This is a genomic window from Phytoactinopolyspora mesophila (genome assembly GCF_010122465.1).
GTDB classification, from domain to species: Bacteria; Actinomycetota; Actinomycetes; order Jiangellales; family Jiangellaceae; genus Phytoactinopolyspora; species Phytoactinopolyspora mesophila.
Genome location: NZ_WLZY01000003.1, coordinates 1 through 57,671 on the forward strand (window position 1 = coordinate 1; position 57,671 = coordinate 57,671).

At 66.8% G+C, this 57,671-nt stretch carries 46 protein-coding genes, 1 pseudogene and 1 riboswitch (1 of these 48 running past the window's edge); of the genes and pseudogenes, 23 read left to right on the forward strand and 24 right to left on the reverse strand.

From position 1 onward, the window contains the following. From F7O44_RS09895 to F7O44_RS09905, 3 genes and pseudogenes are all read right to left on the reverse strand, one after another. Nucleotides 1–229: pseudogene (locus F7O44_RS09895) on the reverse strand (hypothetical protein); the annotation flags it as partial. Further along, complete coding sequence (locus tag F7O44_RS09900; protein WP_162450102.1) at nucleotides 226–516, reverse strand: transposase; 291 nt, start codon at nucleotides 514–516, stop codon at nucleotides 226–228. The pseudogene F7O44_RS09895 and the gene F7O44_RS09900, both read right to left, overlap by 4 nt. Before the next feature lie 616 nt (nucleotides 517–1,132). Continuing rightward, nucleotides 1,133–1,438: an MGMT family protein gene (locus F7O44_RS09905; protein ID WP_162450103.1), complete on the reverse strand. Its 306-nt coding sequence runs from the start codon at nucleotides 1,436–1,438 to the stop codon at nucleotides 1,133–1,135. A gap of 77 nt (nucleotides 1,439–1,515) precedes the next feature. Between F7O44_RS09905 and F7O44_RS09910 the strand changes: the two genes are divergently transcribed. Further along, entirely contained in the window at nucleotides 1,516–3,978 is a 2,463-nt protein-coding gene (locus F7O44_RS09910; protein ID WP_162450104.1) for a lysylphosphatidylglycerol synthase transmembrane domain-containing protein, read from the forward strand. Nucleotides 3,979–4,196: 218 nt separating this feature from the next. Here F7O44_RS09910 and moeZ read toward each other — a convergent pair whose 3' ends face one another. Then, on the reverse strand, nucleotides 4,197–5,369 hold the full coding sequence (gene moeZ, locus F7O44_RS09915; RefSeq protein ID WP_162450105.1) for an adenylyltransferase/sulfurtransferase MoeZ: 1,173 nt from the start codon (nucleotides 5,367–5,369) through the stop codon (nucleotides 4,197–4,199). A gap of 121 nt (nucleotides 5,370–5,490) precedes the next feature. Further along, nucleotides 5,491–6,384: an alpha/beta fold hydrolase gene (locus tag F7O44_RS09920; protein ID WP_162450106.1), complete on the reverse strand. Its 894-nt coding sequence runs from the start codon at nucleotides 6,382–6,384 to the stop codon at nucleotides 5,491–5,493. A 186-nt stretch (nucleotides 6,385–6,570) separates the two neighbouring features. On the opposite strand from F7O44_RS09920, the gene F7O44_RS09925 reads away from it, so the two are divergent. From F7O44_RS09925 to F7O44_RS09935, 3 genes are all read left to right on the forward strand, one after another. Continuing rightward, on the forward strand, nucleotides 6,571–6,801 hold the full coding sequence (locus F7O44_RS09925) for a hypothetical protein (RefSeq protein ID WP_162450107.1): 231 nt from the start codon (nucleotides 6,571–6,573) through the stop codon (nucleotides 6,799–6,801). A 46-nt stretch (nucleotides 6,802–6,847) separates the two neighbouring features. Continuing rightward, entirely contained in the window at nucleotides 6,848–7,489 is a 642-nt protein-coding gene (locus tag F7O44_RS09930) for a TetR/AcrR family transcriptional regulator (protein ID WP_222851229.1), read from the forward strand. Nucleotides 7,490–7,641: 152 nt separating this feature from the next. Further along, entirely contained in the window at nucleotides 7,642–7,866 is a 225-nt protein-coding gene (locus F7O44_RS09935) for a DUF3107 family protein (RefSeq protein ID WP_162450492.1), read from the forward strand. Between the two features lie 51 nt (nucleotides 7,867–7,917). Here the strand turns inward: F7O44_RS09935 and F7O44_RS09940 are convergent, their stop codons facing one another. Beyond that, nucleotides 7,918–8,595, reverse strand: a complete 678-nt coding sequence (locus F7O44_RS09940) for a ferritin-like fold-containing protein (protein ID WP_222851230.1) — start codon at nucleotides 8,593–8,595, stop codon at nucleotides 7,918–7,920. Between the two features lie 415 nt (nucleotides 8,596–9,010). Here F7O44_RS09940 and F7O44_RS09945 point away from each other — a divergent pair, with 415 nt between their 5' ends. Beyond that, complete coding sequence (locus F7O44_RS09945; protein ID WP_222851231.1) at nucleotides 9,011–10,402, forward strand: DEAD/DEAH box helicase; 1,392 nt, start codon at nucleotides 9,011–9,013, stop codon at nucleotides 10,400–10,402. Nucleotides 10,403–10,582: 180 nt separating this feature from the next. Here F7O44_RS09945 and F7O44_RS09950 read toward each other — a convergent pair whose 3' ends face one another. The 8 genes from F7O44_RS09950 to F7O44_RS09985 all read right to left on the reverse strand — a co-directional run bounded on the left by F7O44_RS09950 (nucleotide 10,583) and on the right by F7O44_RS09985 (nucleotide 17,305). Then, the gene (locus F7O44_RS09950; protein WP_162450108.1) at nucleotides 10,583–11,425 is read right to left on the reverse strand and encodes a L,D-transpeptidase family protein; all 843 of its coding nucleotides are present in this window, start codon (nucleotides 11,423–11,425) and stop codon (nucleotides 10,583–10,585) included. A 270-nt stretch (nucleotides 11,426–11,695) separates the two neighbouring features. After that, nucleotides 11,696–12,532 (reverse strand): RecB family exonuclease, encoded by an 837-nt coding sequence (locus tag F7O44_RS09955; RefSeq protein WP_162450109.1) that lies wholly within the window; start codon nucleotides 12,530–12,532, stop codon nucleotides 11,696–11,698. Continuing rightward, nucleotides 12,529–13,395 carry a PHP domain-containing protein gene (locus F7O44_RS09960; protein WP_162450110.1) on the reverse strand — a complete coding sequence of 289 codons (867 nt, stop codon included), beginning with the start codon at nucleotides 13,393–13,395 and terminating at the stop codon, nucleotides 12,529–12,531. The genes F7O44_RS09955 and F7O44_RS09960 overlap by 4 nt, the downstream gene beginning before the upstream one ends. Nucleotides 13,396–13,500: 105 nt before the next feature. Next, the gene (locus tag F7O44_RS09965) at nucleotides 13,501–14,133 is read right to left on the reverse strand and encodes a DUF6758 family protein (RefSeq protein ID WP_162450111.1); all 633 of its coding nucleotides are present in this window, start codon (nucleotides 14,131–14,133) and stop codon (nucleotides 13,501–13,503) included. 131 nt (nucleotides 14,134–14,264) lie between these two features. After that, nucleotides 14,265–14,735, reverse strand: a complete 471-nt coding sequence (locus F7O44_RS09970; protein WP_174255899.1) for a YflT domain-containing protein — start codon at nucleotides 14,733–14,735, stop codon at nucleotides 14,265–14,267. Between the two features lie 147 nt (nucleotides 14,736–14,882). After that, nucleotides 14,883–15,389, reverse strand: coding sequence for an HNH endonuclease (locus F7O44_RS09975; protein WP_162450113.1), 507 nt, complete (start codon nucleotides 15,387–15,389; stop codon nucleotides 14,883–14,885). 339 nt (nucleotides 15,390–15,728) lie between these two features. Beyond that, entirely contained in the window at nucleotides 15,729–16,442 is a 714-nt protein-coding gene (locus F7O44_RS09980; RefSeq protein WP_162450114.1) for a 1-acyl-sn-glycerol-3-phosphate acyltransferase, read from the reverse strand. A 68-nt stretch (nucleotides 16,443–16,510) separates the two neighbouring features. Further along, the gene (locus tag F7O44_RS09985; protein ID WP_162450115.1) at nucleotides 16,511–17,305 is read right to left on the reverse strand and encodes a hypothetical protein; all 795 of its coding nucleotides are present in this window, start codon (nucleotides 17,303–17,305) and stop codon (nucleotides 16,511–16,513) included. 280 nt (nucleotides 17,306–17,585) lie between these two features. Continuing rightward, nucleotides 17,586–17,691: riboswitch (TPP riboswitch) on the forward strand. A gap of 126 nt (nucleotides 17,692–17,817) precedes the next feature. Here F7O44_RS09985 and F7O44_RS09990 point away from each other — a divergent pair. Genes F7O44_RS09990 through F7O44_RS10000 form a run of 3 tightly spaced genes read left to right on the forward strand, consistent with a single transcriptional unit; the run spans nucleotide 17,818 to nucleotide 20,922 of the window. Beyond that, nucleotides 17,818–18,444, forward strand: a complete 627-nt coding sequence (locus F7O44_RS09990) for an ECF transporter S component (protein WP_162450116.1) — start codon at nucleotides 17,818–17,820, stop codon at nucleotides 18,442–18,444. A gap of 4 nt (nucleotides 18,445–18,448) precedes the next feature. Continuing rightward, on the forward strand, nucleotides 18,449–20,116 hold the full coding sequence (locus tag F7O44_RS09995) for an ABC transporter ATP-binding protein (protein WP_222851233.1): 1,668 nt from the start codon (nucleotides 18,449–18,451) through the stop codon (nucleotides 20,114–20,116). Continuing rightward, entirely contained in the window at nucleotides 20,113–20,922 is an 810-nt protein-coding gene (locus tag F7O44_RS10000) for an energy-coupling factor transporter transmembrane component T family protein (protein ID WP_222851234.1), read from the forward strand. The genes F7O44_RS09995 and F7O44_RS10000 overlap by 4 nt, the downstream gene beginning before the upstream one ends. A gap of 30 nt (nucleotides 20,923–20,952) precedes the next feature. Here the strand turns inward: F7O44_RS10000 and F7O44_RS10005 are convergent, their stop codons facing one another. Continuing rightward, entirely contained in the window at nucleotides 20,953–21,303 is a 351-nt protein-coding gene (locus F7O44_RS10005) for a DUF3499 family protein (RefSeq protein WP_162450117.1), read from the reverse strand. Between the two features lie 113 nt (nucleotides 21,304–21,416). Between F7O44_RS10005 and F7O44_RS10010 the strand changes: the two genes are divergently transcribed. Further along, the gene (locus tag F7O44_RS10010; RefSeq protein ID WP_222851235.1) at nucleotides 21,417–21,869 is read left to right on the forward strand and encodes a metallopeptidase family protein; all 453 of its coding nucleotides are present in this window, start codon (nucleotides 21,417–21,419) and stop codon (nucleotides 21,867–21,869) included. Between the two features lie 169 nt (nucleotides 21,870–22,038). On the opposite strand, the gene F7O44_RS10015 is transcribed toward F7O44_RS10010, so the two are convergent. From F7O44_RS10015 to F7O44_RS10030, 4 genes are all read right to left on the reverse strand, one after another. Then, a complete protein-coding gene (locus F7O44_RS10015; RefSeq protein ID WP_162450118.1) occupies nucleotides 22,039–23,559 on the reverse strand; it encodes a DUF5719 family protein in 1,521 nt (506 codons plus the stop codon). An 85-nt stretch (nucleotides 23,560–23,644) separates the two neighbouring features. Then, nucleotides 23,645–27,427 (reverse strand): glycosyltransferase family 2 protein, encoded by a 3,783-nt coding sequence (locus tag F7O44_RS10020; protein WP_162450119.1) that lies wholly within the window; start codon nucleotides 27,425–27,427, stop codon nucleotides 23,645–23,647. Nucleotides 27,428–27,605: 178 nt separating this feature from the next. After that, nucleotides 27,606–27,872: a WhiB family transcriptional regulator gene (locus F7O44_RS10025; RefSeq protein ID WP_162450120.1), complete on the reverse strand. Its 267-nt coding sequence runs from the start codon at nucleotides 27,870–27,872 to the stop codon at nucleotides 27,606–27,608. Between the two features lie 173 nt (nucleotides 27,873–28,045). Next, complete coding sequence (locus tag F7O44_RS10030) at nucleotides 28,046–28,687, reverse strand: TetR/AcrR family transcriptional regulator (protein ID WP_162450121.1); 642 nt, start codon at nucleotides 28,685–28,687, stop codon at nucleotides 28,046–28,048. A 172-nt stretch (nucleotides 28,688–28,859) separates the two neighbouring features. On the opposite strand from F7O44_RS10030, the gene F7O44_RS10035 reads away from it, so the two are divergent. The 9 genes from F7O44_RS10035 (at nucleotide 28,860) to F7O44_RS10075 (ending at nucleotide 41,813) form a co-directional block, all read left to right on the forward strand. Beyond that, the gene (locus F7O44_RS10035; protein ID WP_162450122.1) at nucleotides 28,860–30,353 is read left to right on the forward strand and encodes an aldehyde dehydrogenase family protein; all 1,494 of its coding nucleotides are present in this window, start codon (nucleotides 28,860–28,862) and stop codon (nucleotides 30,351–30,353) included. Beyond that, nucleotides 30,350–32,011, forward strand: a complete 1,662-nt coding sequence (betA, locus tag F7O44_RS10040) for a choline dehydrogenase (protein ID WP_162450123.1) — start codon at nucleotides 30,350–30,352, stop codon at nucleotides 32,009–32,011. Before F7O44_RS10035 ends, betA begins: the two co-directional genes overlap by 4 nt. A 4-nt stretch (nucleotides 32,012–32,015) precedes the next feature. Next, complete coding sequence (gene betT, locus F7O44_RS10045) at nucleotides 32,016–34,076, forward strand: choline BCCT transporter BetT (RefSeq protein ID WP_162450124.1); 2,061 nt, start codon at nucleotides 32,016–32,018, stop codon at nucleotides 34,074–34,076. A 159-nt stretch (nucleotides 34,077–34,235) separates the two neighbouring features. After that, the gene (gene cofD, locus F7O44_RS10050; RefSeq protein WP_162450498.1) at nucleotides 34,236–35,222 is read left to right on the forward strand and encodes a 2-phospho-L-lactate transferase; all 987 of its coding nucleotides are present in this window, start codon (nucleotides 34,236–34,238) and stop codon (nucleotides 35,220–35,222) included. Beyond that, entirely contained in the window at nucleotides 35,212–36,552 is a 1,341-nt protein-coding gene (locus F7O44_RS10055; RefSeq protein WP_162450125.1) for a coenzyme F420-0:L-glutamate ligase, read from the forward strand. Before cofD ends, F7O44_RS10055 begins: the two co-directional genes overlap by 11 nt. Before the next feature lie 172 nt (nucleotides 36,553–36,724). Continuing rightward, complete coding sequence (locus tag F7O44_RS10060) at nucleotides 36,725–37,471, forward strand: TIGR03089 family protein (RefSeq protein ID WP_162450126.1); 747 nt, start codon at nucleotides 36,725–36,727, stop codon at nucleotides 37,469–37,471. 98 nt (nucleotides 37,472–37,569) lie between these two features. Continuing rightward, nucleotides 37,570–39,789, forward strand: a complete 2,220-nt coding sequence (locus tag F7O44_RS10065) for a glycosyltransferase (RefSeq protein WP_162450127.1) — start codon at nucleotides 37,570–37,572, stop codon at nucleotides 39,787–39,789. A 41-nt stretch (nucleotides 39,790–39,830) separates the two neighbouring features. After that, a complete protein-coding gene (locus tag F7O44_RS10070) occupies nucleotides 39,831–40,382 on the forward strand; it encodes a hypothetical protein (RefSeq protein WP_162450128.1) in 552 nt (183 codons plus the stop codon). Nucleotides 40,383–40,541: 159 nt separating this feature from the next. Further along, nucleotides 40,542–41,813 carry a Fic family protein gene (locus tag F7O44_RS10075; protein ID WP_162450129.1) on the forward strand — a complete coding sequence of 424 codons (1,272 nt, stop codon included), beginning with the start codon at nucleotides 40,542–40,544 and terminating at the stop codon, nucleotides 41,811–41,813. Between the two features lie 30 nt (nucleotides 41,814–41,843). Here the strand turns inward: F7O44_RS10075 and F7O44_RS10080 are convergent, their stop codons facing one another. Then, complete coding sequence (locus tag F7O44_RS10080; RefSeq protein WP_162450130.1) at nucleotides 41,844–42,734, reverse strand: ABC transporter substrate-binding protein; 891 nt, start codon at nucleotides 42,732–42,734, stop codon at nucleotides 41,844–41,846. A 152-nt stretch (nucleotides 42,735–42,886) separates the two neighbouring features. Between F7O44_RS10080 and ggt the strand changes: the two genes are divergently transcribed. Next, complete coding sequence (ggt, locus tag F7O44_RS10085; protein WP_222851237.1) at nucleotides 42,887–44,692, forward strand: gamma-glutamyltransferase; 1,806 nt, start codon at nucleotides 42,887–42,889, stop codon at nucleotides 44,690–44,692. 94 nt (nucleotides 44,693–44,786) lie between these two features. Here the strand turns inward: ggt and F7O44_RS10090 are convergent, their stop codons facing one another. Then, nucleotides 44,787–47,327, reverse strand: a complete 2,541-nt coding sequence (locus F7O44_RS10090) for an acylphosphatase (RefSeq protein WP_162450132.1) — start codon at nucleotides 47,325–47,327, stop codon at nucleotides 44,787–44,789. Between the two features lie 324 nt (nucleotides 47,328–47,651). On the opposite strand from F7O44_RS10090, the gene F7O44_RS10095 reads away from it, so the two are divergent. From F7O44_RS10095 to F7O44_RS10110, 4 genes are all read left to right on the forward strand, one after another. After that, a complete protein-coding gene (locus F7O44_RS10095) occupies nucleotides 47,652–48,833 on the forward strand; it encodes a hypothetical protein (RefSeq protein ID WP_162450133.1) in 1,182 nt (393 codons plus the stop codon). 1 nt (nucleotide 48,834) lies between these two features. After that, nucleotides 48,835–50,970: an acylphosphatase gene (locus F7O44_RS10100; RefSeq protein ID WP_162450134.1), complete on the forward strand. Its 2,136-nt coding sequence runs from the start codon at nucleotides 48,835–48,837 to the stop codon at nucleotides 50,968–50,970. Continuing rightward, the gene (locus F7O44_RS10105) at nucleotides 50,967–54,011 is read left to right on the forward strand and encodes a CapA family protein (protein WP_162450135.1); all 3,045 of its coding nucleotides are present in this window, start codon (nucleotides 50,967–50,969) and stop codon (nucleotides 54,009–54,011) included. The genes F7O44_RS10100 and F7O44_RS10105 overlap by 4 nt, the downstream gene beginning before the upstream one ends. Before the next feature lie 149 nt (nucleotides 54,012–54,160). Next, a complete protein-coding gene (locus tag F7O44_RS10110; RefSeq protein ID WP_222851238.1) occupies nucleotides 54,161–55,150 on the forward strand; it encodes a hypothetical protein in 990 nt (329 codons plus the stop codon). Between the two features lie 153 nt (nucleotides 55,151–55,303). Here the strand turns inward: F7O44_RS10110 and F7O44_RS10115 are convergent, their stop codons facing one another. The 3 genes from F7O44_RS10115 to F7O44_RS10125 all read right to left on the reverse strand — a co-directional run. Then, the gene (locus tag F7O44_RS10115; protein ID WP_162450137.1) at nucleotides 55,304–56,284 is read right to left on the reverse strand and encodes an ATP-binding protein; all 981 of its coding nucleotides are present in this window, start codon (nucleotides 56,282–56,284) and stop codon (nucleotides 55,304–55,306) included. Continuing rightward, on the reverse strand, nucleotides 56,259–56,429 hold the full coding sequence (locus F7O44_RS10120) for a hypothetical protein (RefSeq protein ID WP_162450138.1): 171 nt from the start codon (nucleotides 56,427–56,429) through the stop codon (nucleotides 56,259–56,261). The genes F7O44_RS10115 and F7O44_RS10120 overlap by 26 nt, the downstream gene beginning before the upstream one ends. 357 nt (nucleotides 56,430–56,786) lie before the next feature. Continuing rightward, a protein-coding gene (locus F7O44_RS10125) for an ATP-binding protein (protein ID WP_162450139.1) crosses the window boundary here: on the reverse strand, nucleotides 56,787–57,671 show its 3' portion. 342 nt of this gene lie beyond the right edge of the window; 885 of the gene's 1,227 nt are visible here — the last part of the coding sequence; its start codon lies off the right edge, out of view; it ends in the stop codon at nucleotides 56,787–56,789.

Consider the following 57,671-nt stretch of genomic DNA (forward strand, 5'->3'; position numbering starts at 1 on the left):
GCCGGTATCCGTAGACGCCGTCGTTGTAGTCAAACAACGCCTGGATCTTGACCGCAAGCTCCTCGCGCCGCCGCGCGGTCGCGCTCATCGGCCGGCCGCGCCAGTCATAAAACCCGGACTTCGACACTTTCAACCAGGTGCACATCTTCTGAATGCTCGGAGCATCGGCCGAATCGCCGTCGGCGGCGGTGGCAGCACAATCAGCGATGAACTCGTACTTCTCGCTCACCGTTGCTCCTGCGCGAAGTATGCTGCCGCTCGTTTTAGGAAGTTGTTCTCCATCTCCAATTCACGGTTCTTCCGCTCAAGCTCTCGTAAACGAGCCCGCTCGGACACCTCCAACGCCGGCTCATCACCAGCATGCGCCTGTCGATAAGCCTTACACCAATTACCCAGGGTGGTCTCACCCACCCCAATTTCGCGAGCCACATCGACTATTCTCCGGTCATTCTCGACCACCAGCCGGGCCGCTTCCTCACGGAACTCAGGCGTGAACTTCCCGTTCTTTCTAGCCACGAAATCCTCTCCTCTCCAAACAGAACCCTATGGGCTCCGCAGTCCGGAAAGTAGGGAGCACCCCATTGCGCCTTGGCGCGTGGTGTGCCCGTGGGCGGGTTTGGGGGCTGTGGCGTGTCCGAGCCCTTTGGGTTCGGGTGGCGTGACTGCTCGAAACCACCGGGCCCACTGAACTGCTCAAGCCGCCGGGCGCCCGCGGCCGGTCGCGGTTCACACGACGATCTTCACGACTGGTGTGTGCCTAGTCGTGTGAGTCCTGACGGTGCATGGCGGCATTGGCTGGCACGACGATCTCCACGACCCCGAATACCGCCCCTCCGACCCGTCGTGGTTCACACGACGATCTTCACAACCAGCGGCAACCACTCCACGAACGCGACACACCACAACTGGACCCTGCCGAACGCCCCACCCCCCGGGGGGAACAACCCGCCACCAGCGGCCTCCCATGAACTCACCCACGGAAAGGTCACAAGAGCCCTAGATGATCATGTTTGGTGGGTTTTCTCGGGCGTCAACGGGCCTGCAGGCATGGTATGGCCCGAGAAAACCCACCAAACATGATCATCTAGGAGTCGGGTGGAGCACGGGTGTGGAAGAGGTAGTGGCGCCCGGCCTACGGGCGCCAGGCAGCGCGGCGCATATCGATCCGCGAGCCGTCGGACGTCAGCGGAGTACCCTCCGCGGCCAACTCACGCAACGCCGTTACCTCATGGCCTGGAGGAAGACGGCCCGTCGCGGTGACGACGCGCCACCAGGGAACCGCGCCGCCGAACGCGGCCATCACGGCGCCGACGATGCGCGGCCCACCACGTTCGAGCCTGGCACCGACCTCCTCGGCAACCGCTCCGTAGGCCATCGCTCGCCCCGGCGGAATCCGTTCGACCAGACTCAATACGGCTTCGATGTACTCGTCGTCCATCCCTCTTCAGGTCTCTCCACCGAAAAAGCGGGTCGCCGCCAACCCCCAAAGCCTTGACATGCGACGATGAGACTGAGATGGCGGATACAACCAAGACGATACGCGTGCGGGAGGGCTCGGAGATGGAGCAGCCTCCACGTGGCGTACGTGAGGATGCCGCGCCATCCACCGAGCAAGCCGCCAGCCAGCAGGTTCTCGTCAAAGAGCCGCCTCTTCCCCGGCGCACCCGCCGCCCGCTCGACGGTTTCCGGCTGCTGTTCGCCATCATCGGCATGACGGCTCTGGTGACACTAGCAGTGGTGGCCGAGAGCACACTGACCGCGCTGACCGGTGATCTTGCCGAACTCGACCAGGTCATCCCCAGCGGACCGGTCAACCTGGTGGCTTTCGCCTCCGGCCTCGCGGCGCAGGCGTTGCCGCCCGTGCTTGTCGTCATCCTCATGATCCGTGGCCGGTTACGCACCACAGCTGAACTGCTGATCGCTGCTCTGCTCGCCGCCGTGGCGGCAGCGCTGGTATCCGAGTGGCTGCTGACCGCCGCACCGGAACGGCTGCACGACTCATTTGTCCCCACGCTCCCGGGCACCACTGGCACGCCGGTACCGACCTTTCCGGCGGTGCTGGTCGCCGTCGTCACCGTCGTCGCCCGCCTGAACCTCAAACGCATCCGCCAGGTGGCGTTGTTCGCCATCGCCGCGAGTTTCGCCGTCGGCCTGCTCGGTGGCGAGGTCACCGTGGCCGGGATTCTTGCGGCGCTGAGCATCGGCCGCATCGTCGGCCTGCTTGTCCGCCTGGTCAGCGGCCAGCCGTCGGTGGCACCCACCGGGCACAAGGTTGCTTCCGTCCTCGAGTCCAACGGCTTCGAACTGCAATCACTGCGCGCGGATTCCGTGGAGCAATACCGCAGATACGTCGCCGAAACCGAGCAAGGACCACTGGGGGTGCTCGTACTCGATCGCGACACCGAGGGCGCCGGCGCGCTGGCCCGGACCATCGACCAGATCCGCACCCGGGAAGAGGTACGGCCGCGCCAGGCCGTGACCATGCGCACCGCGGTCAATCAGATCACCCTGCAGTCGCTGGCCGTATCCCGCGCCGGCGTCCGCACCCCAAAGCTACGCAAGGTCCTGAAGGTCAACAGCGAGGCGACCGCGCTCGTCTTCGACCACGTCCCCGGTACCGCGCTGTCGAACCTGAATGGCGGCGACATCAGCGACGACATGCTGCGGGACCTGTGGCGCCAGCTCAGACGGCTGCGGCGCAACCAGGTAGCCCATCGTCGGCTGTCCGGCCGCACGATCCTGATTTCGGATTCCGGGAAGGTCTGGATCCTCGACCCTTCCGGCGGCGAGGTCGCCGCCCCCGACCTCGCCATCCGCGCCGACCTCGCCCAGGCGTTGGTGGCGGTCACCCTGGTGGTGGGCGCCGAGCGCACCATCAACACCGCCATGGACGTCCTGGGCCCGCGGGCCCTGAGTGGCGCGGTGCCGTTGCTTCAGCAGATCGCCCTGCCTCGAACCGTGCGCCGCGAGCTTCGCGGACGCCGGGAACTGCTGTCCGAACTGCGTGACGGCCTGATCAGCCGGATCGGCACCGACACCGAGCCGGTTCGGCTCGAGAGGTTCAAGCCGCTGTCTCTCGTCACCGGCGTGGGAGCCGTGGCTGCCGTCTACCTCGTCGGTACGCAGCTCGTCGACATCTCGTTCGCCGAACTCTGGGCACAGACCAACCTGGCGTGGCTGGTGCCCGCCGTGGCATTCATGTTCCTCAACTTCGTCGGCGCCGCCTTCGCGATCCTCGGCTTCGTGCCGGAAAAAGTGCCGTTCTTGCGCACTCTCGGCGCGCAGATCTGCCTGAGTTTCCTGCGGCTCGTCGCGCCGTCGACGGTCAGCAACGTCGCGATCAACATCCGGTTGCTCACCAAGGCCGGCGTGACCGGGCCGCTGGCTACCGCCAGCGTCGCGGCGAATCAGGTGGGCAACGTCGCCATCACGCTGCCCCTCATCGCCATCCTCGGTGTGGTGTCAGGCAGTTCCGCCGCGGCCGGCCTCGAGCCGTCGCAATCAACGTTGATGATCGTCGCCGGAGTTCTCGTGGCGGCCGCCCTGCTCATCCTGATCCCGCCGATCCGGACCCGGCTGCGGTCGCTGTGGGCCGACTTCGCCGAACGAGGGCTACCCCGGCTGCTCGACGTGCTGAGCAACCCCCGGAAACTGGCCGTCGCCATCGGCGGGATCGTCCTGCAGGCGGCGTCGCTGGTGTTGTGTTTCTATGCCTGCCTGCGGGCGGTGGGCGGCACCGCGGACATCGCGGCGCTGGCCGTCGTCCAGATGGTCGGCAACACGGTGGGTATGGCCGTTCCGACTCCGGGTGGACTGGGAGCCGTGGAAGCCGCACTGACCGCGGGTGTCACGACCATCGGAGTGAGCACCACGTTCGCGGTTCCCGCCGTACTCGTCTTCCGCATCGTGTCGTTCTGGTTGCCGATCATCCCCGGCTGGATCCTGTGGACCCAGATGCAGCGCCGCGGCCTCCTCTGACCCACATTGCTCGTGCGAACCCACGTGGGCGGCGCCGTTGCGGGTCCAACCAGATCCACCCGCAGCGTCGCCGCCTCGAGCGGGTGCGCATAGGCGGAGGGGAGGCGGTGTGTTCACCGACCGTCCGGAGGCGCGGGCGTGAGTGCGTATGCACGAACGCCGCCGCCGGCGGCCAGGGAGGTGAACACACCGCCTCCCCTCCGCGCCCGCGGCACAGATCAGTAAGCCGGTTGCGACGGGTCGATCTGGTTGACCCACGCGACGACGCCGCCGCCGACGTGGACCGCGTCGCCCATGCCCGCGCCTTTGACCACGGCCAGCGCCTCGGCGGAGCGCACTCCTGACTTGCAGTGCAGCACCACTTGTTTGTCCTGGGGAAGCTTCTCCAGCGCTTCGCCGGTGAGGAACTCGCCCTTGGGGATGAGCACCGCGCCCGGGATCCGGTTGATCTCGTATTCGTTGGGCTCGCGGACGTCGACGAGCATGAAGTCGCGCTCGCCCTGGTCACGCTCGTCGATCCAGTCCTTGAGCTGCTTGACCGAGATGGTGGAGCCGACCGCGGCCTCGGCGGCTTCGTCGCTGACCGCGCCGCAGAATGCCTCGTAGTCGATAAGCTCGGTGATCGGTTCGGCGTTGGGATCCTTGCGGATCTTCAGCGTCGTGTAGCTCATCTCAAGCGCGTCGTAGACCATCAGGCGGCCGAGCAGCGGCTCGCCGATGCCGGTGATCAGCTTGATCGCCTCATTGACCATGATCGACCCGATGGATGCGCAGAGCACCCCGAGCACGCCACCTTCGGCGCACGACGGCACCATGCCGGGCGGCGGGGGCTCGGGGTAGAGGTCGCGGTACTGCGGCCCGTGCTTCTCCCAGAAGACACTGACCTGGCCCTCGAACCGGTAGATAGAGCCCCAGACATATGGCTTGCCCAGCAGAACGGCGGCATCGTTGACGAGGTAACGCGTTGCGAAATTGTCCGTGCCGTCGACGATGAGGTCATAGCCCGAGAAGATGTCCAGGACGTTGTCGTTGTCCAGGCGCGTCTCGTGCAGGATGACGTTGACGTAGGGGTTGACCTCTTTGACCGAGTCACGCGCGGACTGGGCTTTGGACCGGCCGATGTCAGACTGGCCGTGAATGATCTGGCGCTGCAGGTTGGACTCGTCGACCTCGTCGAACTCGACGACGCCCAGCGTTCCGACTCCGGCGGCAGCAAGGTAGAGCAGCGCAGGCGAACCGAGCCCGCCCGCGCCCACGACCAATACTTTGGCGTTCTTCAGCCGCTTCTGACCGTCCATCCCGACATCGGGGATGATCAGATGCCGTGAGTAGCGTCGCACCTCGTCGACGGTGAGCTCAGCGGCCGGCTCTACGACTGGGGGCAAAGACACGATCGGCTCCATAGGTATTCGTCTCGGTGATCACCGGGGCAAATTTGGCGTTGTCTTCAGCAAAACAGTGCCATGGGCCCGCGCATTCCCGCGACGGTGTCCACACCTCGGACTTATCGTCTCAGGAACTGGACACGTCGCGCAAGAACGTCCGCACCAAATGGGCCACCGCCGACGGATACTCCATCATCGACACGTGCCCTGAGTGCTCGAGCTTCACCACCCGCGCTCGCGGCAGCGCCCGCTGCCAGCGACGCGCCGACCAAGCCCCCACCAGCGCGTCCTTTTCACACACGATGACCATCGCCGGGCACAGCACCTTCTGCGCAGCCCACCATGTGGAGCGCCGCCGGGGCGGCAGGTACTGACCGACGAGTGAGCGCAGCGCCGTGAGCAACACGTCACGCGCGTGCGCCTGGCTGACCCAGCGCATCCGCTCCTCGATCGCGAAGGCGAACTCATCCGGGTCAACGCCCTCCGGGTTTCCGTAGAGCATCGGCGCCAGTCGCTCGATCTGCTCCTGAGTGGGTTTCCCGTTGACCCGCCCGAGAATCCACTCGCCCAGTTTCGGCAGAGCCACGAGCGCCATCGCCTGAGCGCCTCGTGGTAGCCGATACTGCGGCATCGCGGGTGAGAGCAGCACCAGCGTCCGAACCAGGTCCGGCCGCGCCGAGGCGACCAGAACACAGATCATGCCCCCCATGGAGTTGCCGATCAGATGAACGGGGCCGTCGAAGCGCTCGAGGTACGCGATGACATCAGCGACGTACGCTGAGACGGTATGTTCGCCCGAAGGCGGCGATTCACCGAATCCGGGCAGGTCCGGACTCCATTGATCGAGATCGCCACGGAGCTCACGCATCAACGCCGTCCAGTTGGTGGACGCGCCTCCGAGGCCGTGGATCATGACCGCCGGCGGCTGGTCGGGCTCTTCGGGGGCGGCGTGACGGACATTGATGCGGCGCCCGCTCGGGAGGATTACTTCACGGCCTGGCCACTTGCTGATCACAGCCACACTCCGATGGTATTCGCACGACCGCCCCGGCGTCCGGCCGCCTCGACGCGCGGGATTCGTTGCCCGGATCACATCGGGTTCCACAGCCGATCGGGCGCTAGCTGCCCCGATTTGCGGGTAGCTTCAACGAAGAGAACGGTGTGTGCTGAACCGAGCTGCGCACCAAGCACAACCAAGGAGCATTCGATGGCCGACAACGAGATCCCAGCCAAGCCCCTAGAGGCGCCTGATGCCGACGCTGACGAACAGCGCCGGCCCGTGAGACCGAGCAGCGCAGACTCCGAAACCCGGGTCGATCCTGAAGAGCCTGAACTGCCACCGCAAGAGCTGCCCCAGGAGCTGCCGAGCGACGCTGACCCGGCCGACGCCTACGAACAGACGCGTATCGTCGACTTCGACGAAGACGACTATCGATAGACATCGACTACCATTTCGCCTATCGAAATCAACTGGGAGGTTTCGAGTGACCGCGGTGCCCGACGTCCCGCCTCGCGGTGTGCGCATGCCCCGCGGGAAGCGGCGAATCCACCTGTTGCGTGCCGCGCAAGAGGTGTTCGTCCAGCACGGCTACCACGCGGCCGCGATGGACGAGATCGCCGTCCGGGCCGGCGTCAGCAAGCCGGTGTTGTACCAGCATTTTCCCGGCAAGCTCGAGCTCTACCTCGCCCTGATCGACACCGCCACCGACGAGCTCCAGGCCAGGGTGCATCGCGCTCTGGCTGCCACCGACGACAACAAACAGCGCGTCATCGCGGCGGTGAACGCCTACTTCGAGTTCGTCGACGACCAATCCGGGCTCTATCGGCTGCTGTTCGAATCGGACCTCGCCAATGACCCAGCGGTCCGGGACCGCCTGGATCGCCTGACGGAAGCGTCCTCGACCGAGATCAGCGCGATCATCTCCGAGGACACCGGGCTCTCCCATGAGGAATCCGCTCTACTGGCCGTCGGTTTGATCGGAATAGCCCAGGTCACGGCTCGCTACTGGCTCTCGGCCGACGGGTCCATTCCACGCACCACCGCGGCCGAACTGGTCGCCACGTTGGGTTGGCGCGGGATTCGCGGTTTTCCCCGCAGGGAGCATCCCGACGACCAGATCACCTAACTCCACGCGAGCGTCGGGAGCCGGTCTTCGGCCCGCGGCCGATCGCTTGCGGCGGACAGGCGGGTCCGGAGGGAATCACCTCGGCTAACCTGGCAGTTGAGACTGGCGAACATCCGGATATGCCGGGTACCAAACTTCAGGAGAGGGTGACCGTGGAGGTCAAGATCGGTGTGCACAACGCCCCGCGTGAATTGGTGATTGAGAGCAGCCAATCACCTGAAGAGGTCGACGCGGCGGTTCGGACGGCTATCTCGAACGACGGCGTCCTCGACCTGGTCGACGAACGCGGCCGGCGGGTACTTGTCCGCGCCGAGCACCTTGCCTATGTCGAGATCGGCGAGCCGATGGAAAGGCGCGTCGGCTTCGGCGCCCTCTGACGATCCAACACGAAATCGACGTGGAAGGCGCCGGTCACGTACCAAAGCGAGTTACGAGGCCAAGCCGAGCTTGGCCATTCGCTTAGCGTGATTCTCGGTGAGTCTGGCGAACACGCGACCGAGTTCGGCCAGATCCATGCCCGGCCGCCCGGCGCTTCCCACGATGATCGATGTCAGGGCATCTCGGTCGGCGGCTACCCGCTGAGCCTGTGCGAGAGCCTCGCCCACAAGCCGACGCCCCCACAGGGCAAGGCGGCCCGCCACACTCGGGTCTTCTTCAATGGCCGCACGAACGCGGTCGACCGCGAAGTCGGCATGGCCGGCGTCGGCCATCACCTCGAGCACCAAAGCCCGGGTGTCTTCGTCCACCGCCGAGGCGATCTCGCGATAGAAGTCGGTCCCGATCTGATCTCCCACGTACGCCTTGACCAAACCTTCGAGCCACGTGGACGGTGCGGTCTTAGCGTGGAACACGGCGTACGGCTCCCGGAAGGGCCCCATGGCTTCATCGACGGACACACCCAGCTCGGCCAGCCGATCGCGGATTCGTTCGAAATGCCGGTACTCCGCCGCCGCCATCCCGGCCAGCGCTGCCTGATCCGCCAGCGTGGGCGCGAGCTCGGCGTCGGCCGCCAGCCGTTGGAAGGCCGAGAGCTCACCTAGACCGAGCGCCCCGAGCAGGTCGATGATGCCGGCACGATACTCCGGGTCCTCCACATGGTTCTCCACGCTCGTAACGATAGCCCGAGACTCCAGTAATCAACGAGGCCAACGCTCCCGCGGGCCGGTGCCGACGACGGCGCCCGGCTGCTTTCCGACACCCTGGTTAGGCCGCACCGCCGCAATGCCGTAAACTGCGAGCGTCATGCCGTAAAATGGACGCTGGTAATGACGGCGCCCGGTCCGAACGGGCGCTCTCGAGGACGGATCGACGTCTGTTGCGCTGCGTGAGGCGCCATCGTGAGGCATCGTCTCGCGAGTGAGCGGCCCCGCCGCCTAGAGGACGAACGAACACCGTGCTCGGGCGACCCACCGAGCTAATGAGGCGAAAACTCTGACAACCTTCAGAGACCTAGGGGTACTCCCCTCCATCGCCGACGCCCTCGAGCGCGTCGGCATCAACGAACCGTTCCCGATCCAGGAGATGGCCATCCCGGCCGCCCTGACCGGCAGCGATCTGATCGGGCAAGCCCGCACCGGAACCGGCAAGACGTTCGCGTTCGGGTTGCCGCTGCTGCAGCGGGTCGTCGCTCCGGATGACCGTGACTACGCCGAGGCCACCGAACCCGGCAAACCACAGGCACTCGTGATCGTCCCCACTCGCGAACTCGCCGTGCAGGTCACCGGCGACCTCGAGTCCGCTGCCACCGTACGGCGCATCCGCATGCTCACCGTTTACGGCGGGCGCGCATACGAGCCGCAGCTGAAAGCGCTCAAGTCCGGTATCGACGTCGTCGTCGGCACCCCTGGACGGCTGCTCGACCTCGCCAACCAGGGACACCTCGACCTCGCTCACGTCAAGGTGCTTGTGCTCGACGAAGCCGACAAGATGCTCGACCTCGGGTTCTTGCCCGACGTCGAGAAGATCGTCGGGCGAACACCTGAACTGCGCCAGACCATGCTCTTCTCGGCGACCATGCCGGCCGCCATCGTCGGCCTTGCCCGCCGGTACATGCGCCACCCGCTCAACATCCGCGCCGAGACCGGCGACGACCAGCAAACGGTGCCGCTCACGGCCCAGTTCGTCTATCGTGCGCACAGCCTCGACAAGGAAGAGATGGTGGCGCGGCTCTTGCGGGCCGAGGGCCGTGGCCTGACCATCGTCTTCAGCTCCACCAAGCGCGCGGCACAGCAACTGGCCGACGATCTCACCGGCCGGGGCTTCGCTGTCGCCGCCGTCCACGGCGACCTGGGGCAGCCTGTGCGCGAGCGCGCGCTCCGTGCTTTCCGGGCCGGCAAGGTCGACGTACTGGTGGCCACCGACGTCGCCGCTCGAGGCATCGACATCGAGGCGGTCACCCATGTGGTGAACCTCAGCTGTCCGGAGGACGAGAAGACATACCTGCACCGCATCGGCCGCACCGGCCGGGCCGGCGCCACGGGTATCGCGGTGACGCTGGTCGACTGGAATGACCTCGCCCGCTGGAAGATGATCAACGAAGCGCTCGATCTGCCGTTCGCGGATCCGCCGGAGACCTACTCCAGCAGTGAGCACTTCTTCCGCGATCTCGGCATCCCGCCCGGCACCAAGGGCAAACTGCCACGCGACGAGCGCACCCGGGCCGGACTCAACGCCGAACAAGTCGAGGACGACGGCGAGGGCCAGGGCGACTCTAGCCAACGCCGCCGGACCAGGCGCGGCTCCAGCACACGTAACTCTCAAGGCGCGCAACGCGGCAGGGGCCGCAGCCAGGCCCCGCGTGGAGAGAGCACCAACGGCAACAGTGCTGACGAGGCTTCCGACAAGCGGCCACGCAAACGGAATAGGCGGCGCACACGCGCCGGTCAGCCGATCGACCAGCAGGCGTCCGAGTAAGAAGCGGCCTCGCCCCTGGCGACTCCCTATTCGCGCGGGTTCTAAAGGTGCAGCGTGCCAGCACGTTGCACCTATCACCTCACGGCGCCGGCGCCATCAGCCGGATGAGCATGCCCGCGCAATCGCTGCCACGTCCCGGTTGAACGGGCGCAGCCCGGTGCCGTAACCCGCCCGCACAGGTCACGTGCGGACGACGACGACTTTGGTTCCTACCGGGGCGAACTCCCACAGTGCTTTGGCATCTTCGTGGTCCTGGCGGATACATCCGTCGGACAGGGGCGTTCCGAGTTCGGACAGCGTCTGCGCTTCCTCACCGCTCTCCTTGTAGACCGGGATGTCGTGGAACCCGATATTGGAGTTCTCACCTCGGTGGAAGCGGACCATGTACTGCATGGTCTCCTCGAGCGTCCAGCTGACCGCCTCTTCCGACTTGGAGAAGACCTCGTAGGTGCCTTCTGGCAGCTGGTCATAGCGGCTGCCGGACACCATGTACGTGCGCTCGACCGAGCCGTCACCCTCGACCAGCCAGACCTGCTGCCCGGTGATGTCGAAAACAATTCGCCGGCCGTCGCCGCTGTCGGCTGGGAGGTCAGCGGTGGCCTCGGGTTTGGTGTCCGGGTCCACCTCGGCCTCGTCGGGTTCCGGCGTGGGCGAATCTTCGGTCTCGTCGGGCTGCTCGGGCTCATCTTCGTCGGATTCGGTGTCCTCAGCCGCGTCTTCGGGCTCGTCCTGGATTGCCGGCTTGTCGAGTGTGTCGAACTGCCGGCCCGGCTCGCGGGAACCGGACCGCGAGATCTGACCTGAGTCGCGAACCACCTGCGATGTACCGTCAATGGTCGACTCGGGCGAGCTGAGAGCGGGCCGGTCGGTTTCGTCGGCCGTGCTGGTCAGGGCCACGACACCCGAAGCTACACAGGCGGCACCGGCCGCCAGGCCGAGAAACCTGAACCGTAGCGACGGACGCGCCTTGGCCTGCGAACCGTGCCGGTTGGTTCGAGCTGGTTTCCCGTAACGACCGGGCATTCACCCTCCTCGTCGAGCCGGACGATGCCGACCGAAGTTCAAGATCACAACAACCCTATGACATTGCCCGGCAGTTCCTGACTTCAAACGCACGACAAGCACCGAACTGTTCCGATTTGTCCAGCAACTTCGCGTGAGATGTGCCACGGCTCCGCGGCGGCGTATGCCACATCACCGGATTCTCTCAGATCGACAGCGCCGGCGCCTAACCCTCGGCACGATGCCTGTTTGATCCTGAGTGTCTCTGATCAGCCGATACAGTCCGGCCGGCTAGATATCGGCGAGGCCGGACCATGAGGGCCGGCTCGGTGCGGCCGACTTGCCCTCAGGGCAGTGCGACCGATAGTCACACCAGCCGCATCGTCCGGACGGGCGAGGCGGGAAGATGTCATCGCCGGACTCGCCGACCCGAAATGCCTCATCGGCGTCGGCACACTCGGCGGCGATGCCGTCGGCGCGTGCGAGGTGCCGGCCCAGCGAGATTTCGTCGTGCTCCCAGATCGCTGTTTCCCCCGACGGTAGGTGGTGCAGCTCTACCCGGCGGCACGGCAAACGCATCGTGCGGGCCGTCGCGGCGGCGTAGACCGCGAGCGCAAGCGAGGACCGTGCGTCGTCGGTGGTCAGCACGTGCCGACCGGTCTTGTAATCGACGATCACGAGTTCGCCAGCCCGATTGTCGATCCGGTCGACGCGCCCTGACAGCGAGACCCCGCCGTGCACCAGCCCTACCGTGCGCTCGACGCCGTGCGGCTCATCTTCCGGATCGAGCAGAGCCACATAGCGTTCGACCATCGCCTTGGCTGCCGTTTGCCACTGCTCGGCTTGCTCTGTGTCACGGAATCCCTCGCTGGCCCAGTATCTGCCGACCAACGCACCCGCCCGCTCGACGGACCGGGCGCTCAGCGGCAACCGCCACCACTGCGCAAGCGCGTTGTGCACGACCGCGCCCATCGTGTTGTGGGCCCAAGGCGGCCCCTTGGCCGGCGGTGGCCGTTCAAGGTAGGTGAACCGGTAACGACGAGGGCAATCGGACCACGTGGCCAAGCGGGTGGGGGTGGCAGCGTAGAGGCGCCCAGGCATTCCCTCGAGTGCCGGTTGGTAGTTCATGTGATCCCTGCGTCACGTTCAGCTCTGCCCCGCGCATTCACCCGCTCCTGCAGGCGCTCCCACTCCTCCGGAGCCGTGGTGTTGACGCCGAGCTCGTGATCGTTCTTGCCACGGCCGTGGTAGTCGCTGGCGCCGGTGGCGACCAGGCCCAGGTCGGAGGCGAGAGCACGCAGTTCTTCCCGCTCTACGGTGCTGTGATCTTGATGGTCCACCTCGATGCCGTCGAGACCAGCCTCGGCCAGCAGCTCCAACGTGGTGCGATCGAACAGCCCGCGCGACCCGCGGCCCCAAGGATGCGCCAGCACGGCCACACCGTCGGCGGCGTGCACCTTGCCGATCGTGTCGATCAAGTCCGGGGCGTACTTGTCGACGTATCCGAGACATCCATAGGACAACCATTCGGCAAAGGCCTCGTCGCGGTTCTTCACGTACCCCTTTGAGACCATCACGTCGGCCACGTGGGGGCGGCCGACCGTGGACGCGCCCTTGGCCAGGGCGAGAATCTCGGAGAGCTCGACCGGCATGCCGGCCTGGGTCAGCCGGGTGGAGATCCGCTGCAACCTGTCGCGCCGGTCGATGCGGATACGGGCGAGTTCACGCGCCAGGGGCCGATAATCAGGGTTGACGTGGTATGCGAGCAGATGGACGCCGTACCCGCGATGCTGTGTCGAGACCTCGACACCCGGGACCAGCTCGATACCACATTCGGCTGCCGCGTCCCGGGCAGCGGCCCAGCCGTCGAAGGTGTCGTGATCGGTCAGCGCAACCACGTCCAGTCCCCTGCTGTGCGCTCGCCGAACCAAATCACCGGGCAGGTCGGTGCCGTCGGAAACGTTGCTGTGGGTATGCAGGTCAATGAGCAAGCTGCCAGTTCCCCATCTTTCTACGCCTTACGTCCGTGGAAGACAGCGCGCCCTCTTTGGTGCACTAGTCCCCTGCACCGGTGATCCTAGCGCCCTGCGTGGGGACTAGCCGGGATGCAACCACGGCGGCGGGGTGCCATAGGGCAGTAGGTCGGCCTCGTGCCCAAGATCACGAAGGTCTTCCAGCACGAGGTCCTCGAGCAGGAGCGCCCCGGCGGTCTGTGGGTAGAGGATCATCCACAGCCAGTGCCCGGCGGACTGGCCAGCATAAACCGCACGATCCGGATGTCCGTCCACACACCACAGCGGTGCGTGCCGGCCGTTGACGTCAACGCGCGCATGCGGCTCGGCCTGGACGGCCTCGCCTGGATCGACGGACTTCACGCCGGCGTATCCAGCACCGAGACCCACACCCTGCTCTTCCGCGACCAGCACAAGGTCAGCCGCGCCGCCGAACGGGTTAGGGCCGCTGAGTGCCACGGCGGTGCCACGCACGCCCGAGGCGTCGTCCCCGGCGTGTGCGACGGCGCCGACGACCCAGCCCTGCATGAGCGGCCAGGGGATCCACAGAGGTACGGCCGAGCGCTGGCTGATCTGGCGCACAAGCCGCGCACTGGGCACCGCAAGCGGTGCGAGCGGGAAGACAGCTCCGTGCCGGCGGCAAGTCCACCGGTTCGCCCATGGACCGGGCGGCCGAGGCTGATCACCGCAGCGCGGACAGATTTGCTCGCCTCTCACCCGATGACGTTCTCCCGTTTGACCGTTCCCGTCAAGCGTTTCCGGCTTTGAACCCGCGCGGGTTCTTGTGCGCGGGGCACGAGCTCCGGCCGCCGGTCGTCGCTCCCGCTAAGCCGCATACTCACCCGTTGTCAGCCGGTACGCAGCGAAAGCCTCGCTAGATGATTGCGTGCGTCTTCGGCATGCTGGTGCTGGCAGTAGATCTCGTACTTGCTGGCGACGATCACGCTCTTGGAGGTGAAGTCCCGGCGGCCACCGGTGAACGCGTAACCCACCGCTCCGAAGATCATCATGAACACGGCACCCCAGGCCATACTCATGATGATGATGGTGCCCCAGCCTTCGTCGGTGAACAGGCTCAGCAACAACCCGACGAACAGGCCCAGCCACGCCCCAGTGGCCAATCCACCCGCGATGGCCTTGCCCCACGTCATGCGGCCGGTGACTCGCTCCACCTGGCGTAGATCGGTGCCGACGATGGCGAGATGTTCGACCGGGAATTTGTGGTCAGACAGGTAGTCAACTGCTTGCTGTGCCTGCTCGTACTGGTCGTACGTGCCGACAACCATGCCGGTCGGCAACCCTGGCACCGGGCTCACCATGCGGATCCTCCTCATTCAGCAACCCGAGCGCGCAGCTCCTGATACCCAATGGTTGCATTATCCCACCGCAAATACACGATCCAGCCGTCATCCCGGCCGGCACGACGTCTTGGGCGCGGGCTGCGGCCGGCGACTATCGCGCAGAGGTCAAGCGAACGACGCCACCAGCCATTCCGGAAGATGCTCGGCTTGGCGAACACCCATGGCAAGCACCAACGCACGCTGCACCTTCGGCTCGAACGGGTCCAGGAGCAGGCTCATCCCTGCTTCCTCCGGTGTGCGGTCAGCTTTACGCTGGTTGCACATGACACAGGCAGCCACCGTATTGAGCCAGCTGCGCTGTGCGCCGCCTCGCGACGTGGGCACGATGTGGTCGATGGACTCCGCGCGTGCCCCGCAATAGCCGCACCGCCGTGAGTCGCGCTCGAGCACGCCACTGCGCGACCAGGGTAGTTTCCGGCGATATGGCACCCGGACGAAACGTAGCAGCCGCACGACCAGCGGCGCGGGGAACTCTTGAGTGGCCGATCGGATGATCCGGTCGGAGTCGGCGTGTTCTGTCACAGCCTTTTCGGTCAACACGAGAACGATGGCCCGACGAACAGACACGACGGCCAGTGGTTCGTACGAAGCATTCAGCACCAGCGTCTGCACCCGTCCGTCCCCTTCCGTGACATCGGCCGCTCCTTTACCTCAAATGTTCGTGGCGCGCCTCAAAGTCGGCTCGGGCCGGCCGCAAAGCGACGGCACGTACGGCCCACGTGTGTTGCCTCATCTCGGCGTCGTCACTCCTCACGTCCGGTATCTTCCCCAGAATCCGGCTTCCGGATCTGCTTGTATGGGCGAATTCTAATGAAACAGTCGGCGCATCTGGACCTCAGCCTGCACTGAGTCCTCCGCCAGCTCAAGGAAATTTCCGGCCAGCCACCCGCGGCTGATTCCCACAACCGTCCTGAGCAGGCCTTTTATCGGGCTCGACGACCCCGGCTCGGGTCAGGCCGTTTCCTCGCGCGGCACGGACTCGCTGTGGGCCAGTGATCGCCAGACGTCGGTCACCCGTTTCTGTACGAGATCGACGACGTCACGGACGGCCAGGCCCGCGAACTCCTCCGGCATGACGGGCCGGCCCACTCTGAGCCGCACCGTCGGACGCCGCACGATGGACGTCAGCGCACCGCCGAGGCTCCGGGCGACGGATCCGGACCCGATGAGCCGAGCATCGTGATGTGCCACCGGAATGACCGGAGCTCGCGCGTCCAGCGCCAGCCGAGCCACGCCGAACCGGAAGCGCCGAGGGGAACCGTCTGCCGTCGCGGCGACGTCGCCCTCCGGGTAGATGCCGACAACCTCGCCTCGGGCCAGGGAATCCTTCGCCGCTTTCAGCGCCACCGTCCCGGCCTGCCGCCCGACCTCCACCATGCCCGCCTGCCGGGCCAGCGGACCGATGAAGGGGTTCTTGAACACCATGGATGAGGCAATGAACCGGACATGGCCGTGTTCGGTCCCACAGCCGTCCTGGTGACACGGGACGCTCGGACGAAGTCCGGTCCGGTACAACGTGGACAGCACCGGCGGGACGTCAGCGATAGTCGTGTGATTGACGGCAACGATCGCAGGTCCAGTCAACGGCAGATTCTCGAGGCCATCAGGCTCGACGCGCCCGAACAATCTGGTCAGACCGACCGCTACTGCTCCTACTAGTTCCACGGCCCTATTATCCCGGGTGCCTATCAGAGCCCATCAAACGGGACATTAGTACTGAACTCGCGGACCAGTCAGTCTTCGCTCGACTCGTCGGCCTCAGCGTCGTCGTCCTCGTCGTCCTCGCTGGGCAGTGTCGACGGATCGACGACGTCGTCCTCGTCGGGAACCTCGACGTCGACGTCTTCGCCGAAGTCACTGAAGGTCAATATGCCTGAACCACCCGAGGCGCCCTTCTCCTCGAACCGCAGCGGCAGCGGCTCGCCCGTGGCGGTGATCCACAGCGTGCCGCCTGTCTCGGCGAACATGAGACCCACAGCTGGGACTCCGTTGACCTCCTGCACAGACGTCAGCTCACCCTGAACCTGTGACCCCAGCACGGCTTCCGCGAAATCACTTCCTTCAGCGAAGATGCTGAAGCTCGAGCTCGACTCCGGTGAGATCAACAACCATTTGTCGGCGATCGTGTCGTCCACGTCCGCGCCCACGATGTCGGCGATGGTCGCGGCGTCACTCGTGATGTAGACCACGCCGTCGTGCGCGACCAGCTCCACTTCGCTGTCTGTGATCACCGTGCCTACGGAGCCTTCACCGGTCTTGAACGTGATGTCGATGGTGCTGCCCGCCGACGTGGTGCCGCTGACCCGGTACGTGCCGGCGTCGTCGAGATTGGCGATCACGGTGCCGAGTGCCTCCTCAGGGGGAAGCTGGTCGATGCCGTTCTCGGCCGGGGCGGTCTCGGAGTTCGAGGCGATCTGCGCCATCGGCGCAGCGGTGGGGGTATCCGGCTCGGAACTACAACTCGTCATCGCGATGGTCACCACGGCGATCAGGGCCAAGCCCATCCTCCGGCAATAAGCCAGCTGCATCGGACCTGGACCTCTCCGCGCTATCGAATCGGTGACAAGGGCAAGCGGCCTGATCGCTGCCGGTTAGAACCTGAACGCAGCAGACGCGCAGCCCGCAGTGACGGAGTGTACCTCGCTTCACCCTGCATCGTCGCCTCTGTGGAAAGCGGATTGTTCGACCCCTGGACGCAAAGGTGACGAATCAGGTTGAGCCGGGTAGCCTCCAGCACACACGGGTCAACGTGTGACACCGGGAGGATCGTTCCGACCGGCTGCCACCGTCCCGGGGAAAACAACTTCATACCCACGACAGGGGAGCGCTGCAGCGCTGAGAGTGCGGGAGAGACCCGCAGACCCTCGAACCTGATCCGGGTCATGCCGGCGAAGGAAGTCATCATGCAGATCAGCCAGCGGCGCGCTCACGGGTACCTCCCGCCAGCGCGCTTTTTGTGGTCCAGCATGGCTGCTCCGGCGGAGCTCTTCGTCAGCACGGTCACACGACCTCTGACCTGGTCGAAGACGTTAGGAGCAACGTGAGCCCGACCCAGAACGTTCCACCCGCGAACGCCCCGGCCCCGGAAACGCCCGGCCGGCGCAGATGGCGAACCGTCGACATCATCGTGGCCTCGGTGCTCGGCGTCGCCTTCGGCGTGCTTTTCGCCGCGTGGAACAACTTCGTCTACCCCACCGTCAGCGCACCGCTCACCAGCACGCCATTCAGCCCGGCGATAGGTGCCATCTGGCTGATGCCGGCCGTCCTCGGCGCTCTGGTGATCCGGCGGCCGGGCGCCGCGCTGTACACGGAGATCGTCGCCGCCACCACCTCGATGCTGTTCGGGTCCGCCTGGGGAATGGCGGTCTTCATGTCCGGACTCTGGCAAGGGCTGGGCGCGGAGCTGATCTTCGCGCTGCTGGCCTACCGCCGCTGGGGTGCGGGCGCCGCGCTGTTCGCCGGGGCGGGCGCGGGGCTGGCGATGGGCATCAACCAGGCCATCGTCTCCGTGCCTGAGTTCAGTCTGGACTGGAAGGCTGTCTACGTGGCCTCGGCAGTGGCCGCGGGGCTGGTAGCGGGCATCCTGAGCTGGATGCTGGCCCGTGCTCTGGCGCGGACCGGCGCGCTCGCCCCATTCGCCTCGGGCCGCGCCCAGCACGAGATCTGACGGCATGGGCGCCGAAATGGGCGGACACATCCAGATCCGGGGATGGGGCTGGCGATACGCCGGCCGGCGGCATTGGGCGTGCCGCGGTATAGACCTTGATATCGAGGCCGGTGAGCGGGTGTTGCTCGTCGGCAGCTCAGGAGCAGGCAAATCGACGCTGCTGCGCGCCGCTGCCGGGCTGCTCGATCCGGATACGGCGGCAGAGCAGGAAGGGCACGTTCTCATCGACGGCCAGCCGGCGGCGCAGGCCCGCGGCCGGATCGGAATGCTGCTGCAAGACCCGGAAGCCGCTCTCGTCATGTCTCGTGCGGGCGACGACGTCGCGTTCGGGCTCGAGAACGCCGGCGTCGCGCGGGATGAGATCTGGCCGCGGGTGGACCACGCCCTCCAGCACGTCGGCTTCGAATACGGCCGGGAGCGGCCCACGGCCGCGTTGTCCGGCGGAGAGCAGCAACGCCTTGCACTCGCCGGCGCGCTCGTCCGCCGGCCGTCGATACTGCTGCTGGACGAACCAACGGCCAATCTCGATCCAGCGGGCACCAGGCTGGTGCTGGACGCCGTACGCGGTGTCATCGGCGCTCCCCTCATCCCCGTTGATCATGGGCAAAAGCAGCCAACAAAGGCTCGGATAGATGCCTTTGCCCATGATCAACGCGAGCGGGGGGCGAGTGGCGCCACGCTGGTGATAGTCGAGCATCGCGTCGATCTGGCCGTTGAGCTCGTCGACCGCGTCGTCGTGCTCGAACCCGGTGGCGGTGTCCTCGAGGACGGCCGGCCACAGGAGGTCTTCGGGCGTCGCGGCGCCGCACTCGCGGCCGCCGGGGTGTGGGTACCGGCTCCGTGGGCACCGCCGTCGCCGGTTCGACGACGCGGTCCGGGTGGCGCGACCCGGCTGCGCGCCGACCGGGTCAGCCGGAGCTATCCCAACGCCGCCCGGATGGCCCTCGAACCGTCTAGCGTCGAACTGGCCGAAGGGCAGGCCACCTGCGTCGTCGGGCCGAACGGCAGTGGGAAGTCGACACTCGCGACGATCCTGGCCGGCCTGGTGCGCCCGGACACCGGCGGCTCCTACCTGGCCGACGTGCCGGACCGGCCGCTGCACCGCTGGCGCGCCCAGCAGCTGTGCCGCCGGGTGGGCACCGTCTTCCAGGATCCCGAGCATCAGTTTCTGGCCCCAACCGTGCAGGAAGAGCTGATGATCGGCCCGCGCCGAGCCGGGATGCCGACCGCGGCGGCGCAGCGGCGATGCGCCGAGTTGCTCAGCCGGCTCCGCCTCGACCGGCTGGCCGGCGCCAACCCGTATACCCTGTCCGGCGGCGAGAAACGCCGGCTGTCGGTCTCGACGGCGCTGGCCACGGCGCCGGACGTGTTGGTGCTCGACGAGCCGACGTTCGGGCAGGACGCACAGACCTGGCAGGAGCTGATCAGCTTGTGCGCCGAACTCCGGGACAACGGGACGACGATCCTCAGTGTCACGCACGACGAGCCGTTCGCCGACGTCCTGGCCGATCAGCGAATCACGGTTCGTGACGGCACGGTCAGCCTGGCCGACGCCGGCCGCAGCGCCCCAGCCGGTCCCACGGCGTCCGTCTTCGACGTGGTGCCCACCAGCCCGCCGGGTGACGGCCACGTTGCCGACGACATGCCGGTCCCCCGAAGGAGTACCTCGTGATCGTCACCGGCCTGTCCGCGCCGCGCGGAACGACGAGTGTGCTCGGCAGGCGCAATCCGGTGGCCAAACTGGGCGCGGCCTTCGTACCCGCCGTGGTCCTGATGGCCGGGGTAGACCCGATCTCGTCCGGCATAGTGGCCGCGGTTGCGCTGCTGAGTGTGCCCGCGTGGGGATTGACCTGGCGTGACGTGGCGCGACGGGCATGGCCGCTGGCACTGGCCGTAGGTTCTATCGCGATCGGCAACATGCTCTTCACCGGGCGAAAAGGCGGCTCGATACTGCTCGATGCCGGCCCGCTGCTGATCACCACCGAAAGCGTGGCGGTGGGCGCCACCACCGGATTGCGCTTCGCGGCCATCGTGTTGCCGGGCGTCCTGGCCGTGCTGACTATCGACCCCGTCGATCTGGCCGACTCGCTGGTACGTCAGCTGCGTATTCCGCCTCGATTCGCCTACGGCTCATTGGCAGCGCTGCGGCTGGCGCCGCTCATGGCCGCTGAGTGGGAGATCCTGGGCCGGGCGCGAAGGGCCCGTGGCCTGGAAGCCGGCCGCAACCCGCTGGTGGCTGTCCGGCTGTTCAGCGGGAAGCTGTTCGCGCTGCTCGTCGGGGCGGTTCGTCGAGGTACGCAGATGGCGGTAGCGATGGACGCCCGGGGCTTCGACGCACGGGGGCCGCGCACGTGTGCCCGTGAGATCCGGTTCACCGGCGCCGACGCGGCGCTGCTGATCTGCTCGATCGCGATCGTCGCTCTGGCGGTGACGTCAGCCGTCGTCACCGGCCACTGGAATCCGGCGCTGTCTTCCTGACACGAGCCGTGCTGCGGGCCGCTGAGAGGCTTACATGTCGGGGTTGCGAAGCACCCGGAGATGACCGCGCCGGGTCGGCTCGCCGACCGGCTCGGGATCCGGTTCCGGCGGCCGGGCCGCTTCCCGGACGGCGTCGGCCAGTGCGAGCAGGTCATCGCTGCTCGGGCCCATGGCGTCGGGATCCGGCGCCAGCCGGATGACTTCCCACCCGCGCGGCGCCACGAGGCGCTCGGCGTGCTCGGAGCAGAGGTCGTAGGTGTGGGGCTCGGCGTAGGTGGCGAGCGGCCCGAGAACCGCGGTGGAGTCAGCATAGACGTACGTCAGCGTCGCGACCGCGACCTGAGAACAGGCCGAACGGGAACAGCGACGGGTTGGGCTCACAATGCCCAAGGTTATCCCCCTTGGACGCCCGTGCCAGGTGCGGCACGCCATTGAGGAGCCCGTCATCACGTTCCCGCACGCCGTCATGGCGGCCAAGTTGCTAGTCTGCCGATGTGAGCATTCCCGACGGCGGTACCGGCCCGATGGGTCTGCCACGGATCCGGCGTGACCGTCATGGGCATGGGCTCCGGACCTCCGTGGCTCCCCCGGACAGCCCGCTCAGCCGCTCCCGCGCGCAGCGTTTCGACGACCTCGTCATCGAAACCATCGACCGGCTTGATCAGCGTTGGCGCGACCAGCTCAGCAAGGTGGAGTTCGCCGTCGAGGACGTCCCGACTCTGGACGATTGGACACACAACTGGGTGCCGCTGGCCCGGGCGTTTGCCGCCACCGGCGCGCTGCCGGCTCGGATCGTGGTGTTCCGCCGGCCCATCGAGACCCGGACCAAGAATCACGACCAGACCCGGGAACTCCTCCGGGACGTCGTCGCCGAACAGGTCGCGGAGATGTTCGGCACCGAGCCGCAAGAAGTCGACCCTTCCTACGGCTCCGGCCACACCAGCTGACCCGCCCCAAATGCCCCTCACCAAATGATCATGTTTGGTGGGTTCTCTCGTGCGTCACCATGCCTGCGGGCCTGTTGACGCAAGGGGATACCCACCAAACATGATCATTTAGGTGGGGCGGCAAGAACTGGCGGCGAGGTGGAGCAGGCCGAGGCGGGAACTGGAGGGGTTAGTCCTCGGAGCGGTCCAGGACGGACGGCAACTCGCCTACCACCCTCGGTACAGCGACTTCGATGGCGGGGGAACGCAGCGGCAGCAAGTCGAAGTAGGCGCCTTGGTCGTCCTCGGCGGACATCTCCCGGCCGACGACGATCGCTCCCGGCTGAGCCGGCTCGACCAAGACCGTCGCGAACGACGCGTCGTCGGCACGTTCCAGCTCGAACGGCACAGTGGCACCACCCGGTATGTCCAGCTCTTCCTCGCTGTCCACGGCGCCGTCGTCGTCAAGCGTCTTGATCGTCACCCGAGTGCTCGCCTCGGCGACCGAGCTGATGTGCAGCGTGGAGCTGAAACCGCTCGACGTCCGGCCGAGCAACGCTGCCGTCGGCCCGGACAGCGGCGGTGTGGCCGCGGTGAAGGCAAGGTCCGGCAGTCCGTCGTCGGGGTCGTCGACCGCCCGCACAGACGCGGTGATGGGCTCGTCGCTGTCGAGCTCGATGGCCACCGGCTCGTCGTTGAGCCCGTCCAGCTCGATCTCACTCACGCTGCCCGCCGGAACAGTGATCACCTCATGATCTATCGGGGCGAACGGTCCGTTGGCGCCGAACATCCGCACCGAGACGATCGCGTCGGTGCTGCCCGGCGCCAGCACTCGCAACACCGGCTCGCCGTGGTCTGGCACGGCCGGGATTACCACGGTGTGGTCCGGTGCTTGGGCTTCCGGGACAAAGCTCATACCGAGAGGCGTCGTCTCGTCTGTCTCGCGCACCTCCAGCGCCGCCGAGACACGTCCCTGGGTGGTGGTGATCTCGACTCCGACACGCTCGGAATCCGGCGCCAGCGCATCGAGCAGCAGGACATGCTGGCTGCGCGCCGGTACGCCGATGCCCTGGGTGGCCGGAGCGTCGATGGGCCCGGCTTCGTCCCACAGCCGGATGTTGACGACGGCCGCCACCGACGTCGGGTTGGCCAGAACCAGCCGACCACGCTTGCCGACTTCGCCGGAACCACCGACGAACCAGTGCTCACGAGCCGCCGGCGAGCACGCCGCCGTGCTGAGCCCACGCAGGTCGATCTCTTCCATCACCATCGACTGTTCGGCGACGAGCCCTGGAGCCAGCGATCCGGTGCCCTCGACGGCCACCGAGGTGCCTTCGTCGGTCTCCACCCGGAGCCGCTCGAAAACACCTCGTCCGTCGACGGTGAGCAGCGGCTCGGCCGGTTCGGTGGGCTCCGGCGACGGCTCGGGGGTCGCCCCCGGCTCCGGGGTGAAAGCCAGCTCACGCGCGGTGATCGGATCCGGATCGTCCTCCGCAACCGCCGGAACGTCAGGAAGGGAATACACACCGATGTGCGCCCTGCCTTCTTCCTCCCCGCCGACGAACGGGCACACCGGCGAACTGCGTACCACCGGTTCCTGCACCTCAGGATATTCTTCGACGACGGACTCGGGGGCGCCCACGAGAGACGCGGCGGCCAGCACTCCAGCCCCCGCGGCGGCCACCACCAGCGCGGTCAGTCCACTGCGCATCAGAGTTCACCGTCCCTGTTCCGGTCTGGTCTGGTTGTCAGGAATCCGCTCAGGCGACCTCTGGAACAGGTTCTGAGACCGAGCATCAGGACGTGCCCTCCTCGTCGCCGCCACCCTTGGCTCGACGGCCTCCTCCTTTGCCCGAACGCCGGCCCGCCGCACGGCGACCACGGTAAGTGCCGCCGTCGGTGCTCGTGGACAGTTCGTCTTCGTCGTCGCGGCGCGCGGCGCGCCGTCCCCGGTAACGCCGGCCCGTCCCCTCACCCGGCTGCTCCGGAGCAGGCTCCACCGCGGCCGGTGCCGTGTTCTGCCCCTGAGGCGGTTCAATCGACGGTTCCTTCGGCCGAGCCGCGACCGGCTCACTCAGCGGAGGCTGAGCGTATTGGGGCGCTGTCTCGGCCACGGGGACGCTGCGGGTTGGCAGTTCGGCTGGCTCATAGGGGTATTGCGGCGTTCCCGGCACGGTGACTGCCGGCTGCGAATAGGCCGGTACCTGGCGTGGTCCGGGCCCGGGCTCGGCCGGCACGGTAGGAAGGTTCGGCGATGTGGGGTCCTCGGGATCCAGCTCGGATGCGTGCTCGACGGCTCCTCGTTCGCGACGCATGCCCGGCAGCGCGAGCACGATGGCCAGCACCACGGTGCCGAGTTGGACCAGCAGGACGCCGGCCCGGCGGGTGCCCTGGTGCGTGAGTTCCAGGTCACCGCCCTCCGGCCCAAGAGCGAATGCCTGTGCCCAGCCGTCATAGAGGGTTGGTTCCAGTGGCGAGCCGTCGAGTGTGGCCGACCACCCCTCGTCCGCCAGTTCGGAGAGAACCAGCAGGCGTCCGTCCGCGCCGGCCGGAATGGTGCCGCGAGCATCGATCTCGTCGCTGGCGACGACGACCTCGTCGTCCTCCGGTACAACAGCTGCCTCGCCTTCACCGGGCTCGGGCTGTGCGATCCAGATGCGTCCGACCGGCTGGTCGACTCGCCACATCGCGGCGCCCTCGGGTGCGCTGGCCCGGACCAAGCCGGGAACAGTGTCGAGAGTGTCGGCGAGCTCGCGGTCGTACGGAGCGGTCAGGTAAACGTACTTGGCGGCGAACTCGGCCAGCCGGGCGCCGTCGGCGCCGCCACGGCCGGAGACGATGTCGGAGACCACCTCGTCCAGTGGGCCGTACATTTCCGGCGGCGGTCCGGTCTCGGCATCGCCCATCCGCGGACCGGACGCACGCAGCAACGCATAGGTCACCCGGCCGTCGTCCGCCCGGTTCAGGACCAGGGTGCGGACCCGCTCGAGTTGCTCGGCCTCATCGGAGATGTAGGCGGGGAGCACGCGCGGATCGCGGCGTTCCAGTGGATCGTCGGCGCCGCGAGCCACCCACCACACGGTGCCGACGACGGGCACCAGCATGGCGGCTACGGTGGCCAGCGCCACGAACGGCTGGCGCCAGCCGAACCGGCTCTTCGACAGCCATTCACGCGCGCCCTCGCCGGCCACGACAGCAGCCACGATCAACGCGCCGCCGATCAGAACCGTCGGATATCCGGGCCAGCCGGAGACCGGCGTCTGCAGGGTGGGGCCGGTGACCGGCAGCCGGGAGACCACCACGCCGGCGGCCACAGCGACGCCGGCGACGGCCCACGCCGTGCCCACGACCAGCCGCCGTTCGGGCCTGAACAGCGCGGCCCAGCCCGCCAGGACCAGACCCGCGCCGATCCATACCGGCGCACCGCCCGGGCCACCTGGTTGCTGCAAGAGGATCGACCACGGCTCCAGCGCGTCGTCCGACAGACCTGGCCCAGGCATCCCGGCCTCGGTGACGAGCAGCATCGGCGTGCTGAGCACGCTGCCACTCCATGGGATGAGCACCACTGGCGCCACGGCCATGGTGACCGCCAGGCGCAGGAGGCTGGCGCGGTCGCGGAAGACGGTGGCCAGCGCCACAACGCTGAGGAGAATGACGATGATCCATGCCAGCGGCACGAAGGCGGCGATCACCGCGAGGATCAGCCCGGCGCTCCATGCCGCACGGAACGGTCCCGGCTCCCCGGGCCGGCCGAGGGTCCGGTACAGCGCCAGCACGAGCAACGGGGTGAGGACAGCGGCGACGACCGTGCCGATACGGCCCGCCGCGAGAGCACCTGTGGTGGCCGGCAACAAGGCGTAGGCGACCGATCCCCACAGCCGCAGCCAGCGGCCGGCCACCAAGCGGCGCAACAGCAGATAGGCAGTGATGCCCGCGAGCGGCACGGAGCCGAGCATGAGCAGGTCGACGGCCAGGCCGGAATCCCGGACCACCCACCCGAGAGCCGCGACCACGGCCAAGTACGGCGGCGATGCGGTGGGACTGCCCAGGCCGACTCCGTGCCACGACTCGGTGTAGCTCTGCCACAGTCCGGACACATCGCTCACGACCGGCAACAACGCGCCACCGATCAGCCGTCCGCCACCGATGACGTCGCGGATCGCGAGGAGGGTGATCAGGACGAGGCTGGTCACCGCCAGGACGAGCGGGTGCAGCAGGAGCCGGAGGACAAAAGTGTCGTCGGTTTCAGGGGTCTCATCGGTGTCGCCGGTCGCGGCCCGCCGCTGCGAACCGGGCACGTCGTGACCGGAACCGGAGCCGGTGAGCATGGCCAGGACGTTCTCGCCGGCGTGGCGCAGCTGTTGCCCCCGCGGCGGGAAGAGCGGGCGCAGCTGCCCGTGAGAACGGCGCCGGGTCTGTGCCCGGCGGGCCCGGCCACGAATCACCCGATCCGGACGGCCGAGCACGGCCAGCACTGCTCCCAGCTCTTCCACGGCCAGGGCAGGCTGCTTGCCGAAGAGGAATCCGAACGAACGACCGATCCCGCCGGCCAGGATCCGGATGAAAAGCAAAGGCAGCCAGAGGGCCGGCGAGTTGACCAGGAGGACATAGAGCGCATTGCGCCGGTCGGCGAGGTGGGCACGGTGCCGGGTAGCGCCGAGCCGGCGACGGCCGTGCGCGGCCGCCTCGGCGTGGTAGACCACCGACTCCGGGCTGAGCACCACGGCGTGGCCGGCCTGGTTGGCTCGCCAGCCGAAGTCGATGTCGTCACGGAAGACCGACAGCAGTGGGTCGAAGCCGTTGAGCTCGTCCCAGACATCGCGGCGGATGAGCATGCCGGCGCTGCCGACGGCCAGGACGTCGCGCGAGATGTCGTGTTGGCCTTGGTCGTACTCGCGGCGATCCAGGCCCGTATGCCGCCGGCCGCCACCGGAGATGGTGAGCCCGACTTCGAGAAGCTGGCGGTCCCCACGCCAGCCGAGGACCTTGGGTCCTATGACGCCCGCGTCAGGACGTCGTACCGCTGTCTCCAGCAACCGGCGCAAGGCATCGGGCGCCGGCGCGCTGTCGTCGTGCAGGAGCCAGATCCATTCGGTTCGCCCAGCCTCCGCACCGCCGAAGCGCCGCGAGGAGGCGATCATCTCATCGGCGGCCTGAACACCGCGGGCCACCGCCGCCCCGAACCCGGTGTTCCGCGGCGCCGTGACCACGGCCGTCGCACCGAGAGCGTTGGTGAGCAGTTCGGGCGTCTCGTCCCTGCTACCCGTGTCAACGGCGAAGATACGCCCGGGCACATGCGTCAGCGCGCCGAGCGCCTCCAGCGTCCGTGGCAGCCACCTGCTGCCGTTGTGGGCGACCAGGATCGCGGTGACGTCATGGCCGAACAGATCGGTCGGATCGACGGGCTGGACATCCGTTGTTTCGCCCGTGAACGCATCGAGGGCGTCGTTGATGCCATAGCCGGGATCTTCGTAATGGCTCCGGGATTCGGAAGCTGCCGGCGCGTGACCGGTGAGCGCAGCGCCCTGGCCGCCGAGGGCGGAGCCAGCAGGAGGTGAGATGTATCGGTCGGTTGCCATGCCTCGTCGTCGGTTCCAACTGTCTTGGGGTCTTCAGGGCTCAGTGCGGCGCACTGACACGCCGACCGACAACCTTACGCCGAGTTCGATGAATAAGCCGCACGCAACCGTTGTGAACACCTGGATGCCCGAGAGTCAACCTGCTCGTAGGTGTTCGGTGAACGTCGAGGAGCAGGCGCTACCCGACTCGTTTCTTCAGCTTGCGTCTCTCCCGTTCGGAGAGACCGCCCCAGATCCCGAACCGCTCGTCATTGGACAGGGCGTATTCCAGGCACTCGGACCTGACTTCACACGACAGGCAGACCCGCTTCGCTTCGCGGGTGGATCCGCCTTTTTCCGGGAAGAACGCTTCAGGATCGGTTTGCGCGCATAGCGCCCGCTCCTGCCAACTCGCCTCCTCGGCGTCGCCTCCGAGCAGGAGGTCTAACTCTTCCCACTCACTCACATGGCTCGCCTCCTTCGACCGCTTCCGGCCCTTGGGACCGGCCCCCGTGGTGCGCCATGGTGGTCGAAGCCACGGAACACCAAACGACACGTACGAAATTACATGGCTGATGTACGTGCGCGTCAAGCGGAACCGTGCTAAATGTTCTCGGTTCATGGTCGCCGAGTTTGAAATCAGCTAGCGGCCGGGCCATCGAGCGCGCGCCTGATCAGCACCTCGATGTCAGCCGGTGCCGGCACATCGTCGGACAGCACCGCCTGCATCAGCAAACCGCACAACAGTACCGCGACCATCCGGCCGGTCAGCGCATCAGTACGCGACTGCAACACCTCTGCCAGGGCGTTGTCCCAGGCCACAGCGGCCTTTCGAAGATGCGGCCGATGCAGCGCGACGGCGTAAAGGTTGTACTCCGCCATGGTGTCGCGACGCTTCTCACCCACCGACTGGACCACGAACTCAGCCAGCGCCGCAGCCAGATCCACATCCGGTTCGAGTGACCTCTCCCACGTCCAGAGTTCGGACACACTGCGCTCCGCCGCCTTCTCGAGAGCGGCGCCCACAAGGTCGTCGAGCGTGGAGAAGTGGTATGTCGTCGAGCCAAGCGGCACTCCCGCCGCGGCGGCGACCCTCCGATGAGTCAGCGCTTCGATGCCGTGCTCGGCAACGACGGAGATGGCCGCACGAGCGATCCGGTCGCGGCGATGGGGATCGTTGGGGCCACGCCCGCGCCGGATTCTCACCTGGCGATCCGTCCCGGCGTCCGCCTGATCGTGGATGCCCGCTCCCACCAGGTCCTCCGCATCGCTTTCCGGCATTACACCCATTCTCTCATCCACCCCCCAGAAGTCTCCGCGATATGGACTCTGGTACACATTTTGTGTACCATCGTACGCATTCTTGGGTGTCCTGGGTCGGAGATCTGCGTCACTGTCCCGCTGATTCCACTCCGGGCGCGACCAGCGACATGAGACCGAGGGGATCGGCCACATGCAGGACCTTTTCGTAAACGGGCGCTGGGTCGGATCGAGCGGATCCGCACCGGGCAGGGTCATACTCAACCCGTACGACGGCAGCCAGCTACGCACCGTCTCCGAGGCAAGTGACGAAGACGTTGACAACGCCGTGGGCGCGGCCCGCTCCGCGTTCGACGACGGACCATGGCGTTCCACGAGCGCCCGCGAGCGAGGCACGCTGTTACGCAGCATCGCCGCTCTGCTGGTGCGCGACCGGGAAGACATCGCCCGGATCGAGAGTCTCGATACCGGCAAGACCCTCGCCGAGGGCCGCATCGACGTCGACGACGTCGTGGCGGTGTTCGAGTACTACGCGGGACTGGCCGATGCCGACGCCGGCCGAGTGGTGGACACCGGCAACCCCGACGTCGTCAGCCGGGTCGTCCACGAACCCGTTGGAGTGTGCGCACTGATCGCGCCATGGAACTATCCCCTGCTCCAGCTGTCGTGGAAAGTGGCACCCGCGCTGGCAGCCGGCAACACGGTGGTCATCAAACCAAGCGAAGTGACGCCTCTGTCCACGATCCACCTGGTCAAGCTGGCCGATGAAGCCGGCATCCCACCCGGCGTGGTGAACCTGCTGCTGGGCTCCGGCCCGGACGTCGGCTCCTCACTGGTCAGCCATCCGGGCGTCGATCTCGTCTCATTCACCGGCGGGCTGGCCACCGGAAAAAAGATCATGGCACTCGCGGCCGCCGACGTGAAGCGTGTCGCGCTCGAGCTCGGCGGCAAGAACCCGAACGTCGTCTTCGCCGACGCAAACTTCGACACCGCGGTCGACTACGCGCTCGCCGCGGCGTTCCTGCATTCCGGCCAGGTGTGCTCGGCCGGGTCCCGGCTGATCGTGCAGGATTCCATCCACGACCGCTTCGTTGCCGAACTCGCCCGCCGGGCCGACGCCATCCGGCTGGGCAACGGCCTGGACGACACCACCGAATGCGGCCCGCTGGTGTCCAGCGAACACCGCGCCAAGGTGGAGCGCTACATCGAGGTCGCGGTCGACGAGGGCGCGCGGCTGGTGACCGGCGGACACCGGCCCGACGATCCCGAGCTGGCCGACGGCTACTTCCTGCGTCCCACCGTGTTCGCGGACTGCCGTTCCGGCATGTCGATCGTGCGTGACGAGGTGTTCGGGCCCGTCGTCACCGTGGAACGGTTCGAGACCGAAGCCGACGCCGTCCGGCTGGCGAACGACACCGAATACGGGCTGGCCGGGGCGGTGTGGACCAGCGACGCGTCGGTCGCGCAGCGGGTCGCCACGGCGCTTCGGCACGGAACGGTCTGGATCAACGACTATCACCCGTATGTCCCCCAGGCCGAGTGGGGCGGATTCGGCAAGTCCGGTGTCGGCCGCGAGCTCGGCCCATCCGGCCTCGACGAGTATCGCGAGGCCAAGCACATCTACCAGAACATCAGACCAGCCCCGATGCGATGGTTCACCGGCGCGACGGACGGGGGCCGCACATGAGCACCGAACGGTATGACTACATCATCGTCGGTGGCGGCTCCGCCGGATGTGTCCTGGCGAACCGGCTGAGTGCGGACCCGTCGAACAAGGTCCTCGTCCTCGAGGCCGGCCGGCCGGACTGGATCTGGGACATCTTCATCCACATGCCAGCCGCGTTGACCATGGTCATCGGCAACCGGTTCTACGACTGGAAATACGTCTCCGAGCCGGAGCCTTACATGGGCGGGCGCCGCGTCTCCCACGGCCGCGGAAAGGTGCTGGGCGGCTCCAGCTCGATCAACGGCATGATCTTCCAGCGTGGCAACCCGATGGACCTGGAACGCTGGGCAAGCGAACCGGGGATGGAATCCTGGGACTACGCCCATTGCCTGCCGTACTTCAAGCGGATGGAGCACTGCGCGGCGGGCGGGGACGAGTGGCGGGGTGAGGGCGGCCCGCTGTGGCTGGAGCGCGGCCCGGCGGAAAACCCGCTGTTCGGCGCCTTCCTCGAGGCGGCCCAGCAAGCCGGCCACCCGCTGACGTCAGACGTCAACGGCTACCGGCAGGAAGGCTTCGCCAGGTTCGATCGGGCGATTCGAAACGGAAGACGCTGGTCCGCCGCACGCGCCTACCTGCATCCGGTCAAGAAGCGGCCCAACCTGACAGTCCGTTGCCTGGCCCACGTCCGGCGCGTCGTGTTCGACGGCAAGCGGGCCGTCGGCGTCGAATACAGCCGGCCCGGCCGCCCGGCCCAGACGGTCCGCGGCGGCGAGATCATCCTGTCCGGCGGCGCGGTCAACACGCCGCAGCTGCTGCAATTGTCCGGCGTCGGCAACCCCGGCGAACTCAGGCCCCTCGGCATCAACATGGTCCACGAACTGCCCGGCGTCGGTGAGAACCTGCAGGACCACCTCGAGGTCTACGTGCAGCACGCGTGCAAGCAGCCCATCTCGTTCAATCCGGCTCTCAAACTGCGAAACCGGCCGAAGATCGGCCTGCAGTGGATCCTCTCGCGCAAGGGCCCCGCCGCGACGAACCACTTCGAGGCCGGCGGGTTCGTCCGCGGCAACGATCAAGTCGATTATCCCAACCTGATGTTCCATTTCCTGCCGATCGCGGTCCGCTACGACGGCACTCCGGTCAACGCCGAACACGGTTACCAGGTGCACATCGGGCCGATGTACTCCGACGTGCGAGGCAGCGTGAAGATCACTTCAGCCGATCCCAAGCGGGCTCCCGCGCTGCGATTCAATTACCTGTCGACCGCCAACGACCGCAGGGAATGGCTCGAAGCCGTGCGGGTCGCCCGGGAGATACTGGCACAGCCCGCCTTCGCCGACTTCGACGGCGGAGAGCTGTCCCCCGGCCCGGATGTCCAGACCGACGAGCAAATCCTCGAGTGGGTCGCCCGCGACGCCGAGACCGCGTATCACCCGTCGTGCACGGCGCGGATGGGCATCGATGAGATGTCAGTGGTCGATCCGTCGTCGATGCGCGTGCACGGCCTGGAAGGACTACGCGTCGTCGACGCCTCGGCCATGCCCTACCTCACCAACGGCAACATCTACGCGCCCGTCATGATGCTCGCCGAGAAGGCCAGCGATCTCATCCTCGGCAACACTCCCCTGCCGGCATCCAGCGCAGACTTCTACCGGCACCACACCACACCCGAAGGGTAGAACCGTGGAGTCAACTCAACAGCCTGACGAACAGGTCGGACAGCCATCCGCACCCGAGACAGCTGACAACGAGTCGAAGCGCAACCGGATCAACCCGGTGGTCTTCTTCGGGTCGTCCGCGTTGATCATCGCGTTGTCCGCGTGGGCGATGATCACTCCGGAAGGGGCCGAGGCGGCCATCGGCACAGTCGTCGAATGGATCTCACACCGTTTCGGCTGGTATTACTTCCTCGCCGCCACGCTATTCCTCGTCTTCGTCGTCTTCATCGCTGCCTCGCGCTACGGGAAGATCAAGCTCGGACCGCAGCACTCCACCCCCGACTACAGCCTGTTCGCGTGGGCCGCGATGCTGTTCGCCGCCGGAATCGGCATCGACCTGATGTTCTTCTCCGTCGCCGGCCCCGTCACGCACTACCTGCTGCCACCCGAAGGCGCGCCGGAAACGATCGAAGCCGCCCGGCAGGGCATCGTATGGACGCTGTTCCACTACGGGATCACCGGCTGGGCCATGTACGCCCTGATGGGCATGGCGCTGGGTTACTTCGCGTTTCGCTACAAGCTTCCGCTGTCGATCCGCTCCGCCCTCTACCCGATAGTCGGCAAGCGGATCTACGGGCCGATCGGCGACGCGGTGGACCTCGCCGCCGTGATCGGCACCATCTTCGGTATCGCGGTGTCGCTCGGCATCGGCGTGGTCCAGCTCAACTTCGGGCTGAACTTCCTGTTCGACATCCCGGTGGGAACCGCCGCTCAGGTCGGCCTGATCGTCGTCGCTGTGCTTATGGCGACCATTTCCGCCGTCGCGGGTGTCGACAAGGGAATCCGCCGGCTGTCCGAGCTCAACGTCGTCCTGGCCATCGTCCTGATGATCTACGTCATCGTCCAAGAGGACCCGATCGACCTGCTGAACGGCCTGGTGCTGAACATCGGCGACTACGTCAGCCGCTTCCCGGGCATGACGATGAACACTTTCGCCTACGACCAGCCGACCGAGTGGCTCAACGACTGGACGTTGTTCTTCTGGGCCTGGTGGATCGCCTGGGCGCCGTTCGTCGGCCTGTTCCTCGCCCGGATCTCACGCGGGCGCACCATCCGGCAGTTCGTGGCCGCCACGCTGGTGGTGCCGTTCCTGTTCACGCTCTCGTTCCTGTCGATCTTCGGCAACGCCGCACTGAGCATCGTGCGCGGGGGCAACGGCGAGTTCGGCGCGACCACCGTCGACGCGCCGGAGGAGGGTTTCTACACCCTGCTGGATCAGTACCCGGGGGTCACCTTCAGCGCGGGGCTGGCGACGTTTGTGGGCCTGCTGTTCTATGTCACGTCGGCCGACTCGGGCGCGCTGGTGATGGGCAACTTCACGTCGCGGCTGGCGTCGACGTCACGAGACGCCTCCCGGTGGGTGCGCATCTTCTGGGCCGCCGCCACCGGCCTGCTGACGCTGGCCATGCTGCTCGTCGGCGGGGTCGACACGCTCACCAGCGCCACCATCGTCATGGGCCTGCCGTTCTCGTTCGTGATGTTCCTGGTGATGTGGGGCCTGTACAAGGCGTTGCGGGTGGAACGGTTCCGCGAGGACGCCATCCGCACCAGCCTGCCGTCGTCGTTGTCCGGCCGGACAACCGTCGAGCCGCGCAGCGTGCACCGGAGCTGGCGGCAACGGCTGGCCCGGGTCATGAGTTATCCGGACAAGGCGGCTGCCACCAGGTTCGTCGAGGAAGTGTGCCGGCCGGCGCTGAACGAGGTGGCAGACGAACTCCGGGAGCAGGGTGCCCGCGCGTCGGTCACTGAGGGCGTGGTCGACGACCTCGGAATCCCGCATCTCACCCTGCAGGTGAGCATGGGCGATGAGGAGGAGTTCAGTTACCGCATCTGGCCGTCGGAATGCAGCACTCCCTCGTTCGCGCCGCGCCGGGTGACCGTGCCGGACACGTATTTCCGGTTCGAGGTGTCCCTGACCGACGGCAGCCAGGGTTACGACGTCATGGGTTACGGCAAGGACCAGCTCATCGGCGACGTCCTCGACCAGTACGAGCGCCACCTCGAATTCCTGCGCCTCTCCCCCTGACCCGTCCGCCTAAATGATCATGTTCGGTGGGTTTCCTCGTGCATCAATAGGTCTGCAGGCATGGTGCCGCCCGAGAAAACCCACCAAACATGATCATTTTGGGAAGGCCGTGGCCGGGGCGGCGGGAGGGCGGGAGGGGTGGGGTAGCGTCGAGCCGTGCTGAAGATAACCGCGCTGGCCGGGGGGATCGGGGGCGGGCGGTTCCTGCGCGGCTTGCTCCGCGCCGTGCCGGACGCCGAGGTCACCGTCATCGGGAACACCGCCGACGACATCAAGCTGCACGGACTCCACGTCAGCCCGGACCTGGACACCGTGATGTACACGCTCGGCGGCGGCGTCCACGAGGACCAAGGGTGGGGCCGCGCCGAAGAAACCTTCTCGGTCGCGGAAGAACTGGCCGCGTACGGCGCCCACCCCCAGTGGTTCACCTTGGGCGATCGCGACATCGCGACGCATCTGGTCCGCACCCAGATGCTCGCCGCCGGCTACCCGTTGTCGGCCGTCACCGAGGCGTTGTGCGACCGCTGGCTGCGTCACCTCCCGGGACGAGGCGTGCGCCTGCTGCCCATGACCGACGACCGCGTCGAAACCCACGTCGTGATCACCGAGGACGGGCAGAGCCGCGCTGTTCATTTCCAGGAGTGGTGGGTGCGTATACACGCGAAGGTCCCGGCCGACCGGATCGTGCTCACCGGCATCGAGTCCGCCACGGCGGCCCCCGGTGTCCTCGAGGCCATCGCCGCTGCCGACGTCATACTGCTCCCGCCGTCCAACCCGGTCGTCAGCATCGGGCCGATCCTGGCGGTCGCCGGCGTCCGCGACGCCGTGGCGTCGTCAGGCGCGCCGGTCGTCGGGCTCTCCCCGATCATCGGGACCGCACCCGTGCGCGGCATGGCCGACGCCGTCCTGACAACAGCGGGCGTCGACGTCACACCGGTCGGCGTCGCCGGGATGTTCAGCGATCTCCTCGACGGCTGGCTGGTACACGAGTCGGACGCCGCCTCGGTCGCGCCCGTCGAAGCCCTCGGGATCAGATGCCGGGCGGTTCCGCTGTTGATGCACGACGTCGATGCGACTGCCGCCATGGCACGCGAGGCACTCGACCTCGCCGAAGGTGTTCGCGGAGGACAACGAAATGAGACCTGAGCCCGCGTTGAGCTTCGAGGTGCGCGGTTTGCCAGGCATCCCGGAGGTCCGTCCCGGCGACGACCTCGCCGCGCTTCTGATCAAAGCGCTGAACGACGTCTCCACGCGACACGACGTCTCCACGCGACACGACGCCGCGACACGATCCGGCGCCGACACCCGAGCGCCGCTACGCGACGGCGATATCGTCGTCGTCACCAGCAAGATCGTGAGCAAGGCCGAGGGCCGTATGTTCGCCGGGATGGACCGCGACGACGCCATCGACGCCGAAGCGGTCCGCACCGTGTCCGAGTGGACGACGCCGCGCGGCCGGACCCGTATCGTCGAGACCAGGCACGGCTTTGTCATGGCCGCGGCCGGCGTCGACGCCTCCAACGTGGCTCCCGGCACCGTCGTTCTCCTCCCCGAAGACCCCGACGCCTCGGCGCGGCGGCTCCGTGACGAGCTGACTGAGCGCCTCGGAGTACATGTCGGCGTCATCCTCACCGACACGGCGGGACGCGTCTGGCGCAACGGCGTGATCGACATGGCGATCGGCGCCGCCGGCATCCGGGCGGTGGACGACCTGCGCGGAGAAACCGACCCCTACGGCAACGACCTCGGCGTCACCGTAGTAGCCGTCGCCGACGAACTCGCCGCCGCCTCGGAACTGGTCCGCACCAAACTGTCCGGCGTCCCCGTCGCCGTCATCCGTGGCCTGGCCCATCTGCTGCTGCCGAAGAACGCCGCACACGATCCGGGTGCCTCAGCGCTCGTGCGGCCATCCTCGGACGACCGATTCCGCCTGGGGACCCCGGAGTCGATGCGCGCGGCCGTCTACGCTCGCCATACGGTGCGCTCGTTTACCGCCGACCCCGTAGATCCGGCCGTGCTGCGCAGAGCCGTCGAGGCGGCCTTGACCGGCCCACACCCGTCTGCCGGCGACCCTCCCGCGCGATTCGTCTTCGTGGAGTCTCACGATGCACGCGCGGCGCTAGCGGATCTCCTCGCCGCGTCCGGCGGAACATCCGGCGACGACGACCCTGCGATGCTGCGCTCCGCGCCCTGTGTTGTGGTGCCTTGCGCCGCTACCCCGGGCGCCACGCCGGTGCCCGATGCCGGCACCTTGCTCGCCGTCGGGGCAGCCGTCGAGAACCTGCTCATCGCGCTGGCCGCGGACGGGCTCGGCTCGGCCTGGATCTTCCCGTCGGCAGAGCTGACCAAGGCGGCCGAAGCACTCGAGCTGCCTACGGGCTGGTCACCTGCCGGCGTCGTCGTGATCGGCCGCCCGGCGGACCCCGTGCCGGAGCATGCGCCACCCGCCGTCGACGCGCACATGGTTATCCGCTGAACGGCTGTTGCGTGGGCCGTGGGCTGATGGTGTCCTCGGCCGACCGTCCGGAGGCGGCGGAGTGAGCGCGCAGTGCGAACGCCGTCGCCGGAGGCCAGGGAGGCCGAGGACACCATCAGCCCACGACCCACGCCACCAGGAACGCTCAGCGAAGAACGCGTAGCCTCGTCACATGGTCTCGACACCCTACGAGCTCCTGCGAACCGAACTGCAGCGCGACGGTTCACGGCCGTTGCTGACGTTCTACGACGACGCTACCGGTGAGCGCGTGGAGCTGTCCGTCACCACCTTCGACAACTGGGTGGCCAAAACCGCCGGCATGCTGCGCGACGACCTCGCGGCCGACGCCGGCGACCGAGCGGTATTGCAGCTGCCGCCCCACTGGCAGACGCTCGTGTGGGCCGGAGCGTGCTGGGCACTCGGCGTGTGTGTCACCGACTCCATCCATAACGCAAGCGTCGTGGTGGCCGGGCCGGACGCTCTCGAAGACGCGGCCGCCTCGGATGTTCAAGACGTCGTGGCGCTTTCGTTGCGGCCGATGGGCGCCCGGTTCACCGATCCGTTGCCGATCGGTGTGCTGGATTACGCCGTGGAGGTTCCGGGCCATCCCGACGTACTCGTTCCGTATGTGCCGCCACCGTCCGAAGAGCTGGCTCTCGAGCATGGAGATTCGGTACACACTCTCAGCGGCGTCCTCGATCTCGCCCGTGATCGGGCCGAGCAGCTGGGCGCCGAGCCGGGTGCCCGGCTGCTGATCGCCGGAGGCGAGCTGCCCTCCGCGCTGATCGATGCGCTCCTGGTGCCGCTCGTCGTCGGCGGATCAGCGGTTCTGGTACGCAACGAAGACACCAGCGCCCGCGCGGCGAGAATCAACAGCGAGCGGGTGACGGTCGAGGCCGTGCCGGCGGAGACCACGTGACGCGGGACGCCTGATGGCCCGGCAAGGCGCCGATCACGTCCCGGCCTCCCCGGACACGCTGACAACGAAAGCAAGCAGACATGGCATCATCGACTCCCGTGCCCGCAATCGACACGCCCACCGTGGACGTCCTCGACGTTTCTGATCTTCGCTTCGCCGGCGGGACGGCGCACAGCATCGCCGAAGAGATCAAGGCCCAGCACAATGCCGGCTACAGCACGGCGCTGATCCACCTCAACGGTCCGCTGGTGGCCAAGGTCTCGCCGGTCAACCCGTCGATCCGGCACGAGATCGAGCAAGGGCACGCCGAGTTGCTGGTCCGTGGCGATCCGGTGCGGGCTCGCCTGGTGGTCATCCGGCATCCAGCGGTGCTCCAGGACGCCGCCGACCAGCTGCCGCCCATCGAAGCTGAGCACGTCGTCATCGTGGCCAATGCGGCGCCACACGATATCGACGGGCACGAACACTACCGGCCTGAGCACGTCCATCGGATCGCCCAGCGCCTCTTCGGGCAGGAACCGCGCTGGGCGCCCATCGGCCCCCTGGTCCGCAAGGCGATCACGTCGCGGGTTCCCCCGTCGGCTCTGATGGAGTCCGACTGGGTGAACATCATCGATGTCGACGCGTGGTCGTCGCCTCGCAGCGACGTACGCGGCGACCAGCCGGTCATCGGCCGGCACAGCCGTTCGTCCCCGCAGAAATGGCCGCGCGACGCGGAGACGTTGCGCGCTGTGTACCCGGTGGATGGCTCGTGGCGGGTGCAGGTGCTAGGCGGTGCGGAGCCGGCCGAAGCGCTGCTCGGCCAGCTGCCCGGCTCCTGGGATGTCTACGAGTTCGGTGCGATGCCGCCTCGCGACTTCCTCGCCGGGCTGGACTTCTTCGTGTATTACCACGATCCACGCTGGATCGAGGCGTTCGGCCGCACCATCCTCGAAGCCCTGGCCAGCGGTGTGCCTGCCGTCCTGCCGCCGCACTTCGAGGAGTTGTTCGGCGACGCCGCGATCTATGCCGACCCGGGTGACGTACGCCGCATCGTGGACGAGCTGTACGCGGATCGTGACGCCTACGAGAAGCAGGTGAAGCGCGCCACCGCCGCCGTACGCGCCCGATTCGGCTACGAGGCGCATGTCGCCCGCATCGCCGGCATCCTCGGCGAACAGCCCGCGCCGGGTCAGGCGGTCACCCCGGCGACCGAGAACGCCAGTCCGCAGCTCCCGCAAGCCGGGCATGCCGAGGAGCCGTACGACGCCCGTCCCCGGATCCTGTTCATCTCGAGCAACGGCTCCGGCATGGGCCATCTCACCCGGCTCCTCTCCTATGCCGTGCGCTGCGCCCCGGAAGCCGAGCCGCACTTCCTGTCGCTGTCTCAGGCCGCACACATCGTCGGCAGCTTCGGTTTCGAATACGAGTACCTGCCGTCGATGACCGCCACCGGCCTCGCACCGGCGCGCTGGCACGCCTACTTCGCCGAGAGCGTGCTGCAGACCATCGACCGGATCCGGCCCACGGCCGTCGTCTTCGACGGCACCTGGCCGTACGAAGGGATCCCGGCGGTCCGGGAAGCGTATCCGGACATCGCCTGGGTGTGGTCACGCCGCGGAATGTGGAAGCCGGGGGTGGGCGGTGACCGGCTGAGCAAGGCCGCTTGGTTCGACGTCGTCATCGAACCGGGCGACTTCGCCGCGCCGGCAGATCGCGGGGTCACGGCGAGCAGCAACGCGGAGCGGGTCGGCCCGGTCACGCTGCTCGACGTTGACGATCTGGACGAACGCGCCGCCGCGCGGGCGGCACTGGGCCTGGACCCGGAACCGCCGATGGCTCTCGTGTCGCTGGGAGCGGGCAACATCAACGACACCAGCGACGACGTCGGCGCCTCGATCGCCGCGCTGCGGGGCATGGGTGTGCAGGTGTGCGTGACTCGCCCGGAGATCGCCGCGGGGGCCGACAATCACCACGACGTGCACGTGGTGCGGACCTACCCGCTGTCGCGCCACTATCGCGCCTTCGACTTGGCGATCAGCGCCTCGGGCTACAACTCGTTTCACGAGCTCTTGCGTTTCGGGGTCCCGACGCTGTTCGTACCGAACCGGGCCACCGCGCTGGACAACCAGGCCGCACGCGCCCAGTACGCCGCGGAGCAGCGCCTGGCCCACCAGCTTCCTTCGGTGTCGGTCGACGCCGCGAAGCCACTACTGGCTGAGCTGATGACGCATGGGGCGCAGATGGTGGAGGGAGTCCGTCAGCTGGATCCAGGCAACGGCGCCGCCGACGCTGCCGCCCACATCACCCGGCTGGTCCCGAACACTAGTGCTCCGTAATGCCACGGCTGAGCCCGGCGCTGTGGCATTATCGTGGACTCGTGACGAGCAATCCGAGAGTGCGTAAGGCTGGCCGATACGTTCGGCGGCTGCCCGGTTATCGCTATGCCCGCCGCGCCATTCTGCCCCGTATCCGGCAGAGTCCGGGCGCGCGTTCGCTGGTCAAGCGGGTGTTCGACGTCGATGCAGCACAGCCCGCCCCGCTCGACGTCGCATCGGGGAATCTGGTCGGTGGAGTCGGCACCGAACGCATGCCCGTCGCCGTCATCATCATGCTCGGCGTCCCGGCTGACCGCGTCGAGCCGATCGTCGACGAGATCGCGCGGCTGCAGCTGCTGACAGCCGGTTTCAGGCCGGTGATCGTCATGGACGCACCCGCGCTCGGTGCGGCCCGTCGTTACGGATTCCCGACCGAACTGCTGATTGCCGAAGACGATTGGACGGACGAACACCAGCCGTGGGACGAGTACGCCCGGCTGAAGCTCGGCCGGATCATCGCCACTTATCGCTGCGTGTCCACGGTCACCGTGGGTCCGGACGGCCTCGACGACACCGGCCGGCTGATCCTCACCAGCTGCGCTCCCATGTCCTGACCTGTCAAGAGCCGCAGCCAGCGACGCCATGAGATCAGCCTGCGCATGGCATACACAGCCGACGACAACCCGCTCGACTATCGTGGGTTATGCCATTATTGCTAAATAGCGCAGATTCTTATTTGTGGATAATGGCGTAACCCACGATAAGGTGAAGGCATGTCGACCGATCCACATCGAGTACCACAGCCCGATCAGGCCGACCAGCACGACGTTCGGGGTGGATCGAAAGCGTCCCGATGGCCCGCCATTACCTACGAGAGCTTGGGTTGGGAACCTCCACCCGACGTGTACATGTCAAAGAACCAACGCCGGCTGCATACAGGCTCGTACTCAGCAGCGATCGTTCCCCACATCGCGGGCCTGCACCCTTCCGTGTCGGCCGACGTGGCGGCGGAAGCAGAGGAAGCGGGCCGGGAGATCACCCGGTTCGATGAATATGTCAGCCGGACGTTCGGCGACACCGAGATAGCACCTCTTCAATCGGTTCTGCTGCGCACCGAGTCGAGTGCATCGTCCCAGATCGAAAATCTTACCGTCGGCGCGAGACAGCTCGCGCTCGCCGAGATCGGCGAAAATTCGAGCGCGAACGCCGCGATCGTCGCCGGCAATGTTCGCGCCATGAATGCGGCCATCGAACTCGCAGAGCAGAACACTGCCGCGTCAATTCTTGCCATGCACGAGGCGGTACTCAACGAAGCAGACGCCGAGCATGCCGGGAAATGGCGTGCGCAACAAGTCTGGATCGGCGGATCGGCTTACGGACCTCACCAAGCCACATTCGTTCCACCTCACCACAGTCGTATCGAGGACGGCATCGCTGATCTGATCAGCTTCGCTGGACGGCTCGACATCCCGCCGCTGCTCCAAGCGTCGATCGTTCATGCCCAGTTCGAGACCATCCACCCGTTCACCGACGGCAACGGGCGAACCGGCCGCGCACTGCTACATGCATCCCTACAGCGACGAGGGGTCACAACCCGCGCAACGGTGCCGATATCGGCCGGATTGCTGTCCGACACGCAGTCCTACTTCCAAGCGCTGACGGCATATCAGGGCGGCGACCTCGACCCCATCGTCGCACGCGTCGCGGAAGCCTCCTACTCAGCGATCACCAATGGACGTGCTTTGATCGAGAATCTAGCGTCCATCCGTGAGGACTGGACGAACCGGATCAAAGCCAGACGCGACGCCGCGGCGTGGAGGCTTCGAGACCTGGTCATAAGCCAACCGGTACTCTCCAACGACGTCGTCACGGATCGGCTCAACGTCGGTTGGCATGCCGCACAAGCAGCGATCGACACGCTGGTAGAGGCGAATGTTCTCCGGGCTGCGAAATCCGGCCGCCGAAATCGAGTCTGGCAGGCCGACGAGGTATTGGCCGAGCTCGAGGCTTTCGCTCAACGCGCTGGGCGCCGCGTCTTCGGCTAAGAGCGCAGGCCCATTGCCGTTCGGTGACCGTCAACGGATCTGGACGGCAAGCGCCGGATCGGGTGCATTGGCGACCTCGGGATGGAAGATCCCGGCCAGCGCCTCGACACCGTCGACGAGCCGTGGCCCCGGCCGGGCGAACGACGCGTTGGCGTCGACGGCCCACAGCGGCACACCAGGCGGCAGCAACTCGCGGGCGACGACGTCGTGCGCCAACTCGCCTGAGGTCTCCAGGCCGTAGCCGCACGGAGCACTCACGACGACGTCGGCCTCGGCCGCCGCGACGTCCTCCCACGTGGTCCGGTATGAGCGGGCGCCGGACTCGCCCAGCACGCAGAGACCGCCCGCGGCCGCCACCATGTCCGGCACCCAGTGCCCGGGCGCGAAGGGCGGGTCGGTCCATTCGAGTACCAGCGCCCGCACCGGCGCTTGTGCCCTGACCTGATCACGCACGACATCGAGCCGTTCCGACAGAGAGGTTGTGAGCCGATCAGCTGTCTCACGCCGGCCGACGGCGTCGCCGATCACGACCACGGATTGCAGGACCTCAGTCAACGTCTGCGGATCGACGGTGAGCACGTCGGCACGGCAGGCCAGGTACTCCAGTGCGTCGTGCACCGTGGACACGTCGACGGCACACACCGCGCACAGATCCTGGGTGAGCACGAGGTCCACGTCCAGCCCGGCCAGCGCCGCCCGATCGAGGTGGTACAGGTCCTCACCCGCGGCCATCCGCTCGTTGACCACCCGGTCGATGCCGGCGGGCGGCAACCCTTCGGGCAGCGCGCTGGTGGACACGATGCGCTTGGTGCGTGCCTGCGGGGGATGGTCGCACTCGAAGGTCACGCCCACGACGTCGTCGCCGGCTCCGAGCGCGAACAGGATCTCCGTCGCCGAGGGCAGCAAGGACACGATCCGCATGATGTCCACGGTAGCCGCGGATGGCCGGGGCACCCGCACCTCGGGCATCCTCAAGCCAACCTCAAATGGGGTTTACCGCATCTGCGCTGCGCTGTAGCGTCCCCCGAATCAAGGGGATCAGCTGCCATGTTCCCGGTATCGAGGAGGCGGGCGTGACCCACACCCGACAGGTACGACATCTACCAGCCGTCATCTTGACGGCCTTCTGTGCTCTGCTGCTGGTCGTCACATACGTCACGCCCAGCCAGGCAGCGCCACGAGAGATCGACAAGCAGCCGACGGCTACCGGCTACGGCGGCGCGGTAGCGGCGCTTGACCCGTATGGTGCCGAGGCCGGCCTGGACATCCTGCGCCGCGGCGGCAATGCCGTCGATGCCGCGGTGGCGGCGTCGGCCGCGTTGGGAGTCACCCGTCCGTACGACGGCAGTATCGGCGGCGGCGGTTTCATGGTGATCTACTCGGCCGAGACCGGCGAGGTCACCACCATCGACTCACGCGAGACCGCGCCCGCGGCCGTCGAACCGGACGTCTTCATCGATCCGGAGACCGGCAACCCCATCCCGTTCCAGGAACGACGAGTGTCCGGCCTGTCGGTGGGTGTCCCCGGCCTCGTGCGCGGTTGGGAGCGGGCGCTCTCCGACTACGGCACGATGCCCCTCCATCGTGTGTTGCAGCCCGCCATCGGCATCGCTCAGCGCGGATTCGTCGTCGACGACGAGCACCAGCGTCGTACTGAGAACAACCTTGCCGTCTTCCGCGACTTCACCTCCAGCAGTGACACGTTCCTCGTCGACGGCGAGGCGCCGCAGGCCGGGACCGTCATCCGCAACCGCGATCTGGCCAAGACGTACCGGCTCATCGGCCGACACGGCTCGGCGGCGTTCTACGAGGGCGAGATCGCCGAAGCCATCGCCGGCGCGGTCACCAACCCGCCTGTGACGCCAGGCTCGGACCGCAACGTCCGCGCAGGTGAGATGACCACCGATGACCTCGCCGCCTATGAGGCCCTCGAGCACGAACCGACGGTCGTGAACTACCGCGGTCACCAGGTGTTCGGCATGGGCCCGCCGTCCAGCGGTGGATCCACGGTGGGCGAGGCGCTGAACATCCTGGAGGGCTTCGACCTGGGTGAGATGGAGCACGCGGACGCGTTGCACCATCTGATCGAGAGTTCGGCCCTGGCCTTCGCGGACCGCAACGCCTACCTCGGCGACGCCGCGTACGTCGACGTGCCGCTGCAGGGACTGCTGTCGAAGGAGTTCGCCGCTGAACGGCGGGCCCTCGTCGGCGACGTCGCGGCTCCGAAGCCGGTGGCCGCCGGCGACCCGTGGCCCTACGACGACGGCGACGGCGGCACCGCGGGCGATCCGGCCACCACCTCGGAGGATGGCTCGACGACCCACCTCACCGTCGCCGACAAGCACGGCAATGTCGTGAGCTACACGTTCACCATCGAGCAGATCGGTGGCAGCGGTATCACCGTTCCCGGCTACGGGTTCCTGCTGAACAACGAGCTCACGGACTTCGAACCGGATCCGGATCACCCGGCCAACGCACCCGCGCCGGGCAAGCGGCCGCGAAGCAGCATGAGCCCGACGATCGTGCTCGGCCCCGACGGCGAGCCGACCGCCGCTTTCGGTTCCCCGGGTGGCGCCCGGATCATCACGGCCGCCCTGCAGGTCGCGGTGAACCAGCTGGACCTGGGCATGAGTCTGCCGGAGGCGATCGCCGCACCGAGGCTGTCCAACCTCAACGGCGCGAGCACCGGCACCGAGCCGGAACTGCTGAATGGACCTGAGGGCGCGGCACTCAGAGCGCGCGGGCACCAGCTGAGCCAGCTCGGAACCATCGGCAACGTGACCGGCGTGGCGTTCCTGCCTGACGGACGTATGCAAGCGGCCGCCGAACCGGAACGCCTCGGCGGCGGGGCCGCCGTCGTGCTCCACCCGTCCGACTAGGCACGGCTTTACCCACGCGGACCTATCGGTGATCGTGAGCGGATTCCAGCTGTCAACCACAGCGAAAATCCGCTCACGATCACCGGTGGTGGCTTCAGCGGTGGACGGCGAAGCCGCCCTGGTGGGCCTCGCTGACGACGCGTGTCTCCACCAGCTCCGGCCGCGACTTGGGTGGGCCGAAGATCGCCTGGAGGCTGACCGCGCTCACCAGATCCAGCGGGCCGGAGACAGCTGCTTCGACGACGTCCGGTTCGGTGCTGTTGCGGATCCAGCCGTTCAGGCCCAGCGGCCCGGCCAGGTTGGCGAACCACTGCCGGTAACCCACGGCCTGCACCTGCCCAGTGATACGTATGCGAACCGCCAGCACGTCGGGCTGCGGCGCGGTAGCCAGCGCGTACTGGCCGGCATAGAAGCCCACCAGGGCCTTGGACACGTTCCTGGGTGGCCCCAGCGCCGGGAAATGGTGCGAGCTCGTGGCCGGCAGGGAGTTCAGCTCACAGACAGCGGCCGCTTGGCTGTCGAGGGGGCGACGGTGGTCCTCGGCCAGCAGATCCACACCCGCATGGTCCAGTCCAGGTACGGCCCGCACGGCCCGCACAGCCAGGTCGAGCAGCGAGGGGTGTGCCTCGTCGAGAACCTCGATGCTCTCGCCACCGCGGGAGATGTTGCCCGCCGTGGTCAGAGTGACCTGTTCTCCCTTCTGGGGCACGGAATCCGGAGTCATGCCGCCAGCGGTCAACAGGTTCACCGCCTCCGACCCCAAGGTCAGCAGCCGGGACCGGAGGTGCGGGTTACGCAGCCGGACGAGATTCTTGGCAAGCACCAGTTCAGCGATGGTGGACCGGCCGTCCCCGGTCACGCCGCCGGGCCGCCGGCTCAGCACCGACACCACGCCGCCGCCGACCACCAGGAAGCGGTAATCCGTTCCTGGAATGTGTTTCTCGACGATGACCTGCTCGTAGCCGTCGTCGCGCAGCCGGGAGAACGCCCGGAGGAACCGGTCCGCACCGGTGATGTTCGAGACGACGCCGGTGCCGCCCTTGCCCTCGGGCGGTTTGACCACGACCGGCCAGCCGAGCGTCTCGGCGAATTCCAGAGCCGACCGGCGATCCGGGGCGGCGAAGAGCTGTCCCCGTGGCACCGAGACTCCAGCGCGAGCCAGATATGCACGGGTGACCTGCTTCTGGCCACATATCTTCGCTACCAGGCGACTCGTGGACGGGCCGGTGGTGCAATGGAACCCGATCGAGCGGCCCTCGGTGTCTTCCGCGTGGAAATCGACGCCCCGGAAGCGGACCGTCGCAAGGCCGAGCCGTCTCGCCTCCTTCTCGAGGAGGTAGCTGTCGAGGGAGTTCTTGCCAAGCGTCTCCAACCCCGTGGCGTCGAAGGTGTTCTGCTCCGTGCCCGTGTCTACCGGTTCCGGGCTGAGCCGGCCCAGTGCTGCCCGCCCCATCCATGTCACGACGCGGGCAAGACTCGGCTGTACACCCAGCCCGGCAGGTGCTGCCCCTTCCTCGGCTCCGGGCATGCCCCCGAGTTCGACGTTGATCCGGCCCGGCAGGTAGAAGTCGAGCTTCGGCAGGACCTGTGCGGCCGCCTCGATCGCCGCCGCTTCCAGGTCGGTGACCCGGCCCGGGCTCGACAGGATGACGGTCACCGCCGGATCGGCGGCCAGCGCACGCTCCACGACCCGGATGGCTGTGCCGAGGCCGCGCCGGAGGTCGACAGACACCGCCCGGACCGGACCGTCCTGGAGGAAGCCGCTGAGGTCGTCCAGTGACTCCACGCTCTCATCCAGCACGATACGCAGTTCAGGCTTACCCCCGGCAGCGTCAGGGCCGGTCAAGGTGTGCGCGCGGCGGATCAACGCCGCCAACGCATCTCGATGCAGGCGGCGCACCGGCTGTTCCAACAGTATCGGCCGGGTGAGCCGGCCGTCGGCCAGCATTGAGGCGATCTCGTCCACGAGCCCTTCGGCCTGCTCCACCGAGTACCGGCCAGCGCATTCGAGCCACAGGGGATGGGCGCCCCCGGCAGCGGCGCCGGCACGTTCAGCGGCCAGCAGCGCATCGAGGTCCCGTGCCGGTTCTCCCCGCGCCGCAAGCCGGACGGCCGGATACCTGCCGCGCTGGGCCCCGACCTTCTCTTCGACCACCGACACGCTTGAGCCTGCCGGAACGGTGCGGGCCGAACGCGACGGAACCGCACGGCGAGCGCCGAGCATCGTCGGCAGGCTGACGCCCGCGGCTCGGGCGATCGCGTCGAGGAGTCCGGTTTCGACGGCGCCGACGACGGTGTCCAGCGCGCCACGTTGCCGACGCGTCAGTGCCGCTGGCGCAACCGCGTCCCGAAAACGGCGGGCAACCTCTGCCGCGCAGTCGAGGGGGTTGTCCGCGTCCAGGCCGGTGCCGGCGAGGACATTCACCGCTTCGTCCAGCGCGTGCGCCATCGACGCGGTATTCCAGGGCGACTGCGTGCCTCGAGGAAACGACGCTGCGGTTCCCGCAGCCTGCTGCTGTTCTCCAGCCTGAACTCGAAGGTACACCGCGACACCAAGCCAGCCCGGCCGGATGGAACGCGGGCCCGGGTCTCCCGGTTCAGTCACCTCGCTGAGCAGCGCGTCACAGATCCGCATCATTGATTCCTCACTAGTGATTCCTTCATCGCATCTTCATGACTCACCAGATACGCTCCCGGTCAGCCTTTCAGCTTCAGGCGCAGGGGCACTCCCGGGTTCTCGAGGACGCCAGTTTCCTCGAATGAGCAACCCCCAGACAGTGTGATGCGGCTAACATGGGGAACCGAATAAGAGGGGCGGGCCGCAAGCAGATTCGTTGATGGGTGAGCAGGTCGTCGGTACAGTACGCACACCCGAGCTTGTGGGCTGCATTAATCAGGGGACGTCAATGGCAGTGCACGCTATTTTCATGACGCGGGTGCGAGTGGGTATGCACCCGTGATGACCATCGATGCGGCTTCTCAGCGGTCGCCGGTAGCCCCTCATATTTATGACGGCTACCAGGTCCATCGCGCCGCGCTCGCCTACGGGCTGACAGTGCTGGCCCTGCCTCGCCAGGTGCTCCTGGCTGGCCGGAAATCTGCCGTTCCGGCTGCGATCTCGTTCACGCATGGCGTTCCGGAAGCGTCGACGATGTCCGCGGTCACCTACGCCCAGGACCGGCGACTACGCCGGGCATTGCTGGAACGCGTCGGATTGCCGGTACCGAGAGGAGCGACGTTCACCTGGCGCAGCATCGACAGAGCTGCCCAATGGGTCGCCCGGGAGCCCGGGTATCCCGTCGTCGTCAAAGAGACGGTCGGGGAGAATCCGGCCAAGACCATTCTCGACGTGTCGTCGGATGACGAACTGATGGCCGCATTCCAGGTCTTGCGCCGCCGGAGGCCCGAAGACCGCTCCCCAGGGCGAAACCGCGATCTCGCGGGTTACGCCGCCAACCGGCTCGGATTCCAGATCGACGACGACGGCAACGAGGTCGCGCCTCCACGCACGCGGTTCCTGATCGAGCGGCAACTCCGCGGCGTGTACGTACGGATCTTCGCTTGCGGCGACGAAACCCCGGTTTCGGTCGTGATGGACCCGCGCACCGGAGAACCGGTGCGGGACGTGTCCGCGCAGCTCGATGCCTCGTTCAGCACGGTCGCCCTTCGAGCGGTACGTGGTGTGCCGGGCTTGGCCGCCGCTACGGTAGACATCATCCTCGAAGATCCCACTTCCCCGGCTGACACCCAGGAACATCACATCGTCGAGCTGGCCGAGCGCCCACGTGCGGCCAGCTACGCGACGGCGGATGAGTCACTCGGTGACCGCATCGGGGACACTTTGGTTCGTTTCCAGGCCGGGCAGGCGAATCTCGTTCTTCCTCCGCAGCGCAAGGCGATCACCACAGACATACGGGTCGAGGGTCTGCGCGACGCCGCGGCGGTCGCCGCCGGTTTCACCACCGCGGCTTCCGGTTACGACGTCGATGGGGCGGTCGCGGTGACCGATGACCTCGAAGGAATCGTCGCAGGCACCTGCCATGGGACCCCGGCGGCTATCGCCGCGCTGAACGAGTCACTGATGAACGGGGATCTCCTCGGCGACCGCTCGTCGTGTATCGAATCTCGCGTGGAAGCTTGAGATGACTGTAGAGAAGACCAACTCCACCACGCCCCCCGCGGGGCGGCCGCGCAACAGCGAGCTGTCGATCACCGCGATCCGGATCATGCGGCTGCGTGCCTCAGGTGACGAGACAACGCCCGCGCAAGCCGTCGCACATGTGCAGGGCATGGACGGAAACCGGACCATTTCGGTTTTCGGTACGGTCGACGTCCATCCGGAGCGGGACAACCACCACTTCACCGCTGAGGCGTGGGCCGCCGTAGAAACCTTGATCGGCGAACTGGTCGGCCGACCGGTACCGGTCGCTGGCGTCCGGGGTGTCGACCTCGTCCTCGACCCGGTCACCAGCCGTCTCGAGACAGAGATCAAGGCGGCCGCGCGAGCTGCGCAGGCGGCCGGTGTCCTACACCGGCCGATCCGGCGTCGCGCGAGGCGGGTAGCCCGGATGGGCGTCAACATCGTCAGGCGCCGGCGAATCCGCCCCGCCAGCGAGGTACGTGTCTCCCGGCTCTTACCGGTCGCGGCGTTACGCGCCGCGCTCATCGGTGCCGCGGAATCCGTGGCCACCGGCGTCACCCAGGGCACCAACGGCCGCCAGAGCTGGTATGCAGGCGAGCTCACGGAGTTCTACGACACACACGTCGATCGCGTCGGTCGTTACGCGTGTGCGCCGCCGCCAGCCCAGCCGTCCATCGACGGCCAGAGTGCGAACACGTTTCCCGACGTGGAGTACGTCGGCCTGCTGCCGAAAGACGGCACCAAGGGACACCTGCTCGAGCGTGAAGCCCTCCGCTACGGCCTCAATAGCGTCCGTTTCCCGAACGGCACATTCTTGGTCAGCGACGCAGACGGGCGCCAGCTGAACTTCAAGTGGGGCCGGTCTCCCATCGCCAGCGGGGTCTCGCTATCGATCTGCAGCTACAAAGAAGCCACCCGCCGATTGCTGGCTCAAGTTGATGTCCCGGTGCCGCGGGGCCGCGTCTTCGGAGCTGACCAGCTCGACAAGGCCCTCGACTACGCCGACCGCATCGGTTACCCGGTTGTCTGCAAGCCGGTGGCCGGGCTGCGCGGCATCGGCGTGGTCACCAATGTCCGCAGCCGCGAAGAACTGGTAGTGGCGCTCGACCTCTATGCCAAGAGCCAGCTCGGCAGCGACGATTTCGTCATCGAACAGCATGTGACCGGATCGGATTACCGCATCGTCGTGATCGGCGGCGAGGTTGTCGCTGCCGTGGTCCGCGAGCCCGCGTCCGTCATCGGAGACGGCGTACACACCATCGTCGACCTGATCGAGTACAAGAACCGGATCCGTGCCCTCAATCCGCATCTGCGCTCCCGCCGGATCCAGTTCTCCGACGCCATGAGGTACCAGCTCGCGCAGGCCGGGCTCACCTTCGCCTCCGTTCCCGAACCCGGACAGGTCGTCACGCTGGCGAACTCAGCCAACCTCTCCACCGGCGGCGACAGTTTCGAGGTTGCTCACGAACTCCATCCCTCCATCCGCGAAACCGCGGTGCGGGCCGTCGAGGCCATACCTGGCCTGGGCTTCTGCGGTCTCGACATGTTGATCGACGATCACCGCAAGCCGATCAACGAACAATCGGCAACGGTCATCGAGCTGAACGCACATGCCGCCATCGGCAGCGCGCAGTACCCGATGTGGGGCACGCCGACACCAGTCGCCAAGCTCTTCTTCGAGCAATGCGCGAAGGCCTACGACATCACGCTGCCCGAAACACAGGCGGATCGCCTGTCAGTGCGAACCGTTGTGCGGGGAAAGGTCACCGGCGTCGCCTTCCGCCGCTGGTTCCGGCGGCGGGCCGAACGCTTCGGCGTAGCCGGACACATCGAGAACACCGGCCGCAAAGAGGTGACCATCCTCATGGACGGCCCGGCCGACGCGGTCTCAGCGCTGGTGTATCTGGCGATCCTCGGACCACGCAAGTCCGGGCCGACGTCGGTCACCACCACGCATGTGCTGCCGTTCGAAGACGCGGGCTTCCGGATCCTGCGTGGCGCCAGCCTCGACCGTGCGCGTCGGCTGCCAGGACGTTTAGCCCGCCGTTCCGTGGCGGTGCTGCGCGGTGGCTCGCAAGAACCCGAGGATCCTCCTGAAGATGTGCAGGCTGTGAACCCCGGGGCAGATTCGCGGTGAATCCACTAACGGGCTCCCCTCAGCAGCCACAGATCGACATCACGCGCAGCACGTGGCGGCTGCCGAAACCGGTCAGCCATCTTGACATCCTCCTGCTCGGCGACACCGCGTTCGGCGAAAGCTACCAAGACAAGCGAGCCGAACGCGGCAGACCAAACATCCTGCACGAACACGGGTACAACCACGGCTTCGAACACGTCCGGACCCTCCTGGCCGACGTCGATCTCGCGGTGGCGAACCTGGAGACTCCGCTCACGGACCGGCGAGAGTCACCGTTCCAGGGAATTCGCCCGTACCTGCACTACGGAGATCCTGGACTCACCATCCAGCACCTGCTGAAACACAACATCCAAGCCGTCACCCTGGCCAACAATCACACTCACGACTTCGGCGTTCCGGGACTGCTCGATACCCTGTCCGCCCTCGAGACGAACGGCGTCCTCACGGCCGGCGCCGGCCGTGACCTGAACGCCGCGCGACGGCCGCTGCGGGTACAAGCCGACCTGCTGGACCCGGACCAGCCGCGGCGCCCCCACCCGTTCAGGCTGTCGATGTTCAGCGTCTTCCGAGGCGGCCGGCAGTTCCGAGACGTCTTGAAGGCCTACGCCACCGCCGACCAACCAGGTTCGGCGTCGTTGTCTATCAGTGCGCTGAGCCGCCGCATCAACTCGATTCGCGAACAGTATCCCGACGAGTTCATCGTCGTCGCCCCGCACTGGCGCCGCGACTACCAATGGCGTTCAGAACGTCAAGCAGACAGCGCGCGAGAATTGATCTCGGCAGGCGCCGACTTGATCGTCGGGCACGGCAGCCACATGCTCCAGGAGATCGAGCTCATCGGCGGCCGCTGGGTGTTCCATGGCATCGGCAACTTCCTTTTCAATAGCCCGGGTCGCTACGCCAAGCTCGGCGTCCACCCGTACAGCCTCATGGCACGCCTGAGCGTCACTCATGATCAGCGCACGCTCAGGCTCTACCCGATCGTCACCGACAACCGTCGTACTGGTTATCAGCCGCGGCCAGTCGACAGTGCACAGTTCGGTGAGATCCACACATTGCTCATCGGCCAGACGAATGCGCAGGAAGCGTTCCGTAGCAGTTTCTGGGCCGCCGAAGATGAACACGGCCATCATCTAGCTGCGCACCTACCAGCCCCGGGAGCACCACCGCTGGGTTCCGCTTCAGGGGCTGAACAGGCGAGTCCCGCTGACCCAGAGCCCAACCTCTCCGCCCCTCACACCGTCCGGATCGACTCCACTCGCGACATTAGTACGCAACTCATCGCCGGTGAACTTCAGCAGCGTGGCTTTGATGTCCAATGGCTGGCCCGCAACTACATCATGGCCGATGCCGACGGCATCAGGTTGGGCTATATCGCCACCGACTCTCATGCGACAGGTGCCGCTGGGGTTCGTGCGGCAAAGCGAAAAGATCTCACGCGCAAGCTGTTGACCGACGCAGGACTGACCATTGCCCGGGGGGCCGCGTTCGATCCCGAGAACGGCCGAGCCGAGGCAGCCCAGCTCGCTGCGGACCTCACCCAAGTCGTCGTCAAGCCTGTTGATGGCAACATGGGCCGAGGCGTCACCGTCGGCGTGACCGGGCCGGCGGAGTTCGATCGGGCTTGGAACAGCGCCGCCGGCAATACTCGACGAGGCGTACTGGTCGAAGAGCAGTTCATGGGCACCGAGGGACGGTTCCTGGTGGTCGGTGAACGTTGCATCGCCGCGATCAGGCGAGTTGCCCCTTACGTCGACGGCGACGGCCACACCAACATCACCGACCTGATCAGGTTCAAGAACGTTGAGCGCGCCAAGAACCCGAACCTTCGGAAGAGATTGATCGAGATCGACGACCACCGCCTGGATGTGCTCCGTGAGCAGGGCTACGACTTGACCAGTGTGCCGTCGGCGGGGGCTCGGATCCAGCTCGACCTCAAGGGCAACATCTCCACAGGCGCCGAGAGCGTCGACATCACCGAGGACGTTCATCCTTCGTTCCTGGACGTTGCCGTACGTGCAGCAGCCGCTTTTCCCGGGCTCGACGTCGCCGGCGTCGACATCATCGCCCACGATTTCGCCCAACCTGCCGCCGACGAGAACTACATCGTCTGTGAGATCAACAACCGACCCGGGATCGGCTCACACCACTTCCCGGTACACGGCATCCCGAGAGACGCCGCTGCGGCGATCGTCGAATTGCATCTCGCAGCGGCCGCCCGGCGGCCGACCACGGCGCCTTCGGCTAGGATCGGCGGCGCAGCCGCCGCCACCCGGCGCTCATCTGGCTCAGGCAACACCATGCTCGAGATGGAGTTGACCCGCCGCGGTGTCACGAACTCCAGACTCGACTCGGGTTTCCTCATCGCAGAACACAACGGACGACGTCTCGGGTATTGGGGAACGCTGACCCATCGCACAGGCCGGGCCGGCATAAGGGCGGCGGCACAGCCGGACTTGTCCTGGCGGTTGCTTACCGAAGCCGGTCTGAGCACACCTTCAGGCCGCGCCTTCGACATCACCGAGGCCGACGCTGCTCGCGAGATCGCCGCCTCGCTCGGCACCGTGACCATCACACCGGTCGCCAGTGGCGGCAAGGGGGCCATCAACGGCATCCGCGAGGCTGGCGATTTCGACCGCGCCTGGGAACAGACAACGCCCCTCGCCAGCAGTCGTCGCGTCCTCCTCACTCAGGATTTCGACGGCGTCGCAGCACGATTCCTCGTCGTGGGTGGCCGATGCGTGGCGGTAGGCATGACCGAAGACGGGCGGTTCGTCGACCTGACCGACCAGGCGCATCCGTCCTTCGATGAGATCGTGTCCCGCGCCACGGCCGCGTTTCCCGGTCTCGATGTGGCCGAGGTCATCATCGTTGCGCGGGACATCAATGCTCCAGCAGAGTCTGGCAACCACGTGGTCACAGCCGTCCAGACCCGGCCGGATCTCTTGCCGTACCACTTCCCGGATGAGGGTCGGCCGCGGGACGTGGCAAGCGCGATCGTCGACCTCCACCTCCGGGAGGTGAACGGGTCTACAGACTAGTCCGCAGCAACAAGGAACATTGCGGGAGCGCATCATCTACCCGTCGATACGTACCTTCGCCCTGTTTGAAGGGGCGACGGCGCGATCGTGCGGGCCGCAATACACGAATAACACTCTTACTTCGTTTCACCGTTCTGAGGGGGACGGCAATGGATCTTGAGTCAGCTCTGGCTTACATGAAAGAGCACGGCTTTCGGGGGAGAGTGAACAACGCCTTGGTCATCTCCCGTGCGCTTGACCGCGGTGTCACCGTGCGCCCTGACCGCAAAGGACGGGTTCAACTGCGGAAAGGCCGCCGAAAGTGGCTCTTCCACAACGGATGGTCAAACCTAAATCACCGGCTGGTCACCCGATGCGCCACCCAGAAGGAGATCACAAGCCGGCTTCTCCGTGCCCGTGGCCTCCCGGCTCCAGAGAACGCCTATTTCGGCGCCGACGACATCGAGCGCGCCTGGGCATGGGCCGAGCCGGTGCTACCTGTGGTGGTCAAACCCAGTGACCTCAGCAAAGGCGACGCCGTTCACGTAGACATCAAGGACCGTGGGGCGTTCGAAGGAGCATTCAACGTAGTTGTACGGAGATCAGGCGGGGCACTGATCGAGGTCCTCGGCAGAGGAGTCGAGCATCGGATCACGACTATTGATGGTGAAATCGCCGCCGCAACCAAACGGCTTCCCGCGCACGTCGTTGGAGACGGAATCACCACGATCGAGGGACTCGTCGCACTGAAGAACCAACAGCGCGAATCCAGCGGCAATCCGGTACACAAGTTGTTGAAGCTCGACGCAGTCGCCATCGAACAGATGACCAGGCAAGGCTTGACATCAACATCGGTGCCCGAGTCTGGAGTACATGTGGCACTTCGGGCCACATCGAACGTCTCCACCGGCGGCGACGCCGTTGACGCCACCGACGATCTCCGACCGGACGAGGCTGAGATCGTTCGCCAAGCTGCTCGCGCCATCCCAGGTCTGCGCATCGCCGGGTTCGACGTCCTGTTACCCCGCGGATCGGAGTCCAGCGGGCCGTCCATAATCGAGGTCAACACCGCACCGATGATCTCTATGCACCACTATCCGTGGACCGGACAACCCCGGGACGTTGCTGATCGGATCCTCGATGCCATGTTCGTCGAGTGACGGATCGGTGGACTGGGTATTCTGGGACTTCGGCGGCCACGACATCACGAGCGTCGCCCGATACAACTACACCCACGCCAACTCGAAGGCCACGTCACCAGCGGACCCGTCTACATCAACGTGATCCGCTAAAGCGTCACGAAAACGCGGCCTCTAGACGAGGCACGCGTCAACTATCGCCCTGGCGACGTCGCGCGGTTTGCCTTCCCACGGGAAGTGATGCGCCCCGATCGCCGGCCGGGAATTGACCTCGAGAATGATGTGGTTATCTGGCGACGCCGGTTGCCGGTAGTCGGTGGCGATGATATCCACGCCAGCCACGCCGAGTTGCGGGAACGCCAGCTCGGCCTGGCCGGCTACCTCGAGATACGTTGGATGCACAACGTCCGTCAGGTCTACGCTGTCGGCTCCGGTGGAGAAACCGCCACGGTCGTCCATCACAAGCCGTTCGCCGGGGGCTGGGACATGCTCCGGGTCCCCCCGCAGGGGAACGACGTGTCGCCGTAGGTGGGGGTTATCCTGGCGGAACTCGTTCTTCGCGGCGACCAGTTGCCGCAACATCGAGGATCCGTCGCCCACAACGTGAGCCGGGATCCGCCCGGCGACAGCCACGCATCGACCACCCACTGTGAGGAACCTCGCCTCCGTGCCGGCTGCCTGCCGTTCCACGACCACTCTGCCGCCGGCCGCGATGGTCCACGCATCCCGAAAGGCGGCTTCGTCGGTGACGCCGACCGTGACGCCTCGCCCACTACCGCGCCCGGCTGGCTTCACCACGACTGGCCATCCGATCCGCCTGACGCGAGTGAGTGCCTTGTCGTACTCAGCATCATCAAACGTGCCGCCGACGGCGACCGTCAAGCCGGCTCGCCTCAGCAGATCGCGCGTATAGTCCTTGCGGCCTGTCATGTCGAATCCGACCGTGCTGGTGATGGTGCAGCGAGTCATGTTCCACCCGTACACGCGCCCGTCGATCTCCACGACGAAAAGAGCTTTCCGCAGCCAGCGAGGTTGATACCCCCGGCGTATCACCTCGAGCGCTAACAGGTGTGTGGAGAGTTCGTAATAGGTGCCGGGCTCCACGGCGTCTGCCGGGGGCCTCGCGTTGTCAGAACTCGTCGTCTTCATCGTCATGGCGATGCTCAGCCGTTTTCACCAACTGCGCTGGTGTTGTGCGGTCTAGGCCCTCGCACAGGAGACCAATCGTCGCGTCTTCGGCGGCACCCTCGGAGCGAAGCGCAAAAGCGCGCCGCACCTCAGGCGTGGAGTCGGAAGCCATGCTGCAAACCATACCTGCTGCCCGTTCCGAGGAGGCATCTTGCCCACATCAAGGCCGTACGACCCGCTGGCGCGCCTACCAGTTCAAAGAAGCCTTACGCGCCGAGTTCGCCGGCGACCTGGACACCGCTGGCAGACCCATCACCCTCAATCTGCCCTACCACACCAGCCGCCATCCACCTTCACGGCAGTAGAGCCCAAACTCCGACGCGATGAAGAACGCCCACTCAGGCGGCCACGGCATGATCGAACTCAATACCGACGCCGGTATCGGCTGTCATCGCGACCCGTGGTGGGGCAAGCCTCGGGATGTGGCAAGCCGGTCCACCGGCACGCCGAGTCCTTTCAAAAGAACTGCTCAGGTGCGCACAGTCATACCGTCCAGCGCCTCCGGCGCCCGGTGCCGCTCTTCGACCAGCATGGCCCGGTGACCATCGAGCCTGCCATCGAGCATCGCCTCGGCCAGCCAGGCGATGTGGGCTGCGGGGCCCTGGAGAACTCCTTCGGCGACGCCCTCGATCCGGTCCGTGACACCGATGTAGCCGCTCAGTTCTAGCTGCTGGGCGGCCTGGACCAGGGCCGATACGGCCCCGTCCAGGTCGGGAATCGCCTCGGCACGAAAGTCGACAGCGACCTGATCCTGGAGTTCGGCAAGGTCGATGTCGTCTTCACGCGCGTGGTGGCTCAGGATGACATCGCCCATCTGCTGGCTGAGCTCGTCGGAGACGTCGCCCTGAACGGCAAGGCCGGGTCGCTCGGAGAACTCGACCACCCAGGCGTCCTGCCCGCTTGCCGGGCGCCGATGATCACTAGCCACGATGTCGACGGCCGCGACGGTCAACCCTGGCAACGCGTGAACGGCGTCGATCGCCAGCTGTTGCAAGGTCGGGTGGGTCTCGCCGAGAATGTCACGTCCTTCACCACCTGAGTCCGAGCCGGGCGGCCCAGAACAATGCACGACGGAGCGCACCAGGCCGCCGACGACGAGGAAGCGCAGATACTCACCACGGACGCGTTCTTCGACGAGGAAACGGTAACCGGGCGGGACGACGACGCGCCCTTCCTCTTCCCCCGGCTCGCGTAGTTCGGTCAGCGCGTAGGCTGCACGGGTGAACGTTGCCCGCTCAGTGGGTGGTGTACGGAGATAATCGATAGCGGCGTCGAGCTGCTCCTCGTTCTCCACGTCCGGAAACGTCTCGATGGCGTTGTCGCCCATCGCGGGCTTGACCACCACTGGGTAGCC

Excerpts from the sequence above, each read along its gene's own strand:
- F7O44_RS09905 (WP_162450103.1), bottom strand. The coding sequence starts at position 1,438 with ATGGACGACGAGTACATCGAAGCCGTATTGAGTCTGGTCGAACGGATT.
- F7O44_RS09910 (WP_162450104.1), top strand. The coding sequence starts at position 1,516 with ATGGCGGATACAACCAAGACGATACGCGTGCGGGAGGGCTCGGAGATG.
- F7O44_RS09925 (WP_162450107.1), top strand. The coding sequence starts at position 6,571 with ATGGCCGACAACGAGATCCCAGCCAAGCCCCTAGAGGCGCCTGATGCC.
- F7O44_RS09945 (WP_222851231.1), top strand. The coding sequence starts at position 9,011 with ATGGCCATCCCGGCCGCCCTGACCGGCAGCGATCTGATCGGGCAAGCC.
- F7O44_RS09950 (WP_162450108.1), bottom strand. The coding sequence starts at position 11,425 with ATGCCCGGTCGTTACGGGAAACCAGCTCGAACCAACCGGCACGGTTCG.
- F7O44_RS09955 (WP_162450109.1), bottom strand. The coding sequence starts at position 12,532 with ATGAACTACCAACCGGCACTCGAGGGAATGCCTGGGCGCCTCTACGCT.
- F7O44_RS09970 (WP_174255899.1), bottom strand. The coding sequence starts at position 14,735 with ATGGTGAGCCCGGTGCCAGGGTTGCCGACCGGCATGGTTGTCGGCACG.
- F7O44_RS09985 (WP_162450115.1), bottom strand. The coding sequence starts at position 17,305 with ATGCAGCTGGCTTATTGCCGGAGGATGGGCTTGGCCCTGATCGCCGTG.
- F7O44_RS09995 (WP_222851233.1), top strand. The coding sequence starts at position 18,449 with ATGGGCGCCGAAATGGGCGGACACATCCAGATCCGGGGATGGGGCTGG.
- F7O44_RS10015 (WP_162450118.1), bottom strand. The coding sequence starts at position 23,559 with ATGCGCAGTGGACTGACCGCGCTGGTGGTGGCCGCCGCGGGGGCTGGA.
- F7O44_RS10020 (WP_162450119.1), bottom strand. The coding sequence starts at position 27,427 with ATGGCAACCGACCGATACATCTCACCTCCTGCTGGCTCCGCCCTCGGC.
- F7O44_RS10030 (WP_162450121.1), bottom strand. The coding sequence starts at position 28,687 with ATGCCGGAAAGCGATGCGGAGGACCTGGTGGGAGCGGGCATCCACGAT.
- F7O44_RS10035 (WP_162450122.1), top strand. The coding sequence starts at position 28,860 with ATGCAGGACCTTTTCGTAAACGGGCGCTGGGTCGGATCGAGCGGATCC.
- betA (WP_162450123.1), top strand. The coding sequence starts at position 30,350 with ATGAGCACCGAACGGTATGACTACATCATCGTCGGTGGCGGCTCCGCC.
- F7O44_RS10055 (WP_162450125.1), top strand. The coding sequence starts at position 35,212 with ATGAGACCTGAGCCCGCGTTGAGCTTCGAGGTGCGCGGTTTGCCAGGC.
- F7O44_RS10060 (WP_162450126.1), top strand. The coding sequence starts at position 36,725 with ATGGTCTCGACACCCTACGAGCTCCTGCGAACCGAACTGCAGCGCGAC.
- F7O44_RS10075 (WP_162450129.1), top strand. The coding sequence starts at position 40,542 with ATGTCGACCGATCCACATCGAGTACCACAGCCCGATCAGGCCGACCAG.
- F7O44_RS10080 (WP_162450130.1), bottom strand. The coding sequence starts at position 42,734 with ATGCGGATCGTGTCCTTGCTGCCCTCGGCGACGGAGATCCTGTTCGCG.
- F7O44_RS10090 (WP_162450132.1), bottom strand. The coding sequence starts at position 47,327 with ATGCGGATCTGTGACGCGCTGCTCAGCGAGGTGACTGAACCGGGAGAC.
- F7O44_RS10095 (WP_162450133.1), top strand. The coding sequence starts at position 47,652 with ATGACCATCGATGCGGCTTCTCAGCGGTCGCCGGTAGCCCCTCATATT.
- F7O44_RS10100 (WP_162450134.1), top strand. The coding sequence starts at position 48,835 with ATGACTGTAGAGAAGACCAACTCCACCACGCCCCCCGCGGGGCGGCCG.
- F7O44_RS10110 (WP_222851238.1), top strand. The coding sequence starts at position 54,161 with ATGGATCTTGAGTCAGCTCTGGCTTACATGAAAGAGCACGGCTTTCGG.
- F7O44_RS10115 (WP_162450137.1), bottom strand. The coding sequence starts at position 56,284 with ATGACGATGAAGACGACGAGTTCTGACAACGCGAGGCCCCCGGCAGAC.
- F7O44_RS10120 (WP_162450138.1), bottom strand. The coding sequence starts at position 56,429 with ATGGCTTCCGACTCCACGCCTGAGGTGCGGCGCGCTTTTGCGCTTCGC.